Below are 57,671 nucleotides of genomic sequence, written 5' to 3' on the forward strand. Positions count from 1 at the left end.
ATGACTTTACCTCCGCACGCCTGGTTCGCGGCGGCCAGGAATTGCAGCAGGCGCTGGCCTCGCACAATGTGCCTGAAGGCCCCGTGGCAACCTTCATGCCGCTTTACCCGATGGAAGCCGGTCTCGACATCTATCCGGAATTTGCCTCCGGTCAGTTCGCATACCGGATCGCGCCTTACACGGACGCCGAACTTGCCGCTTTCTATCGGATGGTCGGCGCCGACGGTCTGGGAAATCTGTTCGGCAAACAGCCTCCGGCAGCCATCCTCATTGGCTACGACCCCGACCTTGAAGCGCCGATGCTCGAGTATGTGCGGGCAAACAATTACCTGGAAGTTCCGGTTGCCGAACTGAGCAACCGTTACGGAGAAGGCCGACTTTTTGTTCGAACAACGGGAGGCCAGGACTGAGCCGCCGGTCTGTGGCTCTCAATGTTTTGTCAGTGCGATCGTTTCAGTCGAACTGACTTCGTTTCACACCAAGATGTTGTTTTCAGTGTTTAGACAATCAGGGAGAAGAAAAATGCAAACCGTACTTCTTGCCGGAGGGTTAGGCTCACGCCTGGCTGAAGAAACAGTCACCATTCCCAAGCCGATGGTCGAGGTCGGTGGTCGACCGATCATCGCTCGCGTGATGGATATTTACAGTCATTTCGGCCATCGCGACTTCGTTGTTGCGGCCGGTTACAAGGCGTTGCTGATTAAACAGTTCTTCGCCAACTACCATCTTATTGCCAACAATATTTCCGTTTCGGTGGATACAGGAAAGCTGCGTCTCGTACCGTCGGAACCGGGCGGCTGGAACGTCTGCGTTGTCGACACCGGTTCCCACACGATGACCAGTGGCCGCATTCGCAGGCTGCGTGACTGGCTCAACAACGAAACCTTCATGTGCACCTATTCGGACGGTCTGGGCAATATCGACATCAACGCCCTGCTCGACTTCCACAAGTCACATGGAAAGCTTGCCACCGTCACCGCCGTTCAGCCGCCTGCACGCTTCGGCAACATCGAACTCAAGGGTGATCGGGTCTTCGCGTTTACGGAAAAGGTTCGCAAGCGCGACACCTGGATCAACGGCGGCTACTTCGTGTTCGAACCGGGTGTTCTGGATTACATGGTCGATGATGCCGAACCGCTCGAGCAGTCGCCCCTGACCCAGATGGCCAAGGACGGCGAACTGATGGCGTATCGTCACGACGGTTTCTGGCATCCGATGGATACCGTGCGCGATCGGGACACGCTCAATTCGCTGTGCGATGAGCTTCCGCCGCCGTGGTTGCGGTTTAATGAGGAAATGCCAGCCAATATGCCGGCACTCGCGATCTGAGACGACGACCATGTCCGAGTTTATCGATCCTCATATTGGCCGAGCTTTCGCCGGCCGCCGGGTTCTCGTCACAGGCCACACAGGGTTCAAGGGCGGCTGGCTTTCGGCCTGGCTGTTGCACCTGGGAGCCGATGTCGTTGGCCTGTCCCTGCCACCCAGTGAAGGACCGGGTGTCTTCAAATCCTGCGGTCTCGCCGATCGCATGGACAGCCGGATTGCCGACATCCGGGATCGGGGAGCGTTGCAGGAAGCTCTGCGCGGCGTGGATGCGGAGATCGTATTCCATCTGGCTGCCCAGCCCCTGGTGCGCCATTCGTACCGGCATCCGGCGGAAACCTTTGCAACCAACGTGTCGGGAACGGCCAACGTCCTGGATACGGTTCGCCAGATGCCTTCGCTGCGCGCTGTCGTCGTGATCACGACCGACAAGTGTTACGACAACCGCGAATGGACCTGGGGCTACCGAGAGATCGACCCGCTTGGTGGCCACGACCCCTACAGCGCGTCGAAGGCGTGTACCGAACTTGTGGCGCAAGCCTACCGCCACGCCTACTTCGCCGATAGCAACGGACCGCAGCTGGCCACGGCCAGGGCCGGCAACGTCATTGGTGGCGGTGACTGGGGTGAGGAGCGGCTGGTGCCGGACATCGTGCGGGCAGCGTCAACCGGCGTTCCGCTCGAGATCCGCAGCCCCGAGGCGGTGCGCCCGTGGCAACACGTACTGGAGCCGCTTTCGGGCTATCTCCAGCTTGCGGCTCGGCTTGTTGACGACGGCTCCGAGTTTGCTGGCGCCTGGAATTTTGGTCCCGAGCTGGAAAGCACGGTCAATGTACGCGAGCTGATGCAGATGGTGCGGACAGCCTGGGGGCAAGGCGCCCCGGAGGTTCGTTTTCCGGAGCAGCAGACGGGAACGTCATCGGCCCTGCACGAGGCCGGCATTTTGCGCCTCGACAGCACCAAGGCCCGCACCCGCCTCGGATGGCGGCCGCAGCTCAGGCTTGCCGAGGCAATCGGAATGACAATCGACTGGTACAAGGCACACGCGCTTGGCGACGACATGAGCGACTGCACCGAACAGCAGCTTGCCGGCTACAGCGCCCTGATGGCTGGCAGCAGTCTCACGCGCTACGCGATGGTCGCTGAATAGACAGCGCGAGATCACCGGAGAAATTGACACATGCGAGTTAATTACGGTCAGACAGTACACGGACAGGAAGAGATCGACGCCGTGGTCGAAGTGCTCAAGACCTCGACCCAGATGGGTCCGCGTGTCCGTGACATGCAACAGAAGGTCGCCGAGCTTTTCAGCAAGAACTTCGGGATCATGGTCAACTCGGGTTCTTCGGCCAATTACCTGGCCGTGGAAATCCTCGATCTACCCAAAGGCAGCGAGGTCATCACACCGGCGCTGACTTTTGCCACCACGGTTGCCCCGCTTGTGCGCCAGGGCCTTGTGCCGGCATTCGTCGACGCTGCCGAAGGCACCTACAACATCGACGAGACAGCCATCGAACGCATGATCACACCTGCGACCTCCGCAGTGATGATCCCGTCCCTGATCGGCAATCTGCCGAACTGGAAGCGCATTCGCGAGATCGCCGATGCCCACGGCCTCAAGGTGATCGAAGACAGTGCCGATACTCTGGGCGCGACGATTTCCGGTGAAAGCACGGGTATCTACTCGGATGTCTCGACGACGAGCTTTTACGGTTCGCACGTCATCAACGGAGCCGGCAACGGCGGCATGCTTTGCGTCAACACCCCCGAGCTGGCGCGCAAGGCTTTGTTGCTGCGTTCATGGGGACGCAGTTCATCGCTCTTTGTTGAATCGGAAGCAATCGAGAACCGGTTCAATGTCCGCCTCGATGACATCGAATATGACGCGAAGTTCGTCTTCGAAGCGCTGGGGTACAATCTGGAGCCTTCGGAAATCAGCGCGGCGTTCGGTCTCGTGCAACTCGGTAAGCTGCAACACAACATTGCAGTGCGCGAACGGCATTTTGAAGCTCACAAGCGGTTCTTCGCCGACTATGAAGACTGGTTTGTCCTGCCGCGCCAGTTGGAAGGTGCCAGGACGGGATGGCTGGCTTTCCCGCTGACAATTCGGGACGACGCGCCGTTTACCAGACGTGAGCTTCAGATCTATCTCGAAAAGGCGGACATCCAGACCCGCCCGGTCTTTACCGGCAATATTCTGCGCCAGCCGGCAATGAAGAACATCGACTGCCGCGTCGATCCGTCCGGCTATCCGATCGCCGACAAGGTGATGCGTGGCGGCATCCTTCTGGCCTGCCATCACGGCCTCAACGACGATCACGTCGAATACATGCACGCGCGCGTATCCGATTTCCTGAACCGGTTTTCCGCCGGTTTCGGTGCCATGGCGGCAGGCAACGAGAGGGTGGGATGACGCCAAGCCTACCGCACCCTTCAGGAGGTGCCTGTCGGGCGATGGGCAGGGACTTTCGGGGAGGAGCGGCGCCGAAAGCTTGAATTGCCGCGAATTCTGCCTGGTGGAGTTCGCAATGAACCTGACCCTGACAATGCAAGTCATTTTAAGAGCGATTGAAAAAAATGAATAAATTCGAGCTAGACAAGTCCATTCGCCGTACCTGCAGAACCTGCGGTTCCGAGGATCTTTTGCTGTTCCTTCCCATGGGAGCTCATCCGCCGGCCAACTTGTTTGCCAGCGCGGCTGATCGCGACCAGCCCCAGGTTGCCTTTCCGCTCAACACGCAAGCCTGCCTCGATTGCGGCTTGATCCAGGTTGCGGATCAGGTGCCGGCCGATTTCTTCACCAACTACCTTTATGTACCTTCCGGCGCCGCGACCATGCATTCCCATTTCGCGGAGCTTGCGGAGGTTGCCGTTAGCAAGGCGAACGGTGGGCTGATCGTCGATATCGGCTGCAACGACGGGCTCATGCTGTCCCACGCCAACCGGCTGGGCGGCAAGACGCTTGGTGTGGATCCGGCTGCGAACCTTGCGACAATTGCGCAGGAGCGCGGCGTGAGGGTGCACACGGCATTCTTCAACCCCGAGACGGCAGCGGAATTGAGGGCGTCCGAAGGTCCCGCCGCCGTGATCACGACTTCGAACACCTTCAACCATATCGATGACTTGCACGGCTTCACCGAGGGCGTGCTGACGCTTCTTGACGACGACGGTGTCTTCATCATCGAGGTGCCGTGGGGCAAGGAGATCCTCGAGACCAATGAATTCGACAATGTCTACCATGAGCATCTGTCGGAACTGAGCCTGCTTTCGATTGTCCGTTTGGGCGAAAGCGTCGGCCTCGATGTGGTCGATGTCACCAAGCTTCCGGTGCACGGAGGCTCGATGCGCGTATTCATGCAACCGGCCGCCTTGAAGGTGGAACGCGCGGCAATCGTCGACGAGATGCTTGAAGATGAACGCCAGGCCGGCATGACGGAGGCCGCGACCTACCAGGATTTCGCCGAGCGGGTTCACCAGATCCGCAACGATCTGACCGGGCTGCTGGCGGAGTTGAAGGCAGAAGGCAAATCAATTGCCGGCTACGGCGCTCCCGCCAAGGGCAATACGTTGCTCAACTTTTTCGGGATCGGCACGGAGACGCTCGATTTCCTGGTCGACAGAAACACGCTGAAACAGGGTCTCTTCTCTCCGGGCATGCATATTCCGGTTCTCTCGCCGGAAGCCGTAGCCGAGAGGCAACCAGATTACCTGCTGGTTCTTGCATGGAATTTCCTGGATGAAATCCGCGAGCAGATGGCCGAATTCGAAGCGAAGGGCGGCAAGTTCATCGTTCCCCTTCCGGTGCCGAAAATCGTTCCCTGAGGCAGAACTATGGCGCGCGTTCTCATAACCGGAGCATCCGGTTTTATAGGATCAAACCTGACCCGGGCCTGCCTGAAGCGAGGTGACGAGGTCAGTGTGATCTTGCGGCCTCGTTCGTCCACGGGCCGGATTGCCGATATTGCGTCGCGCGTTGACCTCTACAGGCTCGACGTCACCGACGCTCGGGCTCTTCACAGCTGCTTGGCAAAAGCCAGGCCGGAGATCGTTTTCCATGTGGGTGCGCGCACCCGTTTCGAAAACCGGCCTGACTTGCAGGATCTCGCCGACAGCGTCGAGGAGAATGTCTCGCCGCTGATCGCGCTCCTGTCGGCCCTTGCCGCTTGCGATTGCCCGCCCCGGACTTTCGTCAGGACGGGGACGATCGCCGAATACGGGGACTGTCCGACACCCTTTATAGAAACCGAGCGAGAAAGACCGGGCGGATCCTATGCCGCCTCACTTCTGGCCGGGACACATTATCTGGAGATGGCGCAACCGCGACTTCCGTTTTTTGCCGTTACCGCACGGTTGGCCCTGACCTATGGGCCCGGGCAGTCGGAAAGTTTCCTGATCCCGCGCGCCATCACTCAGTTGCTGGCCGGCCAGAAAGTGAGTGTCCGCAGCCCTCTGGATCGCCGTGACCTGATCCATGTCGATGACGTGACCACGGCGCTCATGATGCTGGGCGACAATCCCGAAGGTGCCGGACCGGTGGTCAATGTGGGGACAGGGGATTCCCCGACGGTCGCCGAGGTCATGAGGACCTTGATCAAATTGACCGACGCCGACGTGGATCTCGTGAAATTCAGCGATCAAGTCCGCGATCCCGTCGAATTGATCGTCTCTGCCGAACGCATCCGCGAACGCCTTGGCTGGTCAGCGGAAATCAAGCTTCAAGATGGCCTCGAAAGGACCGTGAAATGGGCACGAGAGAACATCATTCCAAACCTTGCAACGGAGATGCAGGCATGACTCTCGTCTCGATCCTGATCCCGGCACTGAATGAAGAGGACAACGTTCGCAACACCTACAAACGTGTCATGGACGTGTTCGAGCAGCTTCCCGACTATGAGCCGGAACTCATCTTCACTGACAATCATTCCAGTGATGAGACCTTCTCCATTCTCACGGAAATCGCTGCCGAGGACCCACGGGTTCGCGTGATACGGTTCTCTCGGAATGTCGGATACCAAGCTTCGGTGCTGACCGCCTACCGGGCTGCCGAGGGCGCCTGCGCCATACAGCTTGATTGCGACCTCCAGGATCCGCCCGAACTGATCCCGCAGATGCTCGATACCTGGCGCAAGGGCTACCACGTCGTCTACGGAATCCGGCGGAGCCTGCCGGACGGTCCGGTCGTCGCGTGGCTGCGCAGAACCTTCTATGCACTGATCGACGCGATCAGCGAGGACGACCTTCCCCGGAACGCAGGCGAATTCCGGCTGACCGACCGGCGCATTCTCGATGAGCTGCGCCGCGTGGAAGACCGCTCGCCCTATGTCCGCGGTCTGATCAGCGGCATGGGTTTCAACCAGACCGGTTTTGAGTACGACCGAAACGCTCGCGTGGCTGGAGATTCCAAGTTCCCGCTTCGTGCGATGATTTCCCTCGCGGTCGACGGCCTGATCAACCATTCGCTTGTGCCGTTGCGGCTGGCTTCCCTGATCAGCCTTCTGGGCGGCCTCTGCGCCTTCCTGCTGCTTTCGGGCTACCTCATCGGCAAACTGGTCTTCGGCCAGGAGTGGCCTGCCGGTTTTGCGACGACCACGACGCTGATCCTGCTTTCGATGACGGTGAACGCGATGTTTCTCGGCATTCTGGGTGAATATGTCGGACGGATATTCCTGCAGTCGAAGAACCTGAACCGGCCACTGGTTGAAATCGAACTGAATGGCAACGGACAACGGAATGATGCGGTTCCAAAGGGTCGACGTACCATGGTGGAGGCTGCGGAATAAACCATGAAACTGCTCTTCGTTCAGGCTAGTTTTGGCGCAGGCGGCACGGAAAAGATCGTTGCCATGCTGGCGGCACATCGTGCTGAGCTTGGCGATGAAGTGCACGTCGCAGCAATGACCTGCCCCGATGCAGGATCGTATTTCGACTATCCGGACAACGTCGTCCTGCACGTTCTCGACAGGGATAACGGCAAAGGGCTGCTTCCCCTGCCGTTGCGCCGGCTTGCCAGTATCCGCAAGCTGGTGAGGGCTCTATCGCCGAATGTGTGCCTCTCGTTCCTGACCAAGGTCAACGTTCTAACCCTTCTGGCCACCGGTTCGTCGGTGCCTGTGATCGCGTCCGAGCGCAACAATCCGCTGGCACAAAAGGCCCACCCGCTCTGGCGCCGTGCCCAGAATGCCCTGATGCCCAGAGCCGCCGCGATGGTCATGCAGACCGAGCGGGCACGGCAGGACCTGCCGGCGCGAGTACAACCCTGTGCCCAGGTGATCCCGAACCCCTGTGCGCCGATCGACGGTGTGGCCCCTTCACCTGGCGCAAAGAGGCTCGTTGCCGTTGGACGACTGGATCACCAGAAAGGCTTTGATCTGCTCATCGACGCCATGTCTCTGCTGCGCGAAAAACAGCCGGATGCAAGACTGACGATCTATGGAGAAGGCGCCGCCCGTGCTTCCCTGGAAGCGCAGCGTGACCGTCTTGGTCTTCAGGATATTGTTTCCCTGCCGGGCAAGAGCGCCAGGCACGGAGAATGGATCCGGACTTCCGACATTCTGGTTCTTTCGTCTCGTTTCGAAGGGTTTCCGAACGTTGTCGCCGAAGCTGTCGTCAGCGGGCTTCCCGTCGTGGCGTTCGACTGCGCCTACGGCCCACGGGAACTGGTCTTCGATGGCGTGAACGGACTTCTGGTTCAGGACGGCAATGTCGGGGCACTGGCCGACGCGATTGGCCGCCTGATGTCCAACCCGACCCTGAGGGCCGCAATGGCGGATGCGAATGTCCACCTGCAGCAAAAGCTGGCACCTGAGACCATTCTAGCCCTCTGGGACCGGACGATTTCCGACGCGGCCCGGAAGGAAGCATTCAACCGCGGCAAACCGGCAGGGGAGGGCTATTCACATGCGAATGCGTGAGCCTTTCAGCTCTGCAGGTGCCGCGATGTCCGTGGCAACGCACCTGGTGCGAACCGATATCGGAGCGCCCGGCAAAATCGACTTCAATACCAGGACAATCCGGCGGAATTCGTCGGCATTTGGGGGATCTTCATGAGCAGTATTGTTGACTCGCAGCAGGAGCAATATGCATTCGCTGAACGTCCGATACAGTTCGGTTTCTTTGCCATTTTCAAGGTGTTGCGAAGGAACTGGATTTGGCTGACTTTGGCCATGTTGCTGGGTCTGGGGGCCGCCTATCTTGCCCTTCAGGTCATTCAGCCAAAATATGCCGCTCGGTCGACCATCATTCTGGCGAAGGTCGAAACGAGAATTAATCCGACAGAGACGACAATCGAGAATTCCGACACGTCGCTTATCCACATCGAGACCGAGATCGATTTTCTTCGCTCAGTCGAATTCGCCCGCAAGGTCGCCAGCGAACTCAACCTGATCTCAGACACCTATTTCAATCCGTACCTTTCGGCGACCGAAACGCCGGTTCCCACCGATGAACAGCAATTCGAAGCGGTCCTGGTACGCATGCTCAACAGCTACACGGTTGAACGGCGAGGCGAGAGCCTGGCGCTCGATATTCGTGTGCGGCATCCTGATGCCGTCATGGCTGCGCAACTGGCCAATACACTCTCAAGCACCTACATCGATGACTCTCTTCGGGACAAGAAGAAAGCCGTACAGTATTCAATCTCAGAATTGTGGGACCGGATAACGTTACTCGGCGGTCGCCTGAGCGAGATGGAAGCGCGTCTTGCGGAACTCATTCGCGAAAACGAACTGGACGACACCAGCCTCGGCGACGAGTTGAGGGCAGAGCTGAACAGATTGACGTCTATCCTCAATCTGGCGCGCGACCAGAATGCGTCTTCCATCCGGATCAATGAAAGCAAACAGCGTCTTGCCGAGGTGGAAACGAAGCTTGAGGAGCGAACGCGCGCCGAACTGACACAGTCCAAGCTGCAGAGGTCGCTGGATGCGGATCTTGCCAGGTACCAGGCACTTGTAGACCGGCGTAACGCACTGGAAACACAGATCGACTTTCTTCAGCCCGATGCCCGGCAGGTGACCGTGGCTTCCGCTCCGCTGAAACCGGCGACACCCAACCGTCCCGTCATTTTTGCGCTTGGGATTGCTGGCGGCCTGATTGTCGGTCTGGCCTTGGTGCTGTTGCGCGAATTGTTCGACCGCCGGGTCTGGACCGGTACCCAGACGATGCAGTACCTGGGCCTGCGAACCATCGGCTACGTTCCGCGGATCCGGTACTGGCGGAAGAGGGACAAGCAGGAACTCTTTCTGAGCAGAACCTCCAGGCAGGAGAATTCACCGTACCAGCTGGCGTTGCGGAGCCTGCTCACACTGCTTTCCAACCAGATCCGGAAAAAGGACAGCATGGTCATGGCCGTAACGTCGGCACTTGCCAACGAAGGCAAGACGACCCTGACGTTCTCACTCGCGGTTTCCGCCGCCCAGGAAGGACACCGGGTACTGTTGATCGACCTCGACATCCACCGGCATGGCCTGACACGCATGTCAGGTTGCGAAATCCCAAAGGAAACGCCTCAGGAAATCTGGGAGGATCAGAACGTCTTCGACGCGCAGATAGTGCCTTGCACCCGTTTCGGACAGATCAATCTCCTGTCGTTCGCTCAGGATTCCATCATTCCGAGGCGCGTGTTCAATACGCCTCGTGGCAAGGCGATTTTGAGAAAATTGCGCGCGTCCTATGACGTCATCCTGATTGATACGGCCCCCGTTTTGGCAGCCGACGAAGCAAACCGCCTGGCGTCGCTTGCGGACTTCGTGATCCTCATCGCCCGCTGGGGACGCACGTCGGAAGATGCGCTTGGAACGGCGGCAGAAGCCTTGCGGTTCAATCAGATCCCACTCGCTGGCGTGGTGTTGAACGACATCGACATGCGGCGATATTCGCTCCGCGACTATGGAGCTCACCGGGCAGGAGGATACTACGCCTATAACAACGGCTACATCTACAAACCGCCAAGTTGAAACAGCTTCCGTCGCGTTGGCGCGACCCTTTCAGTCGACACGTTTCACCGAAAAAAGCCGTATCTGACATGCTGTTTTATCTGGAGTTTTTCGACATTTCGCTGCGCACCAGTGTTTCACGCGCAGCTTATTGAAAATTGCATCAAGTGCCGCGGCGCCGCTCAAGTTCTGATCTGGTGTTCCGCAATTTCAAGCGATCGCATGGTTCGGCGCACACGCGCGACACAATGAAGGAGACGATCCCTGTTTTTGATCAACACCAGCTCTCAAACCGCCGGCAAGGTGGCTGATCAGGTGTCAAAACGTGATCGCCATGCCGAAGGTGCTGCCGATTTCAGACCAGAGAATCTCCAGATTCTGACGCTGATCTTCAGAAATGCGGTTCTGATCGTCCTGTGCATACTGGTCTCTGGCGCCCTGATGTGGTTTCGGCTCACCACCGTTGTGCCGACTTACAGTGCGCAGGCCACGCTGGTGCTTGATGACGCGGTCCTGCGTCTCGATCCATTCGGTGCCCGGTTGCGGGCCAGAACCTTGTCGATGCTTCAACTGGCCACCGAAATCGAAGTCATGAAGTCGCGGGAATTCGCAGCAAGGGTAGCGGAGGAGGTCGTACCTGATGAGATTTCCGGAACAAGTCAGAACGTCTTGTCCGGAAGGGAAAGCACGGTCGATCGCATTCTGGAGAGCTATCAGATCATCTGGCATCCCACGACCTTCGCCCTGGACATCCTCGCCACGGACGCCAGCCCGCAATTGGCAGCAGACATCGCGAATGCTGTCGCCCGGAACTATGTCGACTACACACTTGAGATACAGCGCGCCGATGTCGAACGAACCAAGATGTCGATCTTGTCGCGCCAATCCGCGCTGCAAGAGACGTTGAAAGATGCGGAAGCCAATCTTCTGGAATTCACCAGAACCAACAATCTCGACGATCTGACCGAGACGGAAACCCTGACCAACAATCTTCGCCGCCTGCAGGCGCAATTGGCGCTGGCAGAAGAACGCGGAGTACCCTTGCAAGAGTCTGCAGAACTCAAGGCCGACCTGGATGCGACGCTGGCAAAACTCGACGCACGTTCGGCGGCCGAAGTTGAGAAAACCGGCTTCGAACGGAGACTGGAATCGATGCGAAGACAGGATGATCTTCTGTTCGATCAGCTTGAAGCACTCGCATTGCAGGAAGCGCTACTGACCCCGGTCGCGCGGCAAGTGTCGATCGCTATCCCAACGACCAGACCAGTTTCGCCTTCTCCCAAAACCGAAATGGTGGGCGCGCTGATCAGCGGGCTCACTTTCGGTTTCCTTCTGGCGCTCTTGCGGGAAAACCTTCGCGGACGTCTGCGGTGGCCGCAGCAGATAACCGCGTTCCGCGCACCGGTTCTGGGGCAATTGCCGCCCCTATCACGGAAATTCGTAAACCGTATGGCATGGACGACCAGGAGCGGGAACTTGCGGCGGGCACTGCACAAGATCGCACCCCTGCACACCGCCGTGCGGACAAACACCAGGGCGGACAACAGGACCGAGAATGGGACCGGTGCAATGGTTCTGATCACGTCACCGGGGAGCCGGGAGGGCCGGAGTACACTCAGTTTCGCACTTGCCGCATATGCGGCCGCGGGAGGTGAAGATGTTCTGCTGGTCGATCTTGATCCTTCGCCGAGGGACTTGATCTCGACCCTCTCGCGCAAACGCACTGCGAACGGATTTCTCGATCTTCTGAGCAACCCTCTGCGGATCGATGCAGCCGCGTGGCATCTGCCCGGCCATCCGCATCTGTCGATAGTCGCCCCTGCATCGGGGCCCGTACCAGTGCGGTTCAACAACATGTCCAGCGTCGAAGCGTCACTCAGCGTTCTGCGCCGCAAGTACTCGTTAATTGTGGTTGATTGCCCACCGGTACTGAGCGACGACACGACATGCCGCCTCGGCAGTGTCGCGCAGGCAGTGCTGCTGGTCGCGCGCATGAAGAAGACACGCTTCGAAGACCTTTCGAAAGCCGCTCAGCAACTCGAACTGAACAACGCCTCAAACGTCGGGATCGTGGTGAATGATGGCTAGGAACAGAACACAGGCTGCAGTCCTTATCGTCTTCGGTCTCTTGATGCCGCAAACGCTGGCGGCCGAGGCCGCGCCTCGAGCCTTTCCGGGAGCGGTCGGGTTCGGAGCATCTGCAACCGGCTGGACCGGAGGGGAGGTCATCTCCGTCACAACGCTGGCAGATGCTGGCGCCGGCTCTCTGCGAGCCTGTGTGGAAAAGGGCGAAATGCCTCGGATCTGCATCTTTCAGGTGAGCGGAACGATCACGCTCGACACCCCCCTCTTTTTTCGCTCAAACCTCTACGTCGCAGGTCAGACGGCACCCGGGCAGGGAATCCAGATCAGACTGGGCAAGTCCCGCGCCACACCCGTCATCATCAAGAATGCCAGCGACGTCGTCGTCAGGTTTCTCAAGGTACGCCCGGGACCGAGCGAGCAGCCTTCGTCGTCGGTCGATGCGGTGACGCTTGAAAACGCGACGCGCGTTTATCTTGATCATCTGTCCCTGATGTTCTCGACCGACGAGAACCTCGGCATCCACGTTTCCCGCGAACGGTCCAGCGACATAACCGTCGCCAACAGCATTTCCGCCTGGGCTCTGGATCATGCCAACCACCCGAAAGGGCGCCACTCCAAGGGGGCCTTGATCTGCTCTGGAGACGGCCGGGATTTCGATTGCGGACGCGTGAGCCTCTGGCGAAACCTCTTCGCTCACAATCGGGACCGAAATCCCGATATATACGGCCATGATGACGGGCCGGTCGAGGTCGTGAACAGCGTATTCTACAATCCGATCAGTCAATTCGGAGAGTTTCGAAACTACTACGGCAACGCGTTTATCGTCTATGCCGGCAATGTTGCGCTGACCGGCCCGAGCACCGTCGACAGACGGCCCGCAGCAGTTGAAGCAATCATGGCAAGCGACCAGTACAGACTTGAAGTTCAGGTCGATGACATTCTCGCAATCGACCGTGGACGCTGCGACCAAGACCGCCCCTTTCGGCAAGTCGATGCCGATCCCGGAGCGGAGATCATCGAGGGTGTGACCGGCACACTGTCCGTCCCGCGCGTCAAGGCAAGCGAAGTACTCGACCTTGTGCTTGAGGGAGTGGGCGACCGCCTGCCATCGGGCGGACATCGGGACTCGCTCGACCAGCAACTTGTCGAAACCGTTCGCGATTGCAAAGGCAAGGTGATCGATTCCCCATCCGAAGTCGGCGGCTGGCCGGACCTCCAACCGGAAGAACGGGTCGTGGACAGTGACGGCGACGGGTTTCCTGACGCTTGGGAGCAGTCAACAACGGGGCTTGATGCCGGCCAGCCGGACGATCCCTGGCAGATCGTTGCGGGCACGGACCAGTCCTACATACAGCTTTGGCTGGCAGAGCTTGCCGGCGACCGGGAGCTGGAGGACTGATGGCCCGCCTGATCAACCTCTCTGCTGAAGACAGCCAGACCGCCGGTCGGCTAATGCGCAATTTTTCATGGGTCTTTTCGTCCCAGGCGGTCAGCGGGGTGATCAGCATCGGGACCCTCGCCATCATGGCTCAGTCGCTTGGTCCGGCAGGCCTTGGCCTGTTTGCGATCTTCCAGGCTTATGTTCGCATTGTCGACCGGCTGCTGCGGCTGGAGCCCTGGCAAGCCGTGATCAAATACGGTGTCGACGCTCTGTCAGATGATGACGGCGACAGGTTCATGCGGTTGCTGAAGGGTTCGGTTTACGTGAACCTTGCAGGCAGCACGCTGGCTGCCGGGGTTTCGATCCTTGCAGCTCAGGTGACCGCACGAATGATGGGCTGGCCGGAGGACAGTGCCGCTTATCTGGCTTTGTTTTCCCTGGCGCTTCTCTTGAACCTCAAGCCAACCGCGGTCGCGGTCCTGAGAATTTTCGACCGGTTTGATGTTCTTGCCAAGGTCGACGTCGGTATCGCCCTGATGCGTCTGGTGCTGTCGGCCGGCGTGTGGTTGATGGGCTACGGCCTTTGGGGGTTTGTTCTCGTTGCGGTGATCGAAGGCCTGGCGAACAGTCTGCTGCCGTTCGTCTATTCGCTCCGATATGTCCATCAGCGTGGCTACGGCAAGTTCATGCAACTGCCGATCAGGGGCATACGCGAAGAGAACCCCGGAATTCTGCGGTTTCTCTGGAATTCGAACTTCAATGTCATCATCCGCCAGACAGTCCAGCGTCTTGACGTGATCCTGCTGTCGGTTCTAGTTGACGAGAAATTCGTCGGATTTTTCCACATAGCCCGCCGGGTTGCCGACAGCGCGCTCAAGCTGGGGCGCCCGCTGAACCAGGCGATCTTTCCGGAACTGGCCCGCAAATGGAGCTCCGGCGAGGAACGCGGGTTTTACAAACTCGTCAATGGCGTGCTGCTGGCAATCGCTGGCCTTTGCGTGGTCGTGCTGGTTCCTGCCGCTTTCCTGATGCCATACGTCTTGTCTGTCATGTTCGGCGCGGGCTTCAACGAAGCCGCCAACATGGTCAATGTCCAGTTGCTGGCGGTCATACTTCTCCTGGCAACCATGGTGCTCAACCCGGCAATGTTGAGCATGGGGCGCGACCGCGAGCTTCTGTGGGTGACCTTGCTCGGAAGCGTCATGTTCCTGGCCTGTTTCGCCCCACTGGTCGGGATGCTGGGGCCGGTCGGGGCTTCGGTCGCTCATGTTCTGTTTAATGGCACGCTCGTGGCAGGCACCTTGTTTGTCCTTTACTGGACGCGCCGACAGCCCACCGTGAGGAGGCCGGCTTGACCCCAAGCGCGATACCGATCTCTTCCCACAGCGGTTCCCCTGTCCGGAGCACGACAAGCCAGGAAATCGAACGCCTGCTTGTCATCGCCGCGGTGTTCCTGTCGCCAATGACATATCTTCGAACCGACATCGTGTTCTTCACGCTGTCCGATCTCGTCGCCAGCGCCGCTTTCGTCGTGATGATTGCAAACAGGCGCGTGCCGCTTCGCCCGTTCGCGGACATGACGTCTTTCTGGCTGTTCTCGGTATTGCTTCTTTGCAGTGGCCTGATTGCCGGATCGTTGTTGAACGGCGATCCGCTTACGGGTGCGGTTGGCGTCATCCAGTACGTCTTTTCGTTTGTATGCATACCGCTGCTGCTTCTCGGGCGTCCTGCGCGGGAGACGATGTTCCTCTGCAAGGTGATGGCGTTTTCCCTTGTGTTCGTGATGTTGCATGGAGTGCTCTATTCGGTGTTCAGCCCGGACGACGCGCGTTTCTTTTCCAGAAACGGCCGACTGACCGGACTGATCGAGCGGGAAAACGGGGTCGGTCTCCTGGCCGGAGTAGGGATCGTCTACGTGATGTGGCTTTACTTCATCTCCCAGATATCCGGCATCGTGTTCCTGGCACTGGTGGCACCCGTTGCCTACGGCCTGTTGTTGTCCGCATCGAATTCAGGGTTCATCGTCGCGGTTGTCGGGATATTTGGAATCTCTTTTTTCCACGGCTCCGCCAAACATATCCTGGCTTTCATCGGGATTGGAGCGCTTGCACTGGCGGCCCTGTTCCTGTTCGGACAGTATTTCCTGCCCGAGGTGTTTCAGGAGCGGGTCTACGGCGCATTGACGACCGGCGATTCCAGTGAGGCGGGAACCTTCGATGGGCGACTGCTTCTCATCCAGGAGGCAATTTACCTGATCGATCGGTCGATCTGGTTAGGGGTCGGAGTGGATCAGCACCGGTTGATCAGCCAGTACGGAGCGCCGGTTCACAATACCTATCTGTTGCTGTTTTCCGAAGGCGGCCTCGTTTCGCTGCTCGGCTTCGTCTGCTTGCTGCTTACACTGGCATTCGTCGGCTGGCGGTCATTCAGCAATCCCGACACGCGCTGGTCCGGGGTCCTGATGTTCACGATACTGCTCATGTTCGCGGTTGCCCTCAACGGAGTGACCCACGTTTACGGCAGGTTCCTGTCCGTTCCCCTTTTGCTTCCGGCGGCGATCTGTCTGTCGGGTTACCGGGTTCGCCGGCACCGGAAACGGGAGCACAGATGACCCATGAAAAATGTCCTTACTAACGTTCGTCGAGACCATCGAATAAACCGGATGCAACTAAAGCGTCCTGAAAGAATCATGAACGCTATTTCGGGAAAAATTCCTTTTTCGTTGTTTTCCGATTTTCGTGATAATCTTGGATATATTGATAATAATTTTGTTTCTTTAAGTTAAAAGATGGGAGATCGCGCATTGAGTATTCGGTTTATAATTGCCGTACTTTCATTATCGACTTTTCTTGTGTCGGGTCTCTCGGCCGAACAGTACAGGCTGTCCGGCGGTGAGACACTGGAGCTGCGTGCTGGCGCCTGGGATGCCAGAAACAAGACCTTTGCCAACTGGGATGGTGTGGCCGGTTCCTACAAGATGGCACCGGACGGCAAAATTCATGTCCCGATTGCGGGAGCCGTGGAAGTTGTCGGCAAGACCCTGGACGAGGTCGCGGATACTATTGCCAGCCGCATGCAGCGCATCGTCGGCTTGACGGAATTACCCGCGGTCTCCGTCGAAGTATCCCGGTATGCCCCGGTGTTCGTGGGCGGAGCGGTTACGGCTCCCGGACAATTCGACTTCATCCCCGGCATGACGGTCGAGAAGGCCCTGGCAATTGCCGGTGGCTATTATCGCCTGCCGAACGAAGAGGGGACACAACAGACCTCGCTCACCCGAGTAACGGGGGAGATCAATCAGCTTCGCGGAACCGCATCCAAACTGTTGCAGCAGGAGACAAGGCTCGAGCAGGAAGTGCAGCTCTTTTCGGCGGAGACATTGCCAGACGCCGTGGAGTCGCAATCATCCGACCCTGTGCAGTCGAAGATCCTTTCCGCCAACATCAAGGTGATCAAGGCCGAGCTCCAGAGCCTCAAGGATCTTCGTGTCCTGCTGACCGAGAAAATCTCTCAACTGTCCGAAGAAATCGTCCTGCGTGACAACCAGATCGAACTGGCCCGCAAGGATCTCGCATCGATGGAGCATCTGAAGGACAAGGGGCTGGCCGTGACGACCCGCGTGTCCTCTGCCAATACGGCGCTCAACGATCTGGAGGCAAAACGTCTGCAGCTCGAAGTCGCCCGTCTCGACGCGCAGCAGCGTCTCAATCTTGCATCGAGAGACGCCGCGACCCTGTTCGACAGGACCCGCGGGGAAAAGCTCTCCGAACTCACGGAGGTGAAATCAAAGCGTTTCGAGGTCGAATCCCGTCTTGAGCTGGCCCGAAAGGTCTACGCCGAGACGCTGTCCGCGAACTCGGTTGATACCACCGCCCAGGACAGCATTGTAACACCTTCCTACAGGATATCGCGGCTCGAGAACGGCGAGATGCAGAGCCTGGACGTCGACCTGAATGCCTTCATGCGTCCGGGCGACAGTCTGACGATCAACCTGACGATTTCTGAACCAGCGTCCAAGTAGGTCCGGAGCAGTGATGAGACGCATTCGAGTATTATTTCCGTTCGTAGGCGGACCTGTCCTGGGCGGCAGCCACATTTCGGCGCTCAGCCTTGCCGCTGCCCTGGATCCAAACCGTTTCGAGGCGCGCGTCCTCGTCCATTTCGAGCCTGGCGCCATTGGCCAAAAGACGCGGGAGCTGGGGCTCGATTACGAGGTGCTGGAGGATACGCCACTGATGTCGTCGCCCGGCCTGCCTCTGCCCGGCAGCGTAGGCGGGCTCGGCTATCTGACGCGAACACTGCCGGCCTTGCGACGAACGCTGAAAAAGATCGATCCCGATATCGTGCATACGAACGAAGGACGCATGCACGCCAACTGGATCATGCCGAGCAAACTGTCTGGTTGTCGCCACCTCTGGCATCATCGCCAGGATCCGGCTGCGAAAGGGGCGAACACGCTCGCCCCCTTGCTTGCCGACCATATCGTGAGCGTTTCACATTACGCCATGCCATCACGTCCGATCCGGCCGATTGGCGACCGAGCAAGCGTGATCCGAAGTCCTTTCGATTTTCCAGCCATACGGCCCGATCGCACAAATTCCCATGACAAGCTTTGCGACGAACTCGGCCTGCCGAGGGACGCGGTACTGCTCGGTTATTTCGGTTCGATCATCAAACGCAAACGTCCCGATGGCTTTGTTCGGGTGGTCGATGCGGTTCGCCGCGCCTTGCCGGGGCGTCAGGTGCACGGACTGCTGTTCGGCGATACCGTCGATGCAACCCGGGGCCTGGACGAAACCTGCAAGGCGCTGGTCAGTAGCCTGGGACTGAACGACAATTTTCATTTCATGGGCTTCCGCTCACCGGTTTTCGAGGCAATGAGCGGTGTCGATGTCATGCTTGTTCCGGCTGTCAACGAGCCATTCGGCCGGACCCTGATCGAAAGCATGTATCTGGGGACGCCTGTCGTCGCGACACGGCACGGTGGCAACATCGAAGCGATCTCGGACGGTCTGACGGGGTTCCTTGTTGAGCCGGACGATCCGGAGAGCTTTGTCGAACCTATTTGCAAACTGCTCAGTGACCCTTTGCTGCAAACCCGGATTGCCGACGCGGCGCAGGCAGATGCCGCGGCCAAGTATGGCGCCGAACGCCATGTTTCCGAAATTTCCCGCCTTTACGAACAGCTCGTCGAAGGCACCCAGGTAGCAGGTACCGCATATGCTTGACTCAAACATACGATTTCTGATTTTCGGCGCGGCCAAGTCCGCAACGACCTGGCTGCAAAGATCTCTGGAGCGCAGTCCGACGATATCGATGCCCAGCCCGGAGCTGCATTACTTTTCCGATGAGTATCACCGTGGAGCGGACTGGTACCTGTCTCAATTCGACTTCAGTAAACCGGACGCAATCGTCGGAGAGAAGTCGAATACCTATCTCACGCAACCCGAGGCGGCAGAGCGCATCCGGCGGGACCTTCCCGATGTCCGGCTGATCGTTCAGATGCGGGAACCGTCGGCGCGTGCCTACTCCGATTATTGCATGCTCTTGCGACGCGGGGAGGTGTCTCGAAACATCGAGGATCATCTCGACCCGGCGAAGGCCGCGGGCCAGCGTTTCATCAACGACGGCCGTTATGCCCTGCATCTTCGCCGGTTCTACGATCTGTTCCCGCCGGAGCAGATTCTGCTGCTGCTGTTCGAGGATATCCGGCGCCAGCCTGAAAATCAGCTCGCCCGCCTTGCCACGCATATCGGTCACGAGGCACCGCTGGCTCCTCCGGTGGACAGCAAGGTGAAAGACAAGAACGCCGCCATCGTTCCACTGCCCCTGCGCAAGGTCCTGAAGCCGTTTCGCCCCGTCCTGGACGGCGTTCGGCACACCAGGCCAATGAGGGTGCTTCGCGATGCCGTCGCCCGGCCACAGGAATACCCGCCGTTGAGCCCCGATCTGGAAAAAAGGCTGCAGGACTTTTTCGCTCCGGAAGTCAGCGAACTTGAACAGCGGATCGGCAGACCGCTCGACGTCTGGCAGGGTGCACGAAAGGCGTGACCTGATGGACTACGTTGGCAGCGAAGGTGCTGGACTGGAGGTTGGAACGGACACTGCCGCGCCGGTCATGCATGTGATTACGAATTTCGCCGCCAGCGGCGGAGCGGAAACGATGCTGGCAAGGCTCCTGGCAGCGACATCCGAACCGACAATCGTGGTCCCTCTGATCGGCGTTTCAGAGCGCAACCAGAGTTTGGCCGGACGGCCGGACGTGGAATATCATCCGCTCAACGCACGCGGAGCGGTGCACATGCCGGGTGCAATCCTGAAACTGACGGGGCTGATGCGGGAGAAGCGCCCGCGAGCGGTACTGTGCTGGATGTATCATGCAATGGTTGTCGGCACCTTGTCGGCGCGCCTGGCCGGGGCGCCGCCCGTCTTCTGGACGGTGCGCCAGGCACTTGACGATCCGCGCAGCCTGACGCGAAGCACGCGCCTCGCCGTTGCAGGGGCACGCATGCTATCGTCTCGCGCTGCCGGCATCGTTTACAATTCGGCACGGGCAAGAGAACAGCACGAACAGTATGGCTATGCCGCGCGGTTCGGAAAGGTCATCCCGAACGGCGTCGTGGTTCCCGAGCAGGCGGACCCCACGCCGCGCAAGGCCCGTGTTTTCGGTATAGCCGCGCGCTTTCATCCTCAAAAGGACCACTTGAACTTCTTCCGGGCCGCAGCGCAGATCGCCGCACAATTTCCCGATGCTCGCTTTGTTGCCGCAGGTTTCGGTCTTGATGACCGCAACAGCGAAGTTCTGGCCATGATTGAAGACGCAGGGCTTGATCCGGCACGTCTGAAATTGCTTGGGGAGCTGCGTGACATGGGGGATTTCTATTCGCAGATAGATGTTCTCGTCCTGTCGTCCAGAACGGAAGGGTTCCCGAATGTCGTCGCCGAAGCCATGAGCCATGCCCGTCCGGTGGTCACCACCAATGTCGGCGACGCGGCACTTGTTGTCGCTGATACCGGCAAGGTTGTTTCACCGGGCGATCCGGATGCGCTGTGCGAAGCGATGGCCGAATTTGCCCGAATGCCCCCCGAGCAGGTTGCCGATCTCGGCAAAAGGGCTCGGCAGCGCATCGTGGCGAACTACCAGGTGAAGCACATTCTCGGTGAATACCAGGAGATTCTGTCGCAGCGTGGTCCAGCCTGAAGGCACACTTGCGGCCCACAGTTAGCTATTTCATCGAAACCGTCTGGACCGTCAACGCGCCGTCGAGTTCATCCAGCGACGTTATTTCGACATGGGCCGCGTGTGCATCATCTTTCGCGTGCGGCGGATGCACGGCGCCCGCCCGCCGGATCTGAACGGTGATCCAGCCGCGCGCTTTTGGCGTCACGAAGTCCTTGGCGGGATTGTCGGCGACGTAGACCATCGGCCCGTCGTCTGCCGCAAGTCCTTCCATTTCCTCGTAAGCGCGGGGATGTGGTTTGCCATATCCTTGCGGCCAGTCTCCGGTCTTGCGGATATTCTCAATCCAGCGGTCAAGACCAAGGGCAACGATCTTGGCGTTTTGAATTTCCGCCGGTCCATCCGTAATCAGGCCGAACGGACCGCGGTGACGCTCGAGAAAACGCGCCGCATCCGGAGCCAGCGAAATCTGCGGCGGGTGGCCACGGTAAGCCGCAACAAGATCAGCGATCAAATGGCTGTCGCCGCAGTGTCCGAGCCTTTCAAGAGCGCGGTTGAAGATCTGACGCCGCTCGCCTTCCTCGAACAACACCCTGCAGGCGTTGCCAAAACCTTCCAGGCTTTCGCGTTCTTTCACCCAACCGTCGAGAAAACGATAGCCGCTGAACGCAAACTCCCGCTCCAGATAGAGCGTATCGTCCAGATCAAAAACAATCATCGCAATCCGCCAGTTAACGAATGTGGGGTCGACCGGACAACGCTACCGGCCAGGGCTTCTACTGCCAGGACAGAGCCGAGGTGCGGGTCCTGACAAAAGACCATTGCGGCTCCGGCAATCCTGCGACGATCAGCCGTCGTAGATCGCGCTGTCGTATCGGAGCATTTTGACATTTTCTCGCCAGTCGTCGTTTGCGCTGCACGGGAGGCCCGACACTTCCTCAAGAAGCCATTGTGCAAAACGCGCGCCGGCATGGTCGGCCAAGGGATACCCGCCCCCAAATCTTGCATTGATTTCAATGACACGCGGTCCCAGCTCCGGGTCGTCGATCACCTGGAAACAGGCGACGCCGGTCAAGCTCGGCAAGGCCCGGTGCACGCCCTCGGCGATTTGCCGGAAGTCATCCCGTCGAACCGTTCTTCCCTTCTCGACTTCACCCGCGCGGATCTGGATGCGCAGATGAGGAACCACCGTTCGCAGGCTGCCGCCTGAATCGACGAACATGTTGATCGTGTATTCCGGGCCACGCAGAAACTGCTGAAAGACCATTGGTTCCTCAAAACGGCCGGGCAGCTCTCCGATAGCCTGAAAGACCTGCAGTCCCCGGCTGGCGCTACCGCCGCTCGGCTTGGCAAACACCGGCCAGCCGAGTGCATCCGGATCGGACAGCAACGCTTCATGTCCCAGCGATTTCGGCACCGGCACGCCTGCAGCCTCGAGCATTTCAGACGTCAGCCGCTTGTCCCTCACAATTTCGATGACTTCAGTCGACGCCACATGCACCCGCGCTCCCAGCCGGGTGAACGCGTCGGACACGCAGGCAAGCGCCATCAACTCCGTGTCAATCGTCGGAACCACCAGATCGACCCGGTTGTCACGCACAATGTCGAGAATGGCGTCGGCATAACTCGGGTCGTCGCAACGCGGCACGGCAAACGCCCGATCCGCAGCTGCACATGCTGCACTTAAATCCGGAGCAAGGTCACAGGCGAGGATTTCCAGCTGGATTCCCAGATGGTCGGCAGCAGATCGGAAACATTGAAGCAAACCAACGCGGCGTCCCGCAGAACAAAGCAGCAATCGTAATTTTTTGACCGGCACAACAAATTCTCCGGAAATGTGAGAGGCAATTCAAATGGAATATCAATTCAGTATACGCGGCAATTTCGACCGCAGAGAGAATATAACCAGCCTTGGCTAGTTTGTGAATTCAGTTTCACGAACGTAATGAAGTCAGCGTGATCTTTTTGATTGTTGAAATTCACCTGCGTAACAAATTTGCCGGCATACTCATCTTGGTGTCATCACGTTGTTGGAAGCGCTTCAACCTTTCCACGTTTCTCAACGTCCCCCTGCGGTTCCTTGATCGAGACAAGGCCGGTGAGAAGCAGTGCGATGAGGTCTGCCTGACGATTGGTTCCGGTCTTTTCGAAGAGATTGCGCAAATGAAAAGCGACTGTAGTCGGTGCGATTGAAAGCTCCTGCGCGATGTCTTCCTTTCGCCGACCCTGCGCCAACGCACGGGCGACCTCCGATTCAGTCGGCGTCAGATCGAACAGGCCTGCCAGGATCTCGTCCGGCATCCTTGGCCGATGCGCGAGATCCGAGATGAATATCACCGCCTTCGCGTCATCGTTCGGCAATCCCGTACTGTCCGGGAGCGAACAGACCGTAAGCAGAAAATCACGGCGTCCGGACGGTCTTTGCACCGTCAGGCTGGCAAGGTGGTCCTGGCCCTTGCAGGCAGCCTCACAGGCATTCGCCAGCAGTTTCCTGATATCGTTGGCGAGCTGCGATGAACCGGTATGGAGCGTCCGGTCGATCACCAGCCCGTCCCTGGCCATATGTATTTCCCGAGCTGCTCTATTTGCGAAGACAACACCGGCCAACGACACCAGCACGATACCGAAGGAAAGCACGTTGAGAACACTCTCCATGCCGTTCATTCCAAGCGATCGGTCCGATCCGCTGCCTGCCAGGGCTAGCCGAAGCGTTTCCAGTTCGTTTTTTTGCCTGTCATCGATCCGGCTGACCTGGCGCAAGCGAGCCTCGATCGTCGCCAGCAACAGGTCATAGTCTATCGGTTTGACCAGATAATCGTCCGCGCCCGCGCGCTTGCCATGGATGATCTCGTCGCGCTGGTTTAGCGCCGTCAGGAAGACGAAAGGAACATCTGCGAGATGCGTGTGCCTGCCTCTGACGGTTTCGAGCAAGCCGTAACCGTCGAGTCGGGGCATGGAGATATCGCACAAGATGAGATGCGGGCGGATCGTTTCCAGCACGTCCAGCGCTTCGCGGCCATCACCTGCACCGACCGCATCATAGCCTGCAGCGGAAAGTTCATCGATGATGTCCTGGCGAAGATGGCACTGGTCCTCAACACAGAGAACCGTCAGTTTCTGACCGGATTTGGGCATCGATTGCATTAACTGCTCTTTGAACCAGACCACGTTGAAATCTGACCGTGATGAGCCCGATAGTCGGTTCCATGGATGGCGGCGTCAATGGGCGGTCTTTCTTGACGCGATTTCATTCTCCTGTCCCCGTTCAAACGCAGGGGGACAGCACTCACGTTCGACAATATTCTCCCGCCATATTGCAACAGAGCGTTCAAGGAGACGCCAAATATGTGGGATTTTTCTATCGGCCGTGCATTAGGCCTGATGTTTCAGACACTGCCTTTCATCATCTTGCGCATGGCGGTCTATTTCGGAGCTGCCGTTGCCTACATTCTTGCAACGGGTGTCGGTGCCGGGGTCGGCTGGGGCATCGGCGGGTTCGGCGATGCCGATTTCCAGGCAACGACCACGACCTGGGGCGGCGTCATCGGGTTCGGTTCGGTCGCTGTCGTGATGTATCTACTGAGAGAATACGTTCTCTATGTCGTCAAGGCCGGGCACATTGCCGTTCTGGTCAAGCTGCTCGACGGCAAGGAGATGCCGGGCGGACGGTCCCAGATTTCCTACGCCCGCGAAGAAGTCTCTCAAAGGTTTATGCAGGCCAGTGTGCTTTTCGGCGTCGACCAGCTGATAAAGGGTGTGCTGCGCGCAATCACGGGCCTGGTGCGGGGCGTCTTCACGCTTCTGCCGATCCCCGGTGCACGGCAACTGATCTCGATTGCCGAGGCCTTCCTGCGCATTGCCGTCGGTTTCATCGATGAAGTCATCCTCGCCTATACGATCCGGACAAATTCGGACAACGTGTGGGCTTCGTCCCGGCGCGGGCTGGTGCTTTACGCCCAGAATTACAAACCGATGCTCAAGAATGCCGCCTGGCTCACTCTTATCGTCTACGGCCTGTCGTTTCTTGTCTTCCTCGTCATGTTGGCTCCGGCCGCCCTGGTCGCATATCTCGTTCCTGGCAGCTGGTCTGCGGGCGGCATCGTGTTTGCAATTTTGTTCGCGTGGTCCGTCAAGTCCGCTTTGCTGGAGCCTTTTGCAGTCACCTGCATCATGGAGGTCTACTTCCGGACAATTGAAGGGCAACAGCCTGATCCGGCCTGGGAAGCCAAGCTCGAACAGCTTTCGACAAAATTTTCCAGTCTGAAGGAAAAGGCGGCGTCCTATCAGCCTCCCCGGATCAACGATCCTGTCAAGGCGGCTGGCTGATCATCACGCACGCAGTTAGGACTGCCTTGTCCTGTCTGCACCGGCATCCGGCATCCGGCAAATAAGCGCCCTGTTTCTTGTTGTTCGCATAGCGGGAACTCGGGACAGGGCGAAATACGCAATTTTCGGCGTGCGCAACATCGGAGGTCTGGCATCGGTTGAATGTTTGCAACATCAACAACCGGTGCCATAATGATTTTTTTGACCTTTGCGGGCCCGATCATTGATTGAAGCATTTGAAAAACAAGCGTTACCGGCAACGAGACGAAAAGACATGGCAGCGGCGTTGTACCGGTGTTGCAGTCACCTTCGCTGCTCCTTCAGATTCACCAATCTGCTTTTTTTCCTCAAACCGTCAAAGGCATTTGCAGGGACAATGCTCATGCTGATCGGTGTCGGTTTATCCGTTGCGACAGCTCGATCGGAAAACATGTCATTGACCGCCCCAGCAGGCGAAGTCCGGCTGACGGTCACCGGCAATATCCGCAAGACAAACTCAGAGGGCGCCGCGCTTCTTGACGATGCAATGCTGGAAGCACTGCCCCGTCACACCCTCGAGACCTCAACTGTCGTCACGGATGGCGTAAAACGCTTCGACGGCTTCCTGATGCGAGACCTGCTTGAATTCGTCGGCGCCGACGGCAAGACGGTTACCGCCAGTGCGCTCAACGATTATACCATCGACATCCCGATGGAAGACTTCGTGCAGTACGATGTTCTTGTCGCAACCCATATGGATGGCGAACGGCTACAACCCTCGGACAAGGGCCCTTTCTGGATCGTTTATCCCCGGGACGAGCATTCCGATCTTCAGGACATCCGTTACGACTATCGCTGGGTGTGGCAGTTGATCCAACTGAAGATCAAATGACGCGCAGAAGCGATCTTGTCGCCTATATCGTCGCAGGCACTGCATCCGTTGCCTTCGTCTTGCTGCTCGTATTTTCCCTCGCACGGCTTCTCGATACCGAAGCGGAATTGCGGCGCAACGAGGGGGACAACATGCTGTGGGCGATCTCACGAACGCAGTCCGCGGCACTCCTGCTGGATGCCGAGGTTTCCCGTCATGTCGGCAGCATCTCCCGTAAGGCAGCTGAACTGGACAAGCGTTACAACGTGATGCTTAGCCGCTTGAACCTGTTATCGGAGGGGCCTCAACGACGCTACATGCGAGAGCTTGGCCTGGACGGAAAGCTGGAAAAGGTGGCTGGGGCGCTACGAGCGCTTGAGGCAGAAATCCTGGACATGTCATATGGCGATGTCCAAACGGCTTCTGCCGTTCACGACCTTCTCCAGCCCTTGATTGAGGATCTCGGCCGCGCCGGAAACCAGTCCATGGTCCGGCAATGGGAGGCAACGGGTGCTCGGCTCGACAATCAACGTGCCGCAATCGTGCAGGTCATCATTTCCATAGTGGCGATCATTGTTCTCGGCGCCTTTCTGTCCTTCACGATGTTGCGGGCGATGGCCGAACAGCAACGCATTCGGCTGTCGCTCTTGCGTGAACGCGAAACCGCCGAGATCTATCGCAGTTTCGTTGCCCTGGTTTCTCACCAGTTTCGAACGCCGCTCGCCGTCATCGATTCCGCGATGCAGCGCGTCTTGCGGAGCGGGAACCAGATGCCAACCGACGAAATCAGGCAACGGGCAAGCCAGGTGCGCTCCGAGGTCCGGGGTTTGACAAGCCTGCTGGAAGCGACGCTGGATGTCGTTCGGCTCGAAGAAAGACAGGTGACGGCCAGACCCGGAAACTGCCATGTCGAGGATCTCATTCAACGGGTCGTCGCCCGTCAGAGTGAAGAGACACCGGAGCGGGCTTTTTCCCTGGAAATTGGCAACAAGGTTCCCCAAACGATCGAAACGGACCGGTTGCTTGCGGAACAGATCCTCAACAATCTTCTATCGAATGCGGTGAAATATTCGCCGATCACCGAGCCGGTTTCAGTGAGTGTCCGGGCGCAGAACAGGTCCATTTTCATCTCCGTGCACGATCGGGGTGTTGGTATTCCGCCGGAGGAGCAGGAGCGCGTGTTCAGCCGCTTCTTTCGCGGTCAGGGCACGGCGGGAATTCCCGGCACGGGTATCGGGCTGAACATCTCTTCCCAGGTTGCAAGGTTGCTCGGGGGAGAGTTGTCTTTTGAAAGTCAGGCGGGAATAGGATCGGCCTTTACTTTGAAATTGCCGGAGAAATGGCCGGGTGTGCAATAGATGGCGTTCTTGTCACCAAAACTGCTATGAGACTGGATTCACGGCTTTCGTTCGCACGTGAAGCGCGAACATTGATCTGAGCACTAACCTACTTGCGCAGATTCTGCGAAATCAGGTTCTGAGCTCGGGATCCATCAGTTTCCAGGGGAGGGGAAATGAAGCGCAAAAAACCACTTGTAACCCTGCGCGATGTGGCAGAGGCAACCGGTGTCAACGTGTCGACAGTTTCGCGCGTGCTTCAGAACAAGGGACGTGTTTCCCAAAAGACCAGAACCCATATTCTGGAAACAGCCGAACGTCTCGGTTACCACGGCAACCCGGTTGCGAGAGCCCTGAAAACCGCAAAGTCCTCCACACTTTTGATGGTTGTTCCCCAGATCGAAAACCCGATCTTTGCGTCGGCGATTGTGGGAGCCGAAATCGAGGCACGCGAGAAAGGTTTTGCCCTTCTGGTCTCCTATGACAAGGGAGATGGGCGCGAGATCATCACGGACATTTCTCGATCAAGCATCATCGAGGGTGTCATCATCGCGAGTTTCGATGAGGATGACCGGTTGCGACAGATGCTGAACAGCACGGGATTGCCGCATGTGATCCTCAACCGACATCTGGCCGGTGACCGGAATTGCGTTGCGATCGATACACGCGAGGCAGCCCGCATCGGGGTTGAGCACCTCATCGCCATGGGGCATCGCCGGATCGGGCATCTGGCCGGGCGGCTCGGCCGGTTCAATGGCGACATGCGGCGTCAGGGATGGCAACAGGCTCTTGAAGCCGCCGGCCTCGACCACGCCGAGGAATTCGTTGCCCAGGCAGGCTACGATCCTGCAGCCGTACCTGCGGCCGTCGACAAACTGTTGGCCTGCGGCGTGACCGCTATTCACGCCGCGACACTGCTGACCGCAGCTGCGGCCATTGCCAGATTGCACGAACTCAAGCTCCGTGTGCCGGAAGATGTTTCCGTCGTCACGATGCATGACGACCTGCTTGCCCGGGTCGTTTATCCCCAAGTGACCACAGTGGCTTTACCCTCCCAGGAAATGGGGCGCGCGGCAGCCAGCCGGCTCATCGACCTGATCCAGGGAACTGCGCCCGACGAGGGCTCAGCGCTCGAAAGTCTCCTTCTTCCTCCAGGCGATCTCATCGTGCGCGCATCGGTCGCCTCCATCTGAAATTCAGCAAACCGGGCTTGACATCCAGACCAAAGTGCAATTGTTTGTGTTTGAGCAAACGTTTGCCCAACGCGATTTCTGACAATCCGATTGGGCATGGAGGAGGAAAAATCTTTGAGTAATCGTGATCTCGTTTCCGAGCTTTCGGAGCTGGTCGGTGCGGAAAACGTCCTGGTGGACGAAGGTTCGCGCGCCGGCTATGCACACGACCGCCTGCCCTATGCGAACTTCCGTGCAAGGGAAGGTGCCCTGGTCGGTACGCTGCCAGGCCTCGTCGTGCGCCCCGCCACAACGGAGCAGGTCTCGGCAATTGTCGGGAAGGCAAGCAAGGCAGATCACCCCCTCATTCCCTATGGCAGCGGCTCCGGTGTCCTCGGCGGGATCATTCCCCTTGGCGGCGAAGTCATGCTCGACATGCAGCGCATGAACCGCATTCTGAAGATCGACCGGGACAACCATCTGGTAACGGTCGAAGCCGGCATGAACGGCGAAGTGTTCGAAGACGCCCTGAACGCGGAAGGTTTTACATCCGGTCATCTGCCGCAATCGCTGACCATCTCGACGGTCGGCGGGTGGGCCGCCTGCCGAGGTGGTGGTCAGGAATCGAGCCGCTTCGGTAAAATCGAGAACATTGTCGTTGGCCTCAAGGCGGTCATGCCGGATGGGCGTGTACTGGAAATCAGGCCGCTTCCCAAGCGGGCCTCCGGACCATCGGTTCTCGATATCATCGTCGGCAGTGAAGGCACGCTTGCCGTCATAACGGAACTGACCCTGCGCATCTGGACGCTGCCGCCCGCCGAAGAGGCGATCGTGCTGGCACTTCCCGATCGCACCTCAGCCCTCTCGCTTGCCAAGCGCATCATGCAGGCAGGTCTGCATCCGCGCATCGTTCGTCTCTATGACGAAAAGGAAACCGCCTCGCGCACCGAAGGCATCAGTGCTTTTGAAACGCGCCCGGTGATGGCCAACATTGTGGTTTGCGGCGAAGAAGCCATTGTGGCTGCAGAAGCGGCACTGGTACGCGAGTTTGCAAAGAGCGTTGATGCCGTGGAAACGGAAACACGTCCCTTCGACGAATGGCGGGCAAAGCGCTACGTCTCCATTACGAAACAGTGGCTTGATAAAGGCTACTACAACGACACGCTCGAAGTCTCGGTGAACTGGAGCAAGGCTTCGTCGCTTTACGACACGATCGCAGCCCGGATTGCTGCGGAAGTCTCCAAGGACGCTCATTTCAGTGCCCACTGGTCGCATGTCTATCCGGAAGGCGTGTGCCAATACATGACCTTGCGCCTACCTCCCATGGATCAGTCTGCAGCCTTGCCGCTGCATGAAAAAATGTGGGACATCGTCAACGGTGAAACGCTCGCGCATGGCGGCTCGATCGCTCACCACCATGGAAGCGGCCTTTTCCGCGGACCCTGGATGGACGGAGAGCACGGCGTCGGCATGGATATTCTGCGCTGTATCAAGGCCTCCGTTGATCCGCAAAACCTCTTCAATCCCGGCAAACTCGGCTTTCCACCGCGCGCCGGCTCCATCGATCCGTATCGGGACAGGGGTGCCAATGTCTGACGCCCTTTTGCTTGGGATCGACCTCGGAGCAGGATCGCTCAAGTCGACGGTCATCACCGCGGACGGGAAGGTCGTGGCTTCGGCCTCCTGTCCGGTCGAAACACTCACACCGAAACCCGGATTCAGCGAACAGGATCCGGAAGGCTGGTGGTCGGCACTCGTCACATCCCTGCAGAAGATCTGGCAGGGCGGCCTGGAGCCGCGTCGCATCGTTGCGGTTTCCGTGACGGCCGGAGCGCACACCCACGTGCTCGAAGACGAGTCAGGCAGCACATTGCGGCCCGCGATCATGTGGAATGACCAGCGTTCCGGTTCTCAGGTTGTGCGGGAAAGAGCAGCACGCGGGGCTCGGATCCTTGACCTTTCGGGCAATCGCATCAGCCCCACCTGGACGCTGCCGCAATTGATCTGGTTGCAGGAAGAAGAGCCGGAAACACACAGCCGCATCCGCCGGCTTCGCCCGGCCAAGGATTGGCTGCGCCGTCGTCTCGACGGCAGCGATGCAACCGACATCACGGATGCCTGGGGGCTCATGCTTGCCGATGCACGTTCAGGGGGCTGGTCGTCTGAACTCTGCGCGATGGGAGGGTTTGAAACCGATGTTCTTCCGGAAATAGTTGCATCGACGGCGACGACGGGGACAGTGACACCGAGGGCCGCTCAGGAAACCGGGTTGCGGGAAGGCACACCGGTCATTTGCGGAACCTCCGATACCAATGCGGAAACCTATGCAGCGGGCATGACGCGCAAAGGCATCGGAGCCCTGAAGCTCGCCACGGCAGGCACGGTCTCTACATTGACGGACGCTCCCCGTTTTTCCGACGATGTCATTCATTACCCGCACCTGGTGTCCGATCATCACTACTCGATCCTGGGAACCAACTCGTGCGCCTCGGCCCATCGCTGGCTGCGTGACGCGCTTTTCTCGGACATGGGTTTCGAGGGCATGGATGCCAAAGCTGCCGAAGCCCCTGCAGGGTCGGAAGGTCTGCTCTTTCATCCCTACCTCAACGGCGAGCGGAGCCCCTACTGGGACCCCGACTTGCGCGCCTCTTTCGTAGGGCTGGGGTTCCAGCATGGAGCACCGCATTTCTGCCGGGCTCTCTATGAAGGCGTTGCCTATACGCTGCGCGATTGCCTTTCCGTTCTGCAACAGCGCGGCATGGGTTTCACCACCGCCCGTCTCGTCGGCGGGGGGACACGCAGTGCCTTGTGGCGGCAGATCATTGCAGATGTCACAGGACTGACGATCGAAGTTCCCGCCGAAGGCGACGCGTCCTTCGGTGCAGCGCTTATCGCGGGCATTGGTGCGGGCGTTTTCTCGGACACGGACGACGCTGCCCGCGTCATCCGCGTGGCAGAGACTTTGACGCCCAACGCCCGGGCCACGGCGACTTACGACGAAGGCTTCGTTCGGTTCCGGGAGGCAAAGGAAGCCCTCACACCGATCAACCACAAAACCGTGCGGGCAACCGGGGAGGCCAAGTAATGGCGGAAGTCAGTCTGCGCAAACTGCGCAAGACCTATGGGGCCGTGGTTGCGGTGGAAGGCGTCGACCTTGAGATCGCCAAGGGCGAACTCATCGTTCTGCTTGGCCCTTCCGGGTGCGGAAAATCGACAACCCTGCGCATGGTCGCGGGGTTGGAAACGATCAGCGCCGGGGAACTGCATATCGGTGGCCGGAACGTGACCACGCTGGAGCCCAAGGACCGTGACATCGCCATGGTGTTCCAGAACTACGCGCTTTATCCGCACAAGACCATTCGCGGCAACATGTCGTTTGGTCTCAAGATGCGCGGCATGAAAGGGGGCGAGATCTCCAGGCGGGTCGACGCTGCAGCGGAAATGCTGGACATCACGCACCTGCTCAACCGCAAGCCCGGCCAGCTTTCAGGCGGACAGATGCAGCGTGTCGCACTCGGCCGCGCCCTTGTTCGCGACCCGGCGGTGTTTCTGCTCGATGAACCGCTGTCCAACCTGGATGCGAAGCTTCGCTCCAGGATGCGGGAGGAAATCGCCCTTCTTCAGCGGCGCATCGGAAAGGCAATGCTTTACGTCACGCACGACCAAACGGAGGCAATGACCCTTGCCGACCGGATCGTCATCATGCGCGACGGACATGTTCAGCAGATCGGCTCGCCGCTGGAGGTATACGACCGGCCGGCAAACGCCTTCGTCGCGGGTTTCATCGGCTCGCCCGAAATGAACCTCGTTGAAGCTGACCTCAAGAACGGTTTTCTCAGCCTGTCGGCTGATGTCTCCATTCCTGCCGGCAGCGATACCGGTGAGCGGGAGGTGATTGCCGGCATTCGGCCCGAAGCCATCACGATTTCCGACGAAGGTCCGGAGTTCGCGGTCCGGGGCATCGAACAGCTCGGCTCGCAAACGCTTTTCATCGGCGAGACAGCTGGTCATCGCCTGCGGGTCATGACCCAGCGCAGGGACGACATCAAGGTTGGTAAGAGCGTTCACCTCGCTCTTCCCGCAGCAGCAATCCACCTGTTTGACCGCGCCAGCGGTGAACGCCTCGAGATGCCGGGAGGGGCAGCTTGAACAAAAGGGTTTAGCCGCACCTGAAAGCGGTCAATTGGAGGAGAAACATGACTAAGAGCAAATTCGAGACAGGTCTCTGGACTAGACGCCAGGCCCTCAAGACCATGGGCATCGCCGGCGCCGGGCTGGCAGCCTCGTCCCTTGCGGCCCCGGCGCTCCGCGCCCAGGGCAACAAGCCCATCCGGTTTTTGAACTGCGAAACAGGCAAGGACACGCTCGCCTTTTTCTCGAAGGTGGCCAAGGAATACCAGGAAAAGACAGGCGTTGAGGTCGTCATCGATTCCGTACCGCTTGGCGAAAGCTTCACCAAGATCACCAATGGCATTCGCTCCGGAACCCCTTATGACGTGGCAAACGTCGGTTTCATCGGCCACGTGCTGCTATTGGCCGAGCAGGAACAAATCGTCCCCTTGAACGAGCTGACGGACGAATACCAGTGGGGGAACAACATCCTCTTCCCCATCGACAACAAGGTGTACTGGTACCCGTTCGACTACAACCTTGCGCTGATCTATTACCGCAAGGATCTTTATGAGACGAACCGTCTGTCCTTGCCGAACACGTGGGATGCGTTCGTCCAGAACAGCGAGGCGCTTGTCCAGGGCCGCCAGAAAGGCGCGCTGTTCCCGATCGGATCGAACGGGGCAACCAACTGGATGTCGTTTGCCTTCCTGTGGGCCGAGGGCGTCAAGCTGTTCGACGACCAATGGAACGTGATCCTGGACAACGACGAGATGAAGCCTCGGGTAGCCGCCTACCTCGACTTCATGACCAAGCTCTACGGGACGATGCCTCCGGGCGCTCTTCAGGCCAGCTACTCCGATGTCCTGTCCAACCTGGTTGGTGGTGCCGTGGCCCACGGAGCCTATGCCGGACGTGTTCTGGAAGCTGCAGAGCGGGACAACCCGACCCTGGCCGAGAACCTTGGCGTCATGCCCTACATGGATATGTCCGGAAAGCAAAAGGCGGTCAGCCACGGCTACGACGGTTGGGTGGTCCTGAAGACGGACAACACTGGTCCGGCGATGGATTTCATGCGGTGGCTTACGACCGATCGCATGGTCGACTTCCTGCACACCGCACCGGTTCACTTCCAGCCGACGCGACTTGATATCTATGAAGACCAGCGTTGGCGCGACAACGCAATGATCCAGAAATACTCTGGTGTGGTCGAGCAGATGCGAGAACTTGTGACCGACGAGTCTGTTGTGCTCACCTCCATTGATACGCAAGGTCCGGCGCCTGACGTCAGACCCGGCAAGGTGTTCGAGTCCTTCGTCATGCCTGAAATGCTGCAGAACAAGATCCTTCGCGAGATGGATTCTGCAGAGGCCGTGGATCAGGCCGCAGCCAAAATGCGTGAAGTGATCAAGTGACGAAACGGAGAGGGGAGTGGAAGCTCCCCTCACTTTCACACCATCTGGAGTTCGTGAATGACTCGCTGGTTGTTGCCGGGTTTTCTCGGTATCGGGTTTCTTGCGACCCTTGTCCTGATCGTCGGGCCTGCGCTTTATGCGGTTTCGCTCAGCTTTTATGACATGCCGTCGCTTACGGCCGATCCGGTCTGGGTCGGTTTCGCAAAATACGCCAAGGTTCTTGCAAGCGCAGAGTTCTGGAACGCGCTTTGGAACGGCTTCGTCTATGCCGGGTTGGCGATTGTCCTGCAGGTGGTGCTGGGCATCGGCTTCGCGTTGCTCTTGAACCAGAATTTCATCGGCCGCTCTCTGCTGCGCGGACTGACATTCCTGCCGTATCTTCTGCCGACGGTGGTCGCGGTGCTGGTCTTCAAGTGGATGGTTGACGGCTCACTCGGCATCATCACCGTTCTGATGGATGACCTGGGCCTGCCGCCGATCTACTGGTTCGAGACCGAGACCGCGTCCATGACGTCCGTCATCCTGATTTCGGTCTGGTTGTGGACCCCGTTCGTCACCACGACCTTTCTCGCCGGGCTGCAGACAGTTCCGACCCAACTCTATGAAGCGGCGCGCGTAGACGGTGCCGGGCCCGTTCGGCGTTTCTTTCACGTGACCCTGCCGTCGCTGCGCCCGATCCTGACCGTCATCATTCTTCTGCGGGGCGTGTGGATGTTCAACAAGTTCGACGTCATCTGGCTGACGACAGGCGGCGGCCCGCTTGGTGCCACGGAACATCTGCCGGTCCTGTCCTACCGGGAGGCATTTGCCCTTTATGACATCGGCAGCGGCGCAGCGATCGCAACGCTTTCCTTCTTCGTCCTGATGGTCGCCGTTGCAATCTATTTCCGGGTGTTCCCGATGGAGGAAGGCAAATGAGTGGACAAATCCAGGCTCGCCGCGTTGCCGGCCGGGCGGGACTTTACTTCGCGGTGATCGTTCTAGCGGTCTACAGCGCCTTTCCCATCTACTGGATGGTCGTTTCTTCCCTGCGTCCCACTCAGGAAATGCTCATGAACCCGTCTCTGGTTCCGCAGCGATGGACGCTTGAGTATTACACCAGCCTGTTGGCGCAGACCGATTATCCGCGGCAGTTCCTCAACAGTCTCATTGTTGCGGTGACCACCGTTGCCCTGACAATGCTTCTGTCCGTCATGATCGCCTATGGTGTCACCCGCCAGCGCATTCGCGGCAAACAGATGATCATCGCCGGTATGCTCTATGCCTACATGTTCCCGCCGCTGCTGCTGGCAATCCCGCTTTACGCAATGTTCGCGGCAATCGGCCTCAACGATACGCTGCTGTCACTGGTCATTTCCCACCTGACCATCACGATGCCGCTCGGCGTCTGGTTCCTGTGGGGGTTCTTCAAGACAATGCCCTTCGAGCTTGAAGAAGCAGCCATGGTGGACGGCTGCACGCGCCTGGGGGCTTTCCTGCGTGTTGTACTGCCGCTGTCGGTCCCCGGGCTGGTAACGGTCGCGATCTTCGCCTTTCTCCTTTCCTGGACCGACTACACCTTTGCCCTGGTCATGATCGGATCGGACGCGAACAAGACGGTGCCCCTGGGTCTGGCGTCGATGATCGGCGCCTTTGACCTGAGATGGGGAGATATCATGGCCGGCTCCACACTGATTGCCATGCCGTTGTTCATAGCGTTCATCACGCTCTCTCGTTACTTCGTCCAGGGCCTGACCGCCGGTGCGGTGAAAGGATAACTCATGACAATGCGCATTCTAGGCGCTCCACTGCGCTACGTGCAGGGACCGGGAGCCATCGACCGCCTGGCCGAGGAAATTGCCATCATTGGCGGTGGCCCTGCGGCGGTGGTCATTGATCCGGTAGCCCGCGACCTGCTTGGTGAACGCATCAGCTCCCAGCTTCCCGACGCCCGCCTCATGGAATTCGGGGGGGAATGCACCGCGGCGGAAATCGCCGCCAGGGCAAGGGAAGCCGGCGATGCCCGGCTTCTTGTCGGCATCGGCGGGGGCAAGGCGATCGATACCGCCAAGGGAGCTGCAATCGAGCGCGGTCTGCCGGTTGCCATCGTGCCGACCATCGCCTCCAACGACAGCCCGACCAGCCACATTGCCGTTGTCTATACGCCGGACCATGCGGTTGAGGGCGTCCGTCACATGAAGACCAACCCCTCCCTTGTCCTGGTCGACACGGCAGTCATCGCCGGAGCACCGCGTCGCTTTCTGGCGGCCGGTATCGGAGATGCGATGTCAAAGCCATATGAGCTGGCAGGCGCTCTTGCCGGAGGTGGTCTCAACTTCTTTGCAGGCCGTCCCACGGAACTCACCCAGGCCATTGTCGCGCGTGCCAGCGACATTCTTCTTGCCGATAGCGATGCGGCGATGTCGGCCAAAGGCCCGAACGAAGCTTTCGAGCGCGTGGTGGAGGCCACCGTGCTTCTCAGCGGTCTTGCCTTTGAAAGCGGAGGGTTGTCGATAGCCCACGCGATGGTGCGCGGCCTGTCGGTCACACCGGCGCTCTCAGGGTTGCTGCACGGGGAGATGGTCGCTCTCGGCACCTTGACACAACTGGCAGCCGGGCAGGGATCCGAGGAGGAAATCCGCACCCTTGCAGCCTTCTTCCGACGGATAAATCTGCCCACATCCTTCGCAGAATTCGGCGTCACCGGCGCAGCGGAACTGAAGCATATTGCCGAGGTTGCGCTCACAGCCCCCTATGCGCCGAACTACTACCGCAAACTCGGCGTCTCCGACCTCGTTCGCGCGATGCAACTGCTCGACGAAGGACATTGATCGATGCCGCCATCAAGAAATGTTGTGGTCACCGGCGGAGGTACAGGTATCGGTCTTGCAACAACGCAGCTTTTGACCGAACGCGGCTGGCAGGTAACGGCCGCAGGCCTGGAACGGGAGGAAGGCTTTCCGCAAGCTGCCCGGTTTGTCGAGGTTGACGTTACTGATGAGGCCGCGCTTGCCCATCTCCTTGAAGAAGAGCAAGAGCTCGGCGGCCTGGTCACCTGTGCGGGCACGATCCAGTACAGCCGGGAATGGGACGCAGCGGTATTCGAGAAGGTGATGGCGGTGAATGTCACCGGCGTGCTCACCTCCTGTACGGCCGCGCGCGATGCGCTTCAACGCGGCAACGGTTCCGTCGTCAACATCGCCTCCATGTGGAGCTGGTTCGGCAACCCCGTTGCGCCTGCTTACGGCACCAGCAAGGGGGCGGTCGCTGCCCTCACCCGATCCCTTGCCGTTGCCTGGGGAGGAAGCGGAATAAGGGTCAACGCGGTCGCACCGGGTTGGGTGGAAACACGCATTTCCGAAGGCGCGCGGTCAGATCCGGCACGGCGCGCACGGATCGACGCCCGCATCCCCATCGGCCGTTGGGCCGCGACTGTGGAGATTGCGCGGGTCGTCGCGTTTCTTCTTTCTGAAGACGCTTCCTACGTTCATGGCGCGATCGTTCCGGTAGACGGTGGTTATCTGGCGGCCTGAGCCATGCAAGGTATTGCGTCGCTGCGGCATGCCTAAAACGCCGAAAGGCGTTGCCGGGTTCTGTTCTTCCAAACCCGGCAACGCCTTCCGATTTTAAGGTCACGCGACAGCCGCTTTAGAGTACGCGTTCTTCCCGGAACGCCCGTCCGAAGGACTGCAGCACAGGATCCAGCAGATAGCGCATCGGCGTATGGGCTCCTGTTTGAATGAAGACTTGCGCAGGCATGCCAGGCACCAGCTCAAAACCGCCTCCGGCTTCCCGGATGTCGTCGGACGTAACCCTGACCCGCACCGTGTAGAATTGCTCTCCTGTCTGCTCGTCCGTTTCGGCGTCCGCACCAACCTGGAAGACTTCCCCTGTCAAGGGCTTCATGTGCCGCCCCATGAAGGAGGTGAGCTGAACTTTGGCGTCCATCCCGATCATCACGTTGTCGATGTCGGACGTACGCAGGCGCGTATCGAGGATGAGTTCCTCGTTCTCGGGCACGATCGTGATGATCGGTTCGCCCGGCCGCACGACACCGCCGACCGTCTTGTAGTTGACCTTGAGCACCCGCCCCTCGATCGGAGAGACGATCTCTGTGCGGTTCAGGATGTCCGAAGTCGCGGAAAGTGCCTCGTCGGCTTGCGCAATCTCCGCGTTGATTTCCGACAACTCCTTGGCCACTTTTTCGCGTTCTTCGCTGAGGGCCGTCAGTTCCGCGATCTTGATTTCCTCGATCTTCTGCCGCGCACGAGCGATCGTTGATCCGATGGCATTGCGCTCCGACCACAGTTCGGCCCGCTTGCGTTGCAGAGCCAGAAGCTCGGGCTGCCGCATCAGACCTTTGTCCATCAGGACCTTTTTGCTATCCAGCTCCTTGTCAAGCAGCAGGATCTGATCATCCATGCCGTCTATCTGGGCCTTCAGGCTGCTGATCTCGGCTTCAACCTGGCCTGCCTGCACATGATAAGTCGACTGCTGCCTTCCCAGCAGCTCGCGCCGTACCTTGAATTTTGTAATCTCGTTGGCAACGAACTGCGTGTAGCTTTTGTCGGCCGACATGACCGACGGCATCTGGACCTCAAAGGTTTCATCGCCACGCTCTTGCGCCAGCAGCCGGTCTCTGGTCACCACATAGCGTTGGTGCTTGCGGTAGATCGACAGATAGTTCGCCGTTGCCAATGCCTGGTCAAGAACCATGAGAAGCTGACCGTCCTTGACGACATCGCCCTCCTTGACATTGAGATGGCGTACAATTCCGCCTTCCAGATGCTGCACCACGCGCAAGCTTCCGTCCGGACTGACCTTGCCGGCGGCGATGGCAGCCGACGACAGCTCCGCGAAACTTGCCCAAATTCCCGTGCCGAAGAAACAAACCGCGACGACCAACGAACCCATGATCCAGTGTTGCCGGATGGAGCGACGGAGGGACGACGCCGGGTTATTTTGCTCTTTCATCACTGACCTCCCTGAGTTTCGTTGGCCGGAGAAGCGCCTTTCGCTTGCGCCGGCTGGACCTTGCCAAGTTTCTGCAGGATATCGCTGACCGGGCGGATGGCGTGCTTCATGAACTCCTCGCCGGTTTGCGTCTTTTGAATTGTGCCGTCCGCAAGGGTGATGATCAGATCGACTTTCGAGAGCGCCGAGGGTCTGTGGCTTACAATGATGACCGTGCAGCCTTGTTCCCGAAGGAGCACAAGGCACTCCTGAAGCGAGGCTTCGCCATCACTGTCCAGGTTGGAATTCGGTTCATCGAGGATGATCAGCTTGGGCTTGTTGTAGATCGCCCTGGCCAGCCCAACGCGTTGGGCCTGTCCGCCGGACAGACGAAGTCCGCCCGGGCCGATCAGGGTTTCATAGCCGTTCGGCAGAGCGTTGATCATGTCGTGGCAACCGGCAAGGCGCGCGGCAGTCACAACCTTTTCATCGTCCGGCTCGCCCATCCGGGCGATGTTTTCCTTCACAGTGCCGTATAGCAGTTCCACGGACTGCGACAGGTAGCCAATGTTCCGGCCGAGTTGCTGCGGGTCCCAATTGCGCATGGCGACACCGTCAAGACGGACCGAACCGGAACTCGGATCCATTGCGCCAATCAACAATTTGCACAAGGTGCTCTTGCCGGAGCCGGAATGGCCGACGATTGCATTCAAGGTTGCCGGCTTGATATCGATCGTGATGTTGCGCAGCAACGGCCGTTCCTGGCCTGAAACGAGCAGATTGACACCTTTGAGCTGCAGGTGCCCACTGGGTTCCGGCTGCTGGGTCCGGTCGAAGTGGAGCGGAGCTGCCAGAAAAATATCGTTCAGCCGACGATGGGACTGCATCGCACCGACGATGCCCCGCCAGGCGCCGATGGCCTGTTCGGCAGGCGCAAGCGCGCGCCCCATGATGATTGACGCTGCAATCATGCCACCCGGAGTGATTTCACCCAGCGTGGCAAAATAGGCCCCGAGACCAAGGACACTGATCTGCGCCGTGAACCGGATGAACTTGGTGATCGCGGCGGTCTTCGCTGAAAAGGCGGCGACGGCGAAAGTAGAATTGGCCACCAGTTCGTTGTCGTTCCGGTAGCGGGCGAGAACGCCAGGCAGCATTCCCATGCTGTAGACGCTTTCCGCGTGTTGGGTCGCGATGTCTATCGTCTGCTGTGCCCGCACACGAGCCGCCGCAGCACCCGCCATCCGGCGGCGGGTGACCGTGTCGTTGATACCTGCGATTATCACCAAGAGCACACCGGCCGCGATGGCGACGAAGCCGAGGGCAGGGTGGATGAGAATAATGGCACCGACAAAGAAGGGCACCCAAGGCCCATCGAAGAAAGGTAGCACGCTCGAACTGCCAACGAACTGCCGGATTGTTGCCAGGTCGTTCATGGCATGAGAGTGGGATTTGCCCGTCGACCTGGCCGTCTGGATCACGGCATGCAGCAGGTCGGCATGTACGGTTTCGTCCCACCATTTGGCTATGCTGGCGAGGATGGAGCCGCGGATTGCATCAAGAACCGCAATCACAGCCAGAAAAAAAATCACGATCATCGTCAGGAAGACAAGTGTCTCAAGGTGGCCGCTCTGCATCACCCGGTCGAAGATCTGCTGCATGTAGAGGGGTGAGGCCAGAGTTCCGAGATTGACAAAGATCGAAAAGAAACCAACGGCAAGAAACCCGGCCCAGGAAGAGCGATAAACCTTGAGAGCGGGATAAACGCTTTCCCTTGCGCTGCGTACAGCCATGTAGACTCTCCAAAAAAAACATAAAAAAGAAGAGAGGAGAGGGCGCGTGCGCCCTCTCCAGAAGTTTCATGATCAGACGACCAGCGGACCGTCGCCGTCTCCGTCAAATGTCGGGATAAGCATTTCAGGGATGTCGCCCGCACCGTCCGCGGTGGTCCAGTCGTCACCGCCGAAGGTGTTGGTCTTGTCCGGATCTACCGACAGTTCGATATCGAACTCGGCGGAGTTGGAGACCGCATCATGGACATCCACGACAGTCATGGTACCCGAGATGTTGGCGGTTTCGCCCTGATCCATTACCTGGGCCATAATGCGTTCCAGGTTATGGGTGAAGGTCACGCTGCCGTCGGCTTCACCGATGTTCAAAAGCCCTGCGGCTTCCAGATCGGCGATATCCAGCGTCACCTGATGGCCTGCGATGGACAGGCTGAGAGTACCCGAGATCTCATCGATCTGGAGCGTTTCCGTTTCACCATCATCAACGTCGTTGGCAGCCAGAAGCTCAAGAAGATTGAAGCTGCTTTCGTCGTTGTTGGAGTTGCTGTGAACAACAGTGAACGAACCCGTGTAGTCCTCAATAGTCGGGGCATCGTTCGTGCCGTTGATGGTGATGGTCACGTCGGTGGTGACAGTGCCGCCGTTGTTGTCGGATACGGTTACCGTATAGACTTCGTCGACGCTGTCGCCTTCGTTGAGGGCCTGAACATTGGCGTTGAACTGGTCAATGGTATAGGTCCATTCACCGGTATCCTCATCGATGCTGAATTGACCCAGTGCCCCGTCAACGACAGAGGCGGAGTAGGTCAGGACATCCCGAATATCGACGTCCATTCCGACGATCAGGCCAGTCGCAACGTCTGTACCGTCTTCCCCGACTCCGGATTCCGTCACCTCGCCCAGGACATCCGCTTCGGAGATCGTGGGATCGTCGTTGGTGCCGGTCACGACGACCGTCACTTCCCGCGTGTCCGTCGCTCCGCTATCGTCCGTCACGGTCAGGAGGTACTTGACTTCCAGCTGTTCGCCTTGGGCGAGGAAGTCGAGTGCCGTTGCGGCGATTGCAAAGGTCCAGGTGGCGCCTCCGTTGTTGGCGTTACCGGCCGATTGCTGCACCGTCAGCGCATTCGTGAAGGCAACCTTCTGTTCCGGCGTCAGCGTGAAACCACTGCCTGCGACTGGTTCGACAGAGGTGAACTGAGCGGTCACTTCCGGCGTGTCGGACAGGTCAAGGTCGGTGAAGAAGACCTCACCGGATGTTTCAAGCTGTGCCGGGGTATTGGCTTCCTCGAGGACGCCATCGAAGACACCGCCAGAGAACACCGGTCCATCATTGGTGCCGGTGATCGTGATGGTGATCTGGGTGGTGTCAGTGCCTTCCGGGAACCAGTTCCGGTCACTGACTTTGACGTCGAACGTCAGGGTCAGCGTTTCGCCGTCCGCCAGCCAGTCGAGTGGAGCCGAGCCGTTGTAGGCATAGGTGAATTCAACATTCCCATCTTCGCCCTTCGGCACGGAGAAGATGTTGTCCAGTGCGTCTCCGCTGGTGAAGTTGAAGTTGCTGGATGCCAGAAGGCTGCTGATATCGACACCGTCCGGAATATCGCCTTCCGAATAGGCCGGCGAACCATCGCCTTCGACCGAGATATAGAGCGTGTCGCCCAGATCCGGATCGTCGACCACGATGTTGCCGCTCAATTCGCCGATATTCTGCGGATTGGCGTTGAGTTCTTCGTCGACTGCGAAGTCAAGAACACTCTGCTCGACGAGGATTTCCGGCTGGTCGTTGGTGCCGATGATCGTCACGGTGATCGGACGCTCGACGAAGGAGTCCGGGTCATTCGTGTCCTGAACCCGAAGCGTGTAGTCGATCGTCAGAACATCGCCTTCGGCAAGGAAGTCAATAGCCTTGTCCTGGACCTTGTAGGAATAGGTTACCCGGCCCTGGTCGTCGAACTGGTCGAATGTCCAGAAGAGGAAATTCGTATCCTTGGCTGTCAGTGCGGCGTAGATATCGCCCGGCATTTCCAGGATTTCACCGGCACCGGAGGCCAGGGACAGGTTCGGTTCGCTGATCTGGACTTCAAAATTGTCCGGATTGACGACCGTATCGGGATCGTTGATCTCGAAGACACCGCCGCGGGTATGGACGTAACCTTCGTCTTCCGCACCCGGCCATTCAACGATGGGCAGGAAGTTCAGCGAGAGATCGCCGCCGATCGTCGGAGCATCGTTGGTGCCCGTGATCGTGATGGTGACATCCTGATCCACGACACCGCCGTTGCCGTCATCGACCGTCACGGTGTAGACGACTTCGACCTGCTCACCTGCAGCGAGGAAGTCAAGATGCTCTTCCGCGACGCTGTAGGACCAGTTGATCGTACCGTCGTTCGCGTTGCCCGGATCAGCGGACAGCCCGAAACCGGCCTGGATATTCGCGATCTGGCCTGCGGTGAGGCCGACACCATCAAGACCTTCAACGCTCTTGACTGCGAAGGTCGCCGTTGGCGTATCGGAGAGATCCAGATCGGAGAAGTCAATCGAGCCGCTGTCGGACAGGGTTGACGGATCGCCTTCAACGATGGATCCGCTCACGTCAACCGCAGTCAGCGTCGGAACGTCGTTGGTGCCGGTGATCGTGATGGTGATCTGGGTGGTGTCGGTGCCTTCCGGGAACCAGTTCCGGTCGCTGACTTTGACGTCGAACGTCAGGGTCAGCGTTTCGCCGTCCGCCAGCCAGTCGAGTGGAGCCGAGCCGTTGTAGGCATAGGTGAATTCAACATTCCCATCTTCGCCCTTCGGCACGGAGAAGATGTTGTCCAGTGCGTCTCCGCTGGTGAAGTTGAAGTTGCTGGATGCCAGAAGGCTGCTGATATCGACACCGTCCGGAATATCGCCTTCCGAATAGGCCGGCGAACCATCGCCTTCGACCGAGATATAGAGCGTGTCGCCCAGATCCGGATCGTCGACCACGATGTTGCCGCTCAATTCGCCGATATTCTGCGGATTGGCGTTGAGTTCTTCGTCGACTGCGAAGTCAAGAACACTCTGCTCGACGAGGATTTCCGGCTGGTCGTTGGTGCCGATGATCGTCACGGTGATCGGACGCTCGACGAAGGAGTCCGGGTCATTCGTGTCCTGAACCCGAAGCGTGTAGTCGATCGTCAGAACATCGCCTTCGGCAAGGAAGTCAATAGCCTTGTCCTGGACCTTGTAGGAATAGGTTACCCGGCCCTGGTCGTCGAACTGGTCGAATGTCCAGAAGAGGAAATTCGTATCCTTGGCTGTCAGTGCGGCGTAGATATCGCCCGGCATTTCCAGGATTTCACCGGCACCGGAGGCCAGGGACAGGTTCGGTTCGCTGATCTGGACTTCAAAATTGTCCGGATTGACGACCGTATCGGGATCATTGATCTCGAAGACACCGCCGCGGGTATGGACGTAACCTTCGTCTTCCGCACCCGGCCATTCAACGATGGGCAGGAAGTTCAGCGAGAGATCGCCTCCGATCGTCGGAGCATCGTTGCTACCGGTAACAGTGACCTTGAATTCGGCCTTGTCGCCACCGACAACCTGATAAACGAAGGTATCGACACCCACCTGGCCATCGGCGAGGCGGTTCGCTTCTTCGGAATAGACGTAGCTGGCTTCGCCCGTTTCGACGTTCAGCAACAAGGTGCCGTATTTGCCTTCGACCTCCAGCATGCCGTCTGAATCAGCGACGGCATCAACGTTGACAATCGAGCCACCAGCCGTTTTGAAAGCCAGCTGGGTGATGACCTGGCCACCGGTTTCGCCGATTTCGTCGTCGTTGCCGAGAACGTTGAATGTCGCTGCAACTTCCGCTTCGTCGTCGCCGGTGGTTTCGGTGACGTCGATCGCATCGTTATGAGCGACCAGTGCGCCATCCGTGACACTGAAGAGATGGATGTCACCGACTTCACTGCCTTCGCCGAACTGAACCAGTTCGATGTTGTAAAGGGTGGTCGTGCCGGTGCCGTTGGTGATGCTGACGGAACCGTCTTCGTTGGTCTTGATGTCGTAATCTTCAGCCTTGCCCGCAAACTGGGCAACGTCCTTGGAGCCGCCACGGCCGTCAATGATATCGCTGCCGCCGTTGCCGAAGAAGATGTTGTTCAGGCCGTTGCCGAGCATGACATCGTCATTGACCGTACCGATGGCATTTTCGATGGACGACAGCAGATCGATATCGCCGCCCTTGCTCACGGCGATACCGCTGCGAAGGTCGATGAAGATGCCGTTTTCTGTGCTGTTCAGGTAAGAATAATCAATTGTATCAACGTCGTCGCTGCCGAGCAGGATGTCGATGCTGCCGTAACCGACAAGCATGTCGTTTCCGCTTCTGGCAAGCACGAGATCAAGACCAGATGTTCCTTCGAGCGGCACATCGGCACCGGTCGTCCCATTCACGAAATTGATGCTGGAGACGTCCGGGGTCGGATCGCTGCCGTCTTCTTCGATGTAAGTACCGACAACGTCAACGTCGCTGATCGTGGAAGTGCTGTTCTTGATGTCCGCCAGAGTGGCGCGGATGGAGTCGAAAAATTCCGACAGATTGATGTTATTAGGCATTAATCCATTCCTGACTAGCTCCACCGGCTGCCCGAGAGGGACAACCGGTGATTAAAGAATGGGTGTAAAAATCACCCTTGCTGAAATGCACGAGCAGACTTGGCAGACTGTTTCAATTTGAGCCATTCCCCAAATGGGGGCTGCGTTAACCAAGAAGTTTGTTAACCTTGCCTTCAGACGAAGCCGCAGAAAATACGCAGCGTAAACAACACTTCGGAGAAAGCTTTAGAGTTTCAATGCGTTGAGGGGTGTTAAAATGACGTATGGTCAACATTTGCACCCTAATTAACCATTTGTTAATTTTTTTGGCACGCGAGAAAAATAATTCCTCACGGAATACGTTATTGCCTCCCCTTAGAGTTGTGTATACGATTGCATAGTTTTTGTCGTGCCATTCTTCATATTTTTTTACTGTCAGAATGTTGTGTTTTAGCAATGTCCGAGCAACTCGAGAAGCTTATCGCAGAGTTATATGAGAGCGTAGAAACGGAGAGGTTGTTTTCAGAAACTCTTTCAAAAATAGTTACTTACCTTGGCGCGGCTCAGTCTCATTTATGTCTTCTTGGGAAGGATAACTCTTCGATTGGACTTAATTTCACCGCCAATATGGATCCGAGTTTTCTCGATGAATACCACCAGCACTATGTCAACATCGATTACCGCTTAAAACTCATAACGAAATCACCTGTAGGGGCTGTCATGACGGACGATCAGTTCAATACACAAGAAGGTTTACGCTCCAGTCCGATCCATCACGATCTGTTTCCGCGATATGATGTGAACAGGATCATGGGCAGTAACATCACCGTTGAAGGTCGACTTGGGTGGTTCGGTGTTACAAGCGTGCGCAAAGACGGGACCTTCTCCAAAGAGGTAATGGAGGATTTTTCGAGGCTCGTTGTCCATGCCAGGAAGGCGCTTCAACTTCGGCAGCTGCGCATGGAAACCGGTGAACGGGAACTCGTTCACCGATCGTCCAACGATGCACAAACCCATGGCGTCATCATGCTTGCCAATGGTGAGACTGAATACGTCAACCAAATCGCGCAGGATATCCTCGACCTGGGTTTCGTGAGAATTCAAAATGGCAGACTGGTCTGCCGCAATCCAAGAGAACAAAAGAAGCTGGACGCGGTTCATCGGCGCGTTCGAAACGGGGAAGCGCCACTGGTGCGTCTTCTCGATAGCAAAACCAACACGACCTACGCCGTGCAGGTGTTCAACCCGCTCCCCCGTTTCGTTGACGGACGACTGGAACCGGCACGCTGGGTGACCTACAAGATCGTGGTGCTCAATCCGCAGGACATTCTCTCTCCGCGTACGCTCGACCGTATCAGCCAGTTTTTTGGACTGAGTGGAAGCGAGAGCGCCGCCATTGCCGCTGTCATAGCGCTGCAGCCGCTGTCAGACTACTCCCGGGTCAAGGGTGTTCAGCAGGATACCGTTCGAAAACAGCTGAAGTCTGCGATGACAAAGATGGCCGTCAACTCACAAAAACAGCTGTTCCAGGTCTACGAGCGGTTCAAGGTCTTCGAGTGACAGCCCGGGCTTCCAGGGTACAGGTGAAGATCAACCCTCCACCTGCTCCCTGGCAGTGCACTCTCGTACAAGCAAAAGAGCATTGCCGTCAGAGTAGTGCAGGCTTGGATGCGGTACGATGGCGCGACGATCCATCTCGCGAAAGCCCAGTGACGCATAGAGACGAAGTGCCGGCACATTCCTGTCGAAGCATATGAGTGAAACCCGCGTGAGACCTTGCGCGGCTGCAAGACGGTCGGCAAGGATCATCAGCTTTCGCGCGTACCCGCGACGGCGAAATTCCGGACGGACAGCCACGCCGGAAACATACAACGAGCCTGGATCTTCCAACTCGGAGTAGGGCCTGAGGACTGGATCGGCCTCGGGTGTCTCGTCACTCTCCATCTTGAAGGCATGCAGCATGGCCACCACCTGGCCGCCAATCTCAACCATGTGGCAATTCTGATAGGAAAACGCCGTGTTTTCCCGCGAATACCGCGATGCCCCAACCTCCAGGAGGTCCGCGCCGGGAACCCCGACGCGAGACCAGATGTAAGAAGCAAGTCCATTTGAGGACATCAGGAAAAGCGAGGCGATTTCATGTGCGTCTGCCTTCGTGGCCGGACGGATCTGTTCGCTCCGTGTTTCGCCTTTCGATTGGACCGACATTTTCACTTCACTTCTCCCGCGTTGACCTCATTGCACATGCCATCCCCCTTCGCCGCATCCAGCACGACAGCTGGAGCGGGCCTCAGGTGATGCAGCGCCCGGGTGTCACCGTTACGGATCACATGGCGCACGCTGTCACGGTTCAATCCGATGTCGCGCAGTTCATGGTCCGACATTCTCTCCAGTGTCTGGATCAGGATGCGGTTCTTCCTGGCTCTGCGCCAACGTTCCAGAATCCCGATCGCGTTCCTGCGACAGGCAATCCTGCCAACCATGGTCGAAACGGTCATTGTGATACTCCCCGTTCCTTACGCCCTGAGGGGCTGGTGGAGGCAGGTCTGCCCGATTGCGTCGACATGCCGGTGGTCGGTACCACAGCAGCCACCGAAGACCCGCAGGTTCGGCAGGACCGACAGGAGGTTGGCATAGTCCCTGCCAAGTTCCTGCGGATTGCCGTCATCCAGCTCTTCAGCTTCATCCAGTTCGGCGTGGCTCAACCGCGAAGCATTCGCGCGCAGACCCCGAATTCGCCGTGTCCAGTCCGCTCCTTCTTCCAGGACGTGCCGAAAGTGATCCGGGTGGGCGCAATTGATCATGTAGTAGGCGGGCGGGCAGTCGGCATCGAGCTCGGCGATCGCGTCCTTCAGGGGTTGGCCTGTCGGCAGGTGCCCATCGGTCTCAACGGTGAAGGCAAGAGCCAACGGCACGTCCCGCTTCGCGCAGGCTCGCGCTATGCCCATGGCTTCGCCGGCATGGGTCATGGTGATCGCGCTGATCATATCGACCCCTGCCGCATCCAGCGTGGCGACCTGAACAGCGTGATAGTCCTCGGACTCGGCAGAGGACATCATGGTTTCGGGTGCGTAGCCATCTCCCCGAGGACCCATATTGCCGCTGATGACAAAGGGATGTTCACCTTCGAACTCGGCACGCAGTTCAAAAAGCATTGCAACTGCGTCCTGGTTTGCATGCTTCAATTCTTCGGCCGAATAGCCAAGACGGTCACCCCAGTCACGGCTGGCGCGCCAGGTCGCGCTGTCGAGAATGAAGCCCGTGCCCTGCGCATTCGCGATACGGGCGTAGCGTTCGTAGTAACAGCGAAGGGCAGCGCGGCCTTCTGCTTCTTTCAAGGCATGAAAGGAAGCAAACAGTGGCAGGTCGATGCCATCATGAAAAATCAGAGTTGTTTCGAGGCCACCATCGGTGAGCAGGCAGGCTTCACCAATCTGCGGCAGTTTATTACGGTACTTGTAAAGTTCCATCTTCGGTATTCTCTTGGCTCAAATGATTTGCGTACTGCGTTGCGTTTTTCCTTCCGCCGCAGAGCAACATTTATTTTGTTGATTTCAGTAATTTTGCCGCGCGATGCTTGGCTACCCAATCAAACGACGACCTGACCTTAGATAGCTGGCCAAGGAACTTTCACGTATGACGGCCGTCACACCGAATGAGGTGGACGTTCATCTTCGAGAAATTGACCATTTGCGAAGGGGAATTGCCGCGAGGGGACAATGGCCAGGAGAAGGCATTGAACCGATCAACGCATCTAACGCGTGACTTTCGGGGTATCGGCCAAAGACACAAGCATCCGGCAAGGGGTGCTGGCCGAAACTTGCGGAGCCTCGTTTAGAGCCGGCGCGGTCCCAAGAGACCAAGCCGGCTTGACCTTGCCGCAGTCAGGCGGGTTTGACTGACTGCGGCGTTGATTATCGAACCGAACGGAGCCCGTTAGAGGGCCCGGTTCATGACAGGGCAGTCCGGCCGGGCAGATGCGGCGTCGTGCGCAGCTCAATATCAAGCTCCGAGGCAAGGTCGAAGAAACGCCGACGCACGCCCGAAGCGTAGGGGTTCAGCCCCTCGATCGCATCGAAAAGCTCCGGTGGATCGTGGCGAACCATTTCGATAGCCTCGTTGAGAAGGTCGAAGCTTCGGGTGGTGGTCATCCGGGGAAGCGGCCCCATCTTCACCAGCACCTTGGCAATCAAGTGGGTAAGGCCCTGGGACAGCGCGGCATCGCGATCATGCGCATCCGGTGTTGTTTCGAACACATCCAGCCCAAGAGCCACCTTGAGAAAGGCGGCAACACGTTTGTAGCTTCGGCCTTTCAAAGGGCACAGTGCGATTTTCAGTCCCTGCAATCCGTTGCGAGCACTTTGCGGCCCAAAAAGCGGATGGGTCGCAAGGATTTCGACATGTGGTGGCAGCAACTCCAACATCAGACGAGCGGGCTCGACCTTTACCGAACCGACATCCAGCACCAGCGTATTCGGCCGCAGATGCGGCGCGATCGCACACAGTGTTTCTTCCATGCAAGCTACCGGAACAGCGACCACCACGATCCGGCAGGCGGCGACCTCGGCAAGGTCCGCACTGCCATCATAACGCGGATCATGGATCAGCAGTTCAACATGAGAAGAAAGATACTCGGCGATCAATCGCCCGAACGCCCCGTAACCGATAAGGCCGAGGGTGAGAGAGCGATGTGGTTTACATATTGCAGCTTGGAAAACAGTCATGACTTAACTCGGTGAATTGGCTGCAAGGCCAAGAGCTGTATACCGAGTCACAACCGCTGGCGATGCAGCGGTAAACAGACAACAAAGTCCCTCCGCTAACTTGGCGGATAATAATAGTTTGCAGTGTTGTGCAGGACGTTGCTCATGCTCTTGAGCTAGCAAGCCCGGTGGGACAAGTCAATGCGGCGCGATCATCTCGAAATGGCAACTTGTGTTGACCGTACAGGTAAGTGACCGATAACACGACAATTCAAACAACCGTTTCCAGCGCGCCACCCAACGCAGCCGGCCCAGCGAAGATGAATTCAGCGACCCTTAGTCGAAGTAGTTTACCCAACCGATAACCTTGCCGCTGCCGTCCTTGATTTCGTCATTGAAACGTATGCCATGAAGGGATCCAACGTTTGGCGACACGGATCGAGGAAACCTGTTCTCAACGACATTTTTCACCTGGGCGCCAAACGAATGCCAGGCCAAGTCACCAAAATTTTTCGGTTTTGCCATCTTGGCACCACTCGCCCCACCTACGACCGATTGCATAAGCTCGTACGTTTGTTTGGCTTCTTCAGCCAGAGCCCTTTTCGCAGCACTGCGCGCCAGCGAGAGGCACACGCCGTTCTTTAATGTTTTATCGAAAATGATGACGTTCAGGCCGAAATTCATCAACGCAATACCTTTAACGCCGGCGTCGTTCCCTAGGTATGTGATCCAATTGACCTCAAGCTTGTGGTCTTGCCTGATCGTATTGTAATCGAGCGGCTGTTCGGTCCAGTAGTGGATCGAACCGTTTTCGGACACATTGTGGAATTTACAGTGGCTCCTCGGATCATTTGTTTTCCAGACGATAAAAAGCCGTGCCCGGTCACCATCCATCTTGTTACTGACAAAAGCCGCCACCTCACGTTTGTGTTTCGGTGGTCGTGACGCCCAGGCCTTGATGTCGGAACTGATGAAACCGATGCCATCGATGTTCGATTTTTCGTAAGGTCGCCACGAAGTCCTGTCGGAATTGTCACCGGATTTCGGGGCGACGGGACCATATTCCCTGGCAAACAGGTCATAATAGCTCAGCCATTCCTTTGACAGTTCATCGTAGTTGTTCATGCCTTTCCTGATCCCCGAACCGCGCAACTCGGGATGGTGCCAGTAGAAAACCAGGTCAGCGAGATTGGAAGGATCTTTGATCCCTTTTGAAATCGCTTGTGAGATCGTGGCAATTATCGCGCTGGGAAAGTCGAATAGATTCATTGTCTTTCCTGTTCAATTATCTCTTTATTTATACCATTTAGAACTTTCTATACTTGCATTTATGAAAATATAGATCTTTTATACTTATTCATATGAAGCATAGTTGAGCTAATAGTTCTTACGACGGCCCACGCGCTGCGTTGTAGCCATCGATCAGCGCCTTCCTCAGTCCCACGCCTTCATTTGCCGGGCGGGAGTTCGCGATTGCTGCCGCGACAAAGCCATTCGGAAAGACAACCACCTCAGCAGTCGCCTGTCCGCCCCAACGGCTTCCGTTGTGGGATACGGCCCGCCCATCGTTGGTTCTTGGACGGCTTGCAAAAACGAGCCGGTCATCATCTGCGGAAAACATCAGCTCGTGATTGTCGTTGACAACTTCGCGCGTCGAAACGATGCGATGGACGACCTTAGAGAGGGCTCTCGTTGACAGAAACCAGCCTCCGATAGCACACGGCTTGCCGACTTCGGTGCGATCCGTACCGGCCTCATCCATCGGTCCGTTGTAATAGAGGGCGCCTCGCGCCGGATCGGAGAACGTATTGCAGCCGCCTGTCACACCAACCGGCTCGAACAGGGTCTTTTCAACGATATCCCGGTACCGATTGTACGCATGAACCTGGAGATAACTGTCATATGTTATCTCGCCGGGGGCAAACCCGTCCTCGATCTGCGTCCATTTTGCCGGCACAAGAGAAGCGGCACTGACATTCCAGAGCGCAAAGGACGTATTCGCGTAACAACGTTTCGTCACGGGTTCAGGCACGCAGGCATTCGCGCTTGTTGCGATGTTCTGTGCTCTGACGATGTAGGTTTCAGCACCAAGCTGATAGCGTTCCTGCAACGTGAACGCATGATCCCAGACTGTTTTTCCGGACTTGGCGAACCCCGCGCGATGCTGCAGGAGATTCCGAAGCGTAACGGGTTGCAGGGAGGTGTCGAGCTCGCCCTGCCAACGTCGGGGAAGGTAATCCTGAAACCGGTCGTCAAGCGAGACGCTTTGGAGTGTCTCGGCTCGGTTAATAACCGTTGCCGCCGTCAGAACTTTCGAGACAGAGCCAATCGCGGCCTCGGTGCGGCCGTTGAAGCGCTGCTCGCCACCACTCTCGCAAGGAGTGCGGGCGTAGCCGTGGTTGACCTGGGCAATGATGCGACCGTTTTCGCCGCGCAACGTGACCGCGTACCCCATGTACCGGTCTCCAATCGCTTGAGCGACCAACGCTGCGAACGTTGCGGTATCAAAGTCCGGTTTTTCCTGAACATCAATGAAAGAGGGTCTCTCCGCCGGAAGATCACAAGCACTGGCGGCAACCGGGAGGCCCATCGCGATAAAGGATACTAAAATAGGTTTGAACATGACACGAAATCCGTTTCCTGAGACGCGTTAGCTCACGGAAACACTACGGCCGATGGCCAAACGGATCATGGGTGGGTGCACCTAATTTTCGTGCGACGAATACTCAATTTCCACGTCGGCCTCGTCTTCCGCCAGAACGATCCAGGGTTCGCTCTGTGAACGCAAAAGGACCTCCACCCTGTCCTTTGCCTGCAGCTTGGAGAGGATCGATGAAACATGGTTTTCAATGGTTCTGCGAGACCGGCTCAGCGTTTCGGCTATTGCCGCATTGCTGTTTCCCTCGACAAGAAGTCGGAGCACTGTCTGCTCCTTTGCGGTGAGACCGTAAGGGTGGTTGCGCGAACTCTTGTAAGGCCCGCGTTGCAGCGGCGGAAGGCCGGATACCCCTTCACGAGAGCGCAACCAGCGACGGGCCGCCATCGCCCCCATGGACCGGAACATTTCATCGGCCTCCTGAAGCCGTTCAACTTTTCCGGTTGCGGCAAACGACCAGGCTGCCAGATAATCCGAACTTTCCATCTGAAACGCCAATCCGGCTTCTTCGGCCTTCCCCTCGAGAACCAGGCGAACAGGCTCCGGAAGGCCAGGGGCGGAAGTGGACTTCAGCGGCAATTCCGCAATCCGGGCCCAGAACATCGCTTCGCCCAGCTTTCGCGGGCTCAGGAGCCTGGGATCGAGACTGCAGAGCCAGTCCCAGGCCTGCGCTGCGGTTTCTGAAGTCCCAGCCAGCACGGACTGCTCGATTTCCGCGATCTTCAGAACCGTCAGGTACTGGGGTTCGCCGATCTTTTCCGCTGAAACGAGTGCCTGCTGCAAAGCCTCTCCGGCGGCCGCATCACCGAGGCGCAGAAGGGAGCGGGCGAGGACGATCTGCGCGGGCATCCGCATGAGCAGGGTCTGGTTTTCCTGTCCCAGGACCCCGCGTGCAATCGTGACTGCCTCGTCAAAACGTCCCTGTTCCAGCCGAAGCTGTGCCTTTCGACCAATCAGGTAATAGGTCCAGGCGTCGAGATCGTGAGCACTGTCAAAACGGATCCCGGCATCGATCAGATCTTCAGCCCGGTCGAGGGCACGCATTTCTATGAGGCATTCGGAGAGATTTGTATAAACCCGCGCGGCCTGCTCATCGAACCCGTTTTCCAGCGAGATCCGCAGGCTCTCACGTAACAGCGTCTCCCCTTCCGGATCCCCTCGGAACAGCATGGCTGAACCGACCGTGTTAAGCGCATGCGTGCAGGTTTCAACGTCTTCGACAGCCTGCGCAAAGGTCAAGGCCCGACGCCCCCACGTCACCGCCTCACTCATCTCGTCTTGAAGCATATGATACTGGGCGCGAAGGGCGTATGCCTTCGCCTTCGCCCATTCGGTGGCCGAGGCGTTGTTTTCCAGGACTTCGATTGCTTCCTCGATGTACCTCTTGGCTTCCTCGGCTTCTCCCCTGTACCAGTGGAGCCGGGACAGCCATCTCAGGTTTTCTCCCACCCGGTTTTCATTTCCGGCCTTGCGCCAGAGCTCCACCGCCTTGCGGCGGTTGGAAATGACGTCTGCGTCGATGCCAAGCGACAGGCCTGCCTCATAGGCCCAACGTTCGCAGATTTCGGCGGCCTGCTCGAGGTCCAGGCTGTCCGCCAGCGGCAAGACATGTTCAAGAAAGCGGGCGGCCTCGCGATGGGCTCCGAGGCTTGCCGCATTGTCTGCGGCAAGCGGTGCATACCGCAGCAGTAGCTGCTCATGTTCGGCTCCGCGGGCGTGATGCACGATCATGTCGAGAGGCTGCACTCCGTCTTCCCGGTTGCAAAGATGATCCAGGAAGCACCTGTGCGCTTCGACCCGCCTTGGATGACTGAGCCGATCGTAGATGGCAATCCGCGCAATCTCATGACGAAAGGAGAGCCTTCCGCCGCTTTCAATCAGCAGGCCTTTCTCGATAGCCTGCGTCAGGGTGCCGTAGCCGTCGGGCAGAGGCAAAGCCAGGAGAATGCCCGACGGAATTGCACCAGGCCAGCAAGACACATATTCCAGTAACCGCACGACGTCCTGCGGCAATCCTGCAAGACGCGCATCGACCGCATCCCCGATGGTCTGGGGAACCTTGCTGCCGTCTGCTGACTGAGCCAACAATTCGGTCAGGAAGAAGGGATTACCGCCCGTGATGTCCAGGAGACGGTCGGGAGCCAGGCGGGTTGACCCAACAAGCATCTGCACCGCGTCCAGAGACAAAGGAGCGAGATTTATCTGCTTCTTTCGGGCCGGTACGATCTCGCCCATGGCTGAGCGAAGCGGATGGTAACCCTCCAACTGGTCATCACGATAACTGCAAACCAGCAGCAACGGCAGCATCGCGATCCTGCGGCCAATGAACTTCAACCAGTCCAGTGTGCGATCATCCGCCCAGTGCAGGTCCTCGATCACCAATACCACCGGTTCTCGCAAAGACGACAAATGATCCACCAGGCCGCCAAAAAGCATGGCTTCCTCATCGCGGATCTGTGTCGATCCGGAAAGACCTGCTGCAATATCTCGTATCGGCCCGAGCGGGCGCGGCGTGATCAAAGGATCGCAAAGACCGATGACCTTCCTGGTTTCGGGCCCGAGGCTGCTCAGGAAATCCGCAATCAGAGACGACTTTCCTATCCCGGCTTCCCCGGCAACGAATACGATCCGTCCACCCGACCTGGAAATGGAAAGGCGAACCTCATCCAATATTTGCAATTGCTCTTCGCGTTCAAGTAGCAACAAACCAACCAAAAAAAGACGGTTTCGGACCTGGAAACAAATCTATGGAAGAGTGGTCGCTACGGCAATTCTCAATAACTGGTTGTGAAGTTCTTTCTTGATTTACCGATCGAAACGCACTCGAAAGGGGCGATTTGCACAGCGTTTCACCAATGCGACCTTCGCAGGAAAATGTTCTCAATCGGAAGAGGCCAGGAATGATCTCGGGCCTGCCTCGCTGCCCGGAGAGAAGACCAGATGCACCTCGTCAGAACCACCTGCTGACCTCGCTGCTGAGCTTCCGTTCGGCAAGCTTCTTTTCTGCTTCCACATTCCATTTCTCACGTGTGGAGATCAACCGGACGGCACGTGTCGTGGCCGGCCACGTTCTGTCGCGCAGGCTATCCAGATCCAGTCCGACGCGGCATGCTTCAAATTCCTGAAGACGATCCTGCAATTCGAGGCCCGGGAGTGTTTTCAGGTTCTTGCAATTGAACAAGCTCAGCCATTCCAGACCGACATTTCTCAGGTCCACTTCAACCAGTTTGAGTTGATCATGAACCTGCAAGGCTGACAGCGCGGGAAACCTTCCAAGGTCACCCAGTGTGCCTAGTCCGGATACTCTTAAAATTCGCAGTTTCTCTAGCGTCTGGTGTGACAAGTCGCCCAGGTTGGCCCGGCTGCCCAGGATCAGGGTAAACTGTTTGAGGGACGCAATGGAGGATACGAAGTCGAGACGATGTTTCCCGGCAAACGAACTCAATGACAAGGTTGCCAGATCGGGCAAGTGGCTGATGACCTCAATGCCCTTCCAGTGACCTTGAACGAACAGGTCCTGCAGGTTCACCGCGTCGGCAAGCGGGGCAAGATCGAGGTTTCTTTTCCGGTTGGCGGCGACAGTCAAACTTCGGAATTGCCGCAGGTTCAAGGTTTGCAGGAACTGTGGCTGGTCAAAGTCCAACACTCCGAAATGCAATCGCTCCAACTTCGGTAACTGGCTGATTGCTTCAACGTGCGAGATGCGGTCCAGGCAATCGAGAGCCAGGTTTGCGACATCCGGCAAATGGTTCAGGCAGCGCGCGTCAAAGCCTTCATCGTCGTGCTGGTAAAACCGGACGGTCAACCGGTCACCTGCCAGACGGCAGGCCTCGTTCAATGCCTGAAGGTTCGCAACCTTGCAGGCCTCCGGATTGCTGAACTGGACCACAAGTCCCTCAGTCCCTTCGACCGCCCGAGCGAGGTCGGCCGCAACAAGCACGTCGGGGTCGGTTATCCGGCCGCCATCAACCTGAAACATTCTGAAGCCCTGTGGAATTCTGTCCGGTTTTCGAACAGATTCTGATGGTTGCGATTACTAACCGAAGAGACAGCCAAGTTGTAGCCACCGGCCGTGGTTTTGCGTTTCAGACCTCATCGATCAGAAAAGCGACACGGACAGCCCTCCGCATATCCTGCCGATGGCCTTCCCACCGTCACCTGCGCACAAAACGCACAGCTCGCAACGAGCGTGTTCCCTCTGAAATGCATTCGTATGCAAATTTGCTTGCAATGGATGCTTGGCGGCAGTATTGCAAACGTATGCAGTTGGGAGAGAGACACGCACCGGCACCGTTGTTCGATCCACGATCGACAAGAGGAATTCCACGGTCACGATGCGCCAACTCTCATTACCGAGACGCGCTCGCAGCGCTCTACCGGACCGGCTGCCGGGAAACACCGATCACGCTCCCGATCCGGATGTTTCTTGTGATGTTTCAGCTTTCGGCCACGATCTGCGTGGTGTGGCCGGCCTATTGCGCCGCAGGGACCTGAGAGAGACAAATGACGAGACTACCCATCCCGGACACCATCCGTTTTGTGAAATCCCCGGCACGCGATGCGGTTGCCGACAATGCCAGCGTCGAAACACTGGTTGCAGAAGTGCTCAAGCGGGTTGCCGCAGAAGGTGATGCTGCCGTCCGTGACTATTCTGAGAAATTCGACAAGGCGGCGCTCGACCGGTTCGAGGTCACTGCTGAAGAACGTGAGGCAGCAGTCGAAAGGCTGGACCCGCAGACACGCGAAGACACCGAGTTCGCAATCTCCAACGTGCGCATGTTCGCCAGAGCCCAGTTCGGAACCCTGCAGGATCTGGAAGTCGAGATCCGGCCAGGTGTTCACCTCGGGCACCGCAACATTCCGCTCGACCGGGTCGGTTGCTACGTCCCCGGTGGACGCTACC

General features: G+C 58.1%; 45 protein-coding genes (2 of these 45 running past the window's edge). 31 read left to right on the forward strand and 14 right to left on the reverse strand.

Going from position 1 to position 57,671, the window contains the following annotated elements:
* The 17 genes from J7447_RS24460 to J7447_RS24540 form a co-directional block, all read left to right on the forward strand.
* On the forward strand, positions 1-410 hold the end of the coding sequence (locus J7447_RS24460; RefSeq protein WP_209171227.1) for a hypothetical protein. The gene continues 1,243 nt to the left of window position 1, outside the view; the window shows 410 of its 1,653 coding nt (coding positions 1,244-1,653); its start codon lies beyond the left edge, outside the window; the stop codon is at positions 408-410.
* A 112-nt stretch (positions 411-522) separates the two neighbouring features.
* Positions 523-1,329: a glucose-1-phosphate cytidylyltransferase gene (rfbF, locus tag J7447_RS24465; protein ID WP_022999554.1), complete on the forward strand. Its 807-nt coding sequence runs from the start codon at positions 523-525 to the stop codon at positions 1,327-1,329.
* A 10-nt stretch (positions 1,330-1,339) separates the two neighbouring features.
* Positions 1,340-2,476 (forward strand): CDP-glucose 4,6-dehydratase, encoded by a 1,137-nt coding sequence (gene rfbG / locus J7447_RS24470; RefSeq protein WP_168687791.1) that lies wholly within the window; start codon positions 1,340-1,342, stop codon positions 2,474-2,476.
* A 30-nt stretch (positions 2,477-2,506) separates the two neighbouring features.
* A complete protein-coding gene (locus tag J7447_RS24475) occupies positions 2,507-3,739 on the forward strand; it encodes a DegT/DnrJ/EryC1/StrS family aminotransferase (RefSeq protein WP_022999556.1) in 1,233 nt (410 codons plus the stop codon).
* Between the two features lie 164 nt (positions 3,740-3,903).
* Positions 3,904-5,148 (forward strand): class I SAM-dependent methyltransferase, encoded by a 1,245-nt coding sequence (locus J7447_RS24480; protein WP_209171228.1) that lies wholly within the window; start codon positions 3,904-3,906, stop codon positions 5,146-5,148.
* A gap of 9 nt (positions 5,149-5,157) precedes the next feature.
* On the forward strand, positions 5,158-6,120 hold the full coding sequence (locus J7447_RS24485) for an NAD(P)-dependent oxidoreductase (protein ID WP_209171229.1): 963 nt from the start codon (positions 5,158-5,160) through the stop codon (positions 6,118-6,120).
* Positions 6,117-7,106, forward strand: a complete 990-nt coding sequence (locus J7447_RS24490; protein ID WP_022999559.1) for a glycosyltransferase family 2 protein — start codon at positions 6,117-6,119, stop codon at positions 7,104-7,106. Before J7447_RS24485 ends, J7447_RS24490 begins: the two co-directional genes overlap by 4 nt.
* Positions 7,107-7,109: 3 nt before the next feature.
* Complete coding sequence (locus J7447_RS24495) at positions 7,110-8,237, forward strand: glycosyltransferase family 4 protein (protein ID WP_209171230.1); 1,128 nt, start codon at positions 7,110-7,112, stop codon at positions 8,235-8,237.
* A 132-nt stretch (positions 8,238-8,369) separates the two neighbouring features.
* Positions 8,370-10,280 (forward strand): polysaccharide biosynthesis tyrosine autokinase, encoded by a 1,911-nt coding sequence (locus J7447_RS24500; RefSeq protein WP_022999561.1) that lies wholly within the window; start codon positions 8,370-8,372, stop codon positions 10,278-10,280.
* 294 nt (positions 10,281-10,574) lie between these two features.
* A complete protein-coding gene (locus tag J7447_RS31570; RefSeq protein WP_209171231.1) occupies positions 10,575-12,347 on the forward strand; it encodes a hypothetical protein in 1,773 nt (590 codons plus the stop codon).
* A complete protein-coding gene (locus J7447_RS24510; RefSeq protein WP_209171232.1) occupies positions 12,337-13,743 on the forward strand; it encodes a hypothetical protein in 1,407 nt (468 codons plus the stop codon). The genes J7447_RS31570 and J7447_RS24510 overlap by 11 nt, the downstream gene beginning before the upstream one ends.
* A complete protein-coding gene (locus J7447_RS24515; protein WP_209171233.1) occupies positions 13,743-15,080 on the forward strand; it encodes a lipopolysaccharide biosynthesis protein in 1,338 nt (445 codons plus the stop codon). The genes J7447_RS24510 and J7447_RS24515 overlap by 1 nt, the downstream gene beginning before the upstream one ends.
* Entirely contained in the window at positions 15,077-16,336 is a 1,260-nt protein-coding gene (locus J7447_RS24520) for an O-antigen ligase family protein (protein WP_022999566.1), read from the forward strand. Before J7447_RS24515 ends, J7447_RS24520 begins: the two co-directional genes overlap by 4 nt.
* Positions 16,337-16,576: 240 nt before the next feature.
* A complete protein-coding gene (locus tag J7447_RS24525; RefSeq protein WP_168687798.1) occupies positions 16,577-17,746 on the forward strand; it encodes a polysaccharide biosynthesis/export family protein in 1,170 nt (389 codons plus the stop codon).
* 13 nt (positions 17,747-17,759) lie between these two features.
* Positions 17,760-18,953, forward strand: coding sequence for a glycosyltransferase family 4 protein (locus J7447_RS24530; protein WP_209171234.1), 1,194 nt, complete (start codon positions 17,760-17,762; stop codon positions 18,951-18,953).
* Positions 18,946-19,776, forward strand: a complete 831-nt coding sequence (locus J7447_RS24535) for a sulfotransferase (RefSeq protein WP_075283062.1) — start codon at positions 18,946-18,948, stop codon at positions 19,774-19,776. Before J7447_RS24530 ends, J7447_RS24535 begins: the two co-directional genes overlap by 8 nt.
* Before the next feature lie 4 nt (positions 19,777-19,780).
* A complete protein-coding gene (locus J7447_RS24540) occupies positions 19,781-20,926 on the forward strand; it encodes a glycosyltransferase (protein WP_286189536.1) in 1,146 nt (381 codons plus the stop codon).
* 25 nt (positions 20,927-20,951) lie between these two features.
* On the opposite strand, the gene J7447_RS24545 is transcribed toward J7447_RS24540, so the two are convergent.
* The 3 genes from J7447_RS24545 to J7447_RS24555 form a co-directional block, all read right to left on the reverse strand.
* The gene (locus J7447_RS24545) at positions 20,952-21,623 is read right to left on the reverse strand and encodes an HAD family hydrolase (protein WP_209171235.1); all 672 of its coding nucleotides are present in this window, start codon (positions 21,621-21,623) and stop codon (positions 20,952-20,954) included.
* 129 nt (positions 21,624-21,752) lie between these two features.
* Entirely contained in the window at positions 21,753-22,724 is a 972-nt protein-coding gene (locus tag J7447_RS24550; RefSeq protein WP_209171236.1) for an ATP-grasp domain-containing protein, read from the reverse strand.
* A 203-nt stretch (positions 22,725-22,927) separates the two neighbouring features.
* Positions 22,928-24,049 (reverse strand): response regulator, encoded by a 1,122-nt coding sequence (locus J7447_RS24555; RefSeq protein WP_209171237.1) that lies wholly within the window; start codon positions 24,047-24,049, stop codon positions 22,928-22,930.
* A 201-nt stretch (positions 24,050-24,250) separates the two neighbouring features.
* Here J7447_RS24555 and J7447_RS24560 point away from each other — a divergent pair, with 201 nt between their 5' ends.
* From J7447_RS24560 to J7447_RS24615, 12 genes are all read left to right on the forward strand, one after another.
* On the forward strand, positions 24,251-25,231 hold the full coding sequence (locus J7447_RS24560) for a hypothetical protein (RefSeq protein ID WP_209171238.1): 981 nt from the start codon (positions 24,251-24,253) through the stop codon (positions 25,229-25,231).
* A 436-nt stretch (positions 25,232-25,667) separates the two neighbouring features.
* Entirely contained in the window at positions 25,668-26,102 is a 435-nt protein-coding gene (locus tag J7447_RS24565) for a molybdopterin-dependent oxidoreductase (protein WP_209171239.1), read from the forward strand.
* A complete protein-coding gene (locus J7447_RS24570; RefSeq protein WP_209171240.1) occupies positions 26,099-27,439 on the forward strand; it encodes a HAMP domain-containing sensor histidine kinase in 1,341 nt (446 codons plus the stop codon). The genes J7447_RS24565 and J7447_RS24570 overlap by 4 nt, the downstream gene beginning before the upstream one ends.
* Before the next feature lie 155 nt (positions 27,440-27,594).
* A complete protein-coding gene (locus J7447_RS24575) occupies positions 27,595-28,611 on the forward strand; it encodes a LacI family DNA-binding transcriptional regulator (RefSeq protein WP_209171241.1) in 1,017 nt (338 codons plus the stop codon).
* A gap of 114 nt (positions 28,612-28,725) precedes the next feature.
* The gene (locus J7447_RS24580) at positions 28,726-30,186 is read left to right on the forward strand and encodes an FAD-binding oxidoreductase (RefSeq protein ID WP_209171242.1); all 1,461 of its coding nucleotides are present in this window, start codon (positions 28,726-28,728) and stop codon (positions 30,184-30,186) included.
* On the forward strand, positions 30,179-31,675 hold the full coding sequence (locus J7447_RS24585; RefSeq protein WP_286189537.1) for a xylulokinase: 1,497 nt from the start codon (positions 30,179-30,181) through the stop codon (positions 31,673-31,675). The genes J7447_RS24580 and J7447_RS24585 overlap by 8 nt, the downstream gene beginning before the upstream one ends.
* The gene (gene ugpC / locus J7447_RS24590) at positions 31,675-32,739 is read left to right on the forward strand and encodes a sn-glycerol-3-phosphate ABC transporter ATP-binding protein UgpC (protein WP_209171244.1); all 1,065 of its coding nucleotides are present in this window, start codon (positions 31,675-31,677) and stop codon (positions 32,737-32,739) included. Before J7447_RS24585 ends, ugpC begins: the two co-directional genes overlap by 1 nt.
* 47 nt (positions 32,740-32,786) lie before the next feature.
* Complete coding sequence (locus J7447_RS24595) at positions 32,787-34,115, forward strand: extracellular solute-binding protein (RefSeq protein ID WP_209171245.1); 1,329 nt, start codon at positions 32,787-32,789, stop codon at positions 34,113-34,115.
* 57 nt (positions 34,116-34,172) lie between these two features.
* Positions 34,173-35,033: a sugar ABC transporter permease gene (locus J7447_RS24600; protein ID WP_022999582.1), complete on the forward strand. Its 861-nt coding sequence runs from the start codon at positions 34,173-34,175 to the stop codon at positions 35,031-35,033.
* Positions 35,030-35,872, forward strand: coding sequence for a carbohydrate ABC transporter permease (locus tag J7447_RS24605; RefSeq protein WP_022999583.1), 843 nt, complete (start codon positions 35,030-35,032; stop codon positions 35,870-35,872). The genes J7447_RS24600 and J7447_RS24605 overlap by 4 nt, the downstream gene beginning before the upstream one ends.
* A gap of 3 nt (positions 35,873-35,875) precedes the next feature.
* Positions 35,876-36,925 carry a glycerol dehydrogenase gene (locus tag J7447_RS24610; protein ID WP_209171246.1) on the forward strand — a complete coding sequence of 350 codons (1,050 nt, stop codon included), beginning with the start codon at positions 35,876-35,878 and terminating at the stop codon, positions 36,923-36,925.
* 3 nt (positions 36,926-36,928) lie between these two features.
* Complete coding sequence (locus J7447_RS24615) at positions 36,929-37,627, forward strand: SDR family oxidoreductase (RefSeq protein ID WP_168687809.1); 699 nt, start codon at positions 36,929-36,931, stop codon at positions 37,625-37,627.
* A 115-nt stretch (positions 37,628-37,742) separates the two neighbouring features.
* Here the strand turns inward: J7447_RS24615 and J7447_RS24620 are convergent, their stop codons facing one another.
* The 3 genes from J7447_RS24620 to J7447_RS24630 form a co-directional block, all read right to left on the reverse strand.
* A complete protein-coding gene (locus J7447_RS24620; protein ID WP_022999586.1) occupies positions 37,743-39,068 on the reverse strand; it encodes an HlyD family type I secretion periplasmic adaptor subunit in 1,326 nt (441 codons plus the stop codon).
* Entirely contained in the window at positions 39,068-40,840 is a 1,773-nt protein-coding gene (locus J7447_RS24625; protein ID WP_152507966.1) for a type I secretion system permease/ATPase, read from the reverse strand. Before J7447_RS24625 ends, J7447_RS24620 begins: the two co-directional genes overlap by 1 nt.
* Before the next feature lie 72 nt (positions 40,841-40,912).
* A complete protein-coding gene (locus J7447_RS24630) occupies positions 40,913-45,430 on the reverse strand; it encodes a VCBS domain-containing protein (protein WP_209171247.1) in 4,518 nt (1,505 codons plus the stop codon).
* A 435-nt stretch (positions 45,431-45,865) separates the two neighbouring features.
* On the opposite strand from J7447_RS24630, the gene J7447_RS24635 reads away from it, so the two are divergent.
* Positions 45,866-46,969, forward strand: a complete 1,104-nt coding sequence (locus J7447_RS24635) for a hypothetical protein (RefSeq protein ID WP_152533263.1) — start codon at positions 45,866-45,868, stop codon at positions 46,967-46,969.
* 30 nt (positions 46,970-46,999) lie between these two features.
* Here the strand turns inward: J7447_RS24635 and J7447_RS24640 are convergent, their stop codons facing one another.
* The 8 genes from J7447_RS24640 to J7447_RS24675 all read right to left on the reverse strand — a co-directional run bounded on the left by J7447_RS24640 (position 47,000) and on the right by J7447_RS24675 (position 56,747).
* A complete protein-coding gene (locus J7447_RS24640) occupies positions 47,000-47,617 on the reverse strand; it encodes a GNAT family N-acetyltransferase (RefSeq protein ID WP_209171331.1) in 618 nt (205 codons plus the stop codon).
* A 2-nt stretch (positions 47,618-47,619) separates the two neighbouring features.
* Positions 47,620-47,907: a DUF1127 domain-containing protein gene (locus J7447_RS24645; protein WP_075283510.1), complete on the reverse strand. Its 288-nt coding sequence runs from the start codon at positions 47,905-47,907 to the stop codon at positions 47,620-47,622.
* 18 nt (positions 47,908-47,925) lie between these two features.
* On the reverse strand, positions 47,926-48,879 hold the full coding sequence (locus tag J7447_RS24650) for a homocysteine S-methyltransferase family protein (RefSeq protein WP_209171248.1): 954 nt from the start codon (positions 48,877-48,879) through the stop codon (positions 47,926-47,928).
* A 480-nt stretch (positions 48,880-49,359) separates the two neighbouring features.
* Complete coding sequence (locus tag J7447_RS24655) at positions 49,360-50,133, reverse strand: prephenate dehydrogenase (RefSeq protein WP_209171249.1); 774 nt, start codon at positions 50,131-50,133, stop codon at positions 49,360-49,362.
* A 315-nt stretch (positions 50,134-50,448) separates the two neighbouring features.
* On the reverse strand, positions 50,449-51,381 hold the full coding sequence (locus J7447_RS24660; protein ID WP_023001264.1) for a hypothetical protein: 933 nt from the start codon (positions 51,379-51,381) through the stop codon (positions 50,449-50,451).
* Positions 51,382-51,499: 118 nt separating this feature from the next.
* Positions 51,500-52,567, reverse strand: a complete 1,068-nt coding sequence (locus tag J7447_RS24665; RefSeq protein WP_209171250.1) for a serine hydrolase domain-containing protein — start codon at positions 52,565-52,567, stop codon at positions 51,500-51,502.
* A gap of 249 nt (positions 52,568-52,816) precedes the next feature.
* Complete coding sequence (locus tag J7447_RS24670) at positions 52,817-55,483, reverse strand: AAA family ATPase (protein ID WP_353653815.1); 2,667 nt, start codon at positions 55,481-55,483, stop codon at positions 52,817-52,819.
* Positions 55,484-55,718: 235 nt separating this feature from the next.
* Complete coding sequence (locus J7447_RS24675; RefSeq protein ID WP_209171252.1) at positions 55,719-56,747, reverse strand: hypothetical protein; 1,029 nt, start codon at positions 56,745-56,747, stop codon at positions 55,719-55,721.
* A gap of 524 nt (positions 56,748-57,271) precedes the next feature.
* Between J7447_RS24675 and hisD the strand changes: the two genes are divergently transcribed.
* Positions 57,272-57,671: the beginning of a histidinol dehydrogenase gene (gene hisD, locus J7447_RS24680; protein ID WP_209171253.1), read on the forward strand. Its footprint extends 884 nt past the window's final position; 400 of the gene's 1,284 nt are visible here — the first part of the coding sequence; the start codon lies at positions 57,272-57,274; its stop codon lies off the right edge, out of view.

Origin of the sequence: Labrenzia sp. R5_0 (assembly GCF_017743835.1) — a bacterium.
GTDB classification, from domain to species: domain Bacteria; phylum Pseudomonadota; class Alphaproteobacteria; order Rhizobiales; family Stappiaceae; genus Roseibium; species Roseibium algicola.

Excerpts from the sequence above, each read along its gene's own strand:
- rfbF (WP_022999554.1), top strand. The coding sequence starts at position 523 with ATGCAAACCGTACTTCTTGCCGGAGGGTTAGGCTCACGCCTGGCTGAA.
- rfbG (WP_168687791.1), top strand. The coding sequence starts at position 1,340 with ATGTCCGAGTTTATCGATCCTCATATTGGCCGAGCTTTCGCCGGCCGC.
- J7447_RS24475 (WP_022999556.1), top strand. The coding sequence starts at position 2,507 with ATGCGAGTTAATTACGGTCAGACAGTACACGGACAGGAAGAGATCGAC.
- J7447_RS24480 (WP_209171228.1), top strand. The coding sequence starts at position 3,904 with ATGAATAAATTCGAGCTAGACAAGTCCATTCGCCGTACCTGCAGAACC.
- J7447_RS24485 (WP_209171229.1), top strand. The coding sequence starts at position 5,158 with ATGGCGCGCGTTCTCATAACCGGAGCATCCGGTTTTATAGGATCAAAC.
- J7447_RS24490 (WP_022999559.1), top strand. The coding sequence starts at position 6,117 with ATGACTCTCGTCTCGATCCTGATCCCGGCACTGAATGAAGAGGACAAC.
- J7447_RS24495 (WP_209171230.1), top strand. The coding sequence starts at position 7,110 with ATGAAACTGCTCTTCGTTCAGGCTAGTTTTGGCGCAGGCGGCACGGAA.
- J7447_RS24500 (WP_022999561.1), top strand. The coding sequence starts at position 8,370 with ATGAGCAGTATTGTTGACTCGCAGCAGGAGCAATATGCATTCGCTGAA.
- J7447_RS24510 (WP_209171232.1), top strand. The coding sequence starts at position 12,337 with ATGATGGCTAGGAACAGAACACAGGCTGCAGTCCTTATCGTCTTCGGT.
- J7447_RS24515 (WP_209171233.1), top strand. The coding sequence starts at position 13,743 with ATGGCCCGCCTGATCAACCTCTCTGCTGAAGACAGCCAGACCGCCGGT.
- J7447_RS24530 (WP_209171234.1), top strand. The coding sequence starts at position 17,760 with ATGAGACGCATTCGAGTATTATTTCCGTTCGTAGGCGGACCTGTCCTG.
- J7447_RS24535 (WP_075283062.1), top strand. The coding sequence starts at position 18,946 with ATGCTTGACTCAAACATACGATTTCTGATTTTCGGCGCGGCCAAGTCC.
- J7447_RS24540 (WP_286189536.1), top strand. The coding sequence starts at position 19,781 with ATGGACTACGTTGGCAGCGAAGGTGCTGGACTGGAGGTTGGAACGGAC.
- J7447_RS24545 (WP_209171235.1), bottom strand. The coding sequence starts at position 21,623 with ATGATTGTTTTTGATCTGGACGATACGCTCTATCTGGAGCGGGAGTTT.
- J7447_RS24555 (WP_209171237.1), bottom strand. The coding sequence starts at position 24,049 with ATGCAATCGATGCCCAAATCCGGTCAGAAACTGACGGTTCTCTGTGTT.
- J7447_RS24560 (WP_209171238.1), top strand. The coding sequence starts at position 24,251 with ATGTGGGATTTTTCTATCGGCCGTGCATTAGGCCTGATGTTTCAGACA.
- J7447_RS24570 (WP_209171240.1), top strand. The coding sequence starts at position 26,099 with ATGACGCGCAGAAGCGATCTTGTCGCCTATATCGTCGCAGGCACTGCA.
- J7447_RS24575 (WP_209171241.1), top strand. The coding sequence starts at position 27,595 with ATGAAGCGCAAAAAACCACTTGTAACCCTGCGCGATGTGGCAGAGGCA.
- J7447_RS24585 (WP_286189537.1), top strand. The coding sequence starts at position 30,179 with ATGTCTGACGCCCTTTTGCTTGGGATCGACCTCGGAGCAGGATCGCTC.
- ugpC (WP_209171244.1), top strand. The coding sequence starts at position 31,675 with ATGGCGGAAGTCAGTCTGCGCAAACTGCGCAAGACCTATGGGGCCGTG.
- J7447_RS24595 (WP_209171245.1), top strand. The coding sequence starts at position 32,787 with ATGACTAAGAGCAAATTCGAGACAGGTCTCTGGACTAGACGCCAGGCC.
- J7447_RS24600 (WP_022999582.1), top strand. The coding sequence starts at position 34,173 with ATGACTCGCTGGTTGTTGCCGGGTTTTCTCGGTATCGGGTTTCTTGCG.
- J7447_RS24605 (WP_022999583.1), top strand. The coding sequence starts at position 35,030 with ATGAGTGGACAAATCCAGGCTCGCCGCGTTGCCGGCCGGGCGGGACTT.
- J7447_RS24610 (WP_209171246.1), top strand. The coding sequence starts at position 35,876 with ATGACAATGCGCATTCTAGGCGCTCCACTGCGCTACGTGCAGGGACCG.
- J7447_RS24615 (WP_168687809.1), top strand. The coding sequence starts at position 36,929 with ATGCCGCCATCAAGAAATGTTGTGGTCACCGGCGGAGGTACAGGTATC.
- J7447_RS24620 (WP_022999586.1), bottom strand. The coding sequence starts at position 39,068 with ATGAAAGAGCAAAATAACCCGGCGTCGTCCCTCCGTCGCTCCATCCGG.
- J7447_RS24625 (WP_152507966.1), bottom strand. The coding sequence starts at position 40,840 with ATGGCTGTACGCAGCGCAAGGGAAAGCGTTTATCCCGCTCTCAAGGTT.
- J7447_RS24630 (WP_209171247.1), bottom strand. The coding sequence starts at position 45,430 with ATGCCTAATAACATCAATCTGTCGGAATTTTTCGACTCCATCCGCGCC.
- J7447_RS24635 (WP_152533263.1), top strand. The coding sequence starts at position 45,866 with ATGTCCGAGCAACTCGAGAAGCTTATCGCAGAGTTATATGAGAGCGTA.
- J7447_RS24640 (WP_209171331.1), bottom strand. The coding sequence starts at position 47,617 with ATGTCGGTCCAATCGAAAGGCGAAACACGGAGCGAACAGATCCGTCCG.
- J7447_RS24645 (WP_075283510.1), bottom strand. The coding sequence starts at position 47,907 with ATGACCGTTTCGACCATGGTTGGCAGGATTGCCTGTCGCAGGAACGCG.
- J7447_RS24650 (WP_209171248.1), bottom strand. The coding sequence starts at position 48,879 with ATGGAACTTTACAAGTACCGTAATAAACTGCCGCAGATTGGTGAAGCC.
- J7447_RS24655 (WP_209171249.1), bottom strand. The coding sequence starts at position 50,133 with ATGACTGTTTTCCAAGCTGCAATATGTAAACCACATCGCTCTCTCACC.
- J7447_RS24660 (WP_023001264.1), bottom strand. The coding sequence starts at position 51,381 with ATGAATCTATTCGACTTTCCCAGCGCGATAATTGCCACGATCTCACAA.
- J7447_RS24665 (WP_209171250.1), bottom strand. The coding sequence starts at position 52,567 with ATGGGGTACGCGGTCACGTTGCGCGGCGAAAACGGTCGCATCATTGCC.
- J7447_RS24675 (WP_209171252.1), bottom strand. The coding sequence starts at position 56,747 with ATGTTTCAGGTTGATGGCGGCCGGATAACCGACCCCGACGTGCTTGTT.